Annotated in this window: 38 protein-coding genes and 1 tRNA gene; 12 read left to right on the top strand and 27 right to left on the bottom strand. The window is 50.6% G+C overall.

Annotated elements, in window-relative coordinates; genetic code table 11:
* Positions 1-471 precede the first annotated feature (471 nt).
* The 6 genes from BTA51_RS30320 to rpsU all read right to left on the bottom strand — a co-directional run bounded on the left by BTA51_RS30320 (position 472) and on the right by rpsU (position 6,200).
* The gene (locus BTA51_RS30320; protein ID WP_168188326.1) at positions 472-639 is read right to left on the bottom strand and encodes a hypothetical protein; all 168 of its coding nucleotides are present in this window, start codon (positions 637-639) and stop codon (positions 472-474) included.
* Positions 640-1,093: 454 nt separating this feature from the next.
* A tRNA-Ile gene (locus BTA51_RS28050) sits at positions 1,094-1,170 on the bottom strand.
* A 210-nt stretch (positions 1,171-1,380) separates the two neighbouring features.
* A complete protein-coding gene (gene rpoD / locus BTA51_RS28045) occupies positions 1,381-3,312 on the bottom strand; it encodes an RNA polymerase sigma factor RpoD (RefSeq protein WP_094712400.1) in 1,932 nt (643 codons plus the stop codon).
* Positions 3,313-3,434: 122 nt separating this feature from the next.
* The gene (dnaG, locus tag BTA51_RS28040) at positions 3,435-5,207 is read right to left on the bottom strand and encodes a DNA primase (protein WP_094712399.1); all 1,773 of its coding nucleotides are present in this window, start codon (positions 5,205-5,207) and stop codon (positions 3,435-3,437) included.
* A 151-nt stretch (positions 5,208-5,358) separates the two neighbouring features.
* Positions 5,359-5,805, bottom strand: a complete 447-nt coding sequence (locus BTA51_RS28035; RefSeq protein ID WP_094712398.1) for a GatB/YqeY domain-containing protein — start codon at positions 5,803-5,805, stop codon at positions 5,359-5,361.
* A gap of 179 nt (positions 5,806-5,984) precedes the next feature.
* Entirely contained in the window at positions 5,985-6,200 is a 216-nt protein-coding gene (rpsU, locus tag BTA51_RS28030; protein ID WP_020406114.1) for a 30S ribosomal protein S21, read from the bottom strand.
* 393 nt (positions 6,201-6,593) lie between these two features.
* On the opposite strand from rpsU, the gene tsaD reads away from it, so the two are divergent.
* Positions 6,594-7,619 carry a tRNA (adenosine(37)-N6)-threonylcarbamoyltransferase complex transferase subunit TsaD gene (tsaD, locus tag BTA51_RS28025; RefSeq protein ID WP_094712397.1) on the top strand — a complete coding sequence of 342 codons (1,026 nt, stop codon included), beginning with the start codon at positions 6,594-6,596 and terminating at the stop codon, positions 7,617-7,619.
* A 25-nt stretch (positions 7,620-7,644) separates the two neighbouring features.
* Here tsaD and plsY read toward each other — a convergent pair whose 3' ends face one another.
* Positions 7,645-8,232: a glycerol-3-phosphate 1-O-acyltransferase PlsY gene (gene plsY / locus BTA51_RS28020; RefSeq protein WP_094712396.1), complete on the bottom strand. Its 588-nt coding sequence runs from the start codon at positions 8,230-8,232 to the stop codon at positions 7,645-7,647.
* Between the two features lie 324 nt (positions 8,233-8,556).
* On the opposite strand from plsY, the gene folB reads away from it, so the two are divergent.
* Both folB and folK (BTA51_RS28010) read left to right on the top strand, forming a co-directional pair.
* The gene (gene folB, locus BTA51_RS28015; protein ID WP_094712404.1) at positions 8,557-8,922 is read left to right on the top strand and encodes a dihydroneopterin aldolase; all 366 of its coding nucleotides are present in this window, start codon (positions 8,557-8,559) and stop codon (positions 8,920-8,922) included.
* Positions 8,919-9,419 (top strand): 2-amino-4-hydroxy-6-hydroxymethyldihydropteridine diphosphokinase, encoded by a 501-nt coding sequence (gene folK, locus BTA51_RS28010; protein ID WP_094712395.1) that lies wholly within the window; start codon positions 8,919-8,921, stop codon positions 9,417-9,419. Before folB ends, folK (BTA51_RS28010) begins: the two co-directional genes overlap by 4 nt.
* A 90-nt stretch (positions 9,420-9,509) precedes the next feature.
* On the opposite strand, the gene pgi is transcribed toward folK (BTA51_RS28010), so the two are convergent.
* The 10 genes from pgi to dksA form a co-directional block, all read right to left on the bottom strand.
* Positions 9,510-11,174 (bottom strand): glucose-6-phosphate isomerase, encoded by a 1,665-nt coding sequence (pgi, locus tag BTA51_RS28005; protein ID WP_094712394.1) that lies wholly within the window; start codon positions 11,172-11,174, stop codon positions 9,510-9,512.
* A 35-nt stretch (positions 11,175-11,209) separates the two neighbouring features.
* Positions 11,210-12,076, bottom strand: a complete 867-nt coding sequence (panC, locus tag BTA51_RS28000; protein ID WP_094712393.1) for a pantoate--beta-alanine ligase — start codon at positions 12,074-12,076, stop codon at positions 11,210-11,212.
* Positions 12,073-12,867 (bottom strand): 3-methyl-2-oxobutanoate hydroxymethyltransferase, encoded by a 795-nt coding sequence (gene panB / locus BTA51_RS27995; protein ID WP_094712392.1) that lies wholly within the window; start codon positions 12,865-12,867, stop codon positions 12,073-12,075. The genes panC and panB overlap by 4 nt, the downstream gene beginning before the upstream one ends.
* Positions 12,868-13,002: 135 nt before the next feature.
* Positions 13,003-13,515 (bottom strand): 2-amino-4-hydroxy-6-hydroxymethyldihydropteridine diphosphokinase, encoded by a 513-nt coding sequence (folK, locus tag BTA51_RS27990; RefSeq protein WP_094712391.1) that lies wholly within the window; start codon positions 13,513-13,515, stop codon positions 13,003-13,005.
* A 33-nt stretch (positions 13,516-13,548) separates the two neighbouring features.
* On the bottom strand, positions 13,549-14,898 hold the full coding sequence (gene pcnB / locus BTA51_RS27985; protein ID WP_094712390.1) for a polynucleotide adenylyltransferase PcnB: 1,350 nt from the start codon (positions 14,896-14,898) through the stop codon (positions 13,549-13,551).
* 1,110 nt (positions 14,899-16,008) lie between these two features.
* On the bottom strand, positions 16,009-17,397 hold the full coding sequence (locus BTA51_RS27980) for a sigma-54 dependent transcriptional regulator (protein WP_094712389.1): 1,389 nt from the start codon (positions 17,395-17,397) through the stop codon (positions 16,009-16,011).
* A 3-nt stretch (positions 17,398-17,400) separates the two neighbouring features.
* Positions 17,401-20,358, bottom strand: coding sequence for an ATP-binding protein (locus BTA51_RS27975; protein WP_094712388.1), 2,958 nt, complete (start codon positions 20,356-20,358; stop codon positions 17,401-17,403).
* On the bottom strand, positions 20,348-20,524 hold the full coding sequence (locus tag BTA51_RS30315) for a hypothetical protein (RefSeq protein WP_168188325.1): 177 nt from the start codon (positions 20,522-20,524) through the stop codon (positions 20,348-20,350). Before BTA51_RS30315 ends, BTA51_RS27975 begins: the two co-directional genes overlap by 11 nt.
* A 145-nt stretch (positions 20,525-20,669) precedes the next feature.
* Positions 20,670-21,584, bottom strand: coding sequence for a tRNA glutamyl-Q(34) synthetase GluQRS (gluQRS, locus tag BTA51_RS27970; RefSeq protein ID WP_094712387.1), 915 nt, complete (start codon positions 21,582-21,584; stop codon positions 20,670-20,672).
* Between the two features lie 17 nt (positions 21,585-21,601).
* Positions 21,602-22,042: an RNA polymerase-binding protein DksA gene (dksA, locus tag BTA51_RS27965; protein WP_094712386.1), complete on the bottom strand. Its 441-nt coding sequence runs from the start codon at positions 22,040-22,042 to the stop codon at positions 21,602-21,604.
* Positions 22,043-22,408: 366 nt separating this feature from the next.
* On the opposite strand from dksA, the gene sfsA reads away from it, so the two are divergent.
* On the top strand, positions 22,409-23,116 hold the full coding sequence (gene sfsA / locus BTA51_RS27960) for a DNA/RNA nuclease SfsA (protein ID WP_210404940.1): 708 nt from the start codon (positions 22,409-22,411) through the stop codon (positions 23,114-23,116).
* A 56-nt stretch (positions 23,117-23,172) separates the two neighbouring features.
* Here the strand turns inward: sfsA and BTA51_RS27955 are convergent, their stop codons facing one another.
* From BTA51_RS27955 to BTA51_RS27945, 3 genes are all read right to left on the bottom strand, one after another.
* Positions 23,173-23,514: a Rieske (2Fe-2S) protein gene (locus BTA51_RS27955; protein ID WP_094712384.1), complete on the bottom strand. Its 342-nt coding sequence runs from the start codon at positions 23,512-23,514 to the stop codon at positions 23,173-23,175.
* A 90-nt stretch (positions 23,515-23,604) separates the two neighbouring features.
* Positions 23,605-23,949: a pentapeptide repeat-containing protein gene (locus BTA51_RS27950; RefSeq protein WP_094712383.1), complete on the bottom strand. Its 345-nt coding sequence runs from the start codon at positions 23,947-23,949 to the stop codon at positions 23,605-23,607.
* Positions 23,950-24,210: 261 nt separating this feature from the next.
* Complete coding sequence (locus BTA51_RS27945) at positions 24,211-25,779, bottom strand: bifunctional aminoglycoside phosphotransferase/ATP-binding protein (protein WP_094712382.1); 1,569 nt, start codon at positions 25,777-25,779, stop codon at positions 24,211-24,213.
* A 175-nt stretch (positions 25,780-25,954) separates the two neighbouring features.
* Between BTA51_RS27945 and mrcB the strand changes: the two genes are divergently transcribed.
* Positions 25,955-28,285 (top strand): penicillin-binding protein 1B, encoded by a 2,331-nt coding sequence (gene mrcB / locus BTA51_RS27940; protein WP_094712381.1) that lies wholly within the window; start codon positions 25,955-25,957, stop codon positions 28,283-28,285.
* A gap of 48 nt (positions 28,286-28,333) precedes the next feature.
* Positions 28,334-28,882, top strand: a complete 549-nt coding sequence (locus BTA51_RS27935) for a tetratricopeptide repeat protein (RefSeq protein ID WP_094712380.1) — start codon at positions 28,334-28,336, stop codon at positions 28,880-28,882.
* A 19-nt stretch (positions 28,883-28,901) separates the two neighbouring features.
* Here BTA51_RS27935 and hemL read toward each other — a convergent pair whose 3' ends face one another.
* The 5 genes from hemL to BTA51_RS27910 form a co-directional block, all read right to left on the bottom strand.
* Positions 28,902-30,182 carry a glutamate-1-semialdehyde 2,1-aminomutase gene (gene hemL / locus BTA51_RS27930; protein WP_094712379.1) on the bottom strand — a complete coding sequence of 427 codons (1,281 nt, stop codon included), beginning with the start codon at positions 30,180-30,182 and terminating at the stop codon, positions 28,902-28,904.
* Positions 30,183-30,252: 70 nt separating this feature from the next.
* Positions 30,253-30,888, bottom strand: a complete 636-nt coding sequence (gene thiE / locus BTA51_RS27925) for a thiamine phosphate synthase (protein ID WP_094712378.1) — start codon at positions 30,886-30,888, stop codon at positions 30,253-30,255.
* Entirely contained in the window at positions 30,885-31,706 is an 822-nt protein-coding gene (locus BTA51_RS27920) for a hydroxymethylpyrimidine/phosphomethylpyrimidine kinase (protein ID WP_094712377.1), read from the bottom strand. The genes thiE and BTA51_RS27920 overlap by 4 nt, the downstream gene beginning before the upstream one ends.
* A gap of 19 nt (positions 31,707-31,725) precedes the next feature.
* Complete coding sequence (gene hemJ, locus BTA51_RS27915) at positions 31,726-32,148, bottom strand: protoporphyrinogen oxidase HemJ (protein WP_094712376.1); 423 nt, start codon at positions 32,146-32,148, stop codon at positions 31,726-31,728.
* A gap of 73 nt (positions 32,149-32,221) precedes the next feature.
* Positions 32,222-34,027, bottom strand: a complete 1,806-nt coding sequence (locus BTA51_RS27910; protein ID WP_210404939.1) for a chloride channel protein — start codon at positions 34,025-34,027, stop codon at positions 32,222-32,224.
* Between the two features lie 273 nt (positions 34,028-34,300).
* Here BTA51_RS27910 and argC point away from each other — a divergent pair, with 273 nt between their 5' ends.
* From argC to BTA51_RS27885, 5 genes are all read left to right on the top strand, one after another.
* Positions 34,301-35,332: an N-acetyl-gamma-glutamyl-phosphate reductase gene (argC, locus tag BTA51_RS27905; RefSeq protein WP_094712375.1), complete on the top strand. Its 1,032-nt coding sequence runs from the start codon at positions 34,301-34,303 to the stop codon at positions 35,330-35,332.
* 94 nt (positions 35,333-35,426) lie between these two features.
* A complete protein-coding gene (locus BTA51_RS27900; protein WP_094712374.1) occupies positions 35,427-36,149 on the top strand; it encodes a DUF6776 family protein in 723 nt (240 codons plus the stop codon).
* 5 nt (positions 36,150-36,154) lie between these two features.
* Positions 36,155-36,664: a polymer-forming cytoskeletal protein gene (locus BTA51_RS27895; protein WP_094712373.1), complete on the top strand. Its 510-nt coding sequence runs from the start codon at positions 36,155-36,157 to the stop codon at positions 36,662-36,664.
* Positions 36,665-36,761: 97 nt separating this feature from the next.
* Positions 36,762-37,115 (top strand): iron-sulfur cluster insertion protein ErpA, encoded by a 354-nt coding sequence (erpA, locus tag BTA51_RS27890; protein WP_094712372.1) that lies wholly within the window; start codon positions 36,762-36,764, stop codon positions 37,113-37,115.
* A gap of 14 nt (positions 37,116-37,129) precedes the next feature.
* Positions 37,130-37,606: a DsrE family protein gene (locus BTA51_RS27885; protein WP_094712371.1), complete on the top strand. Its 477-nt coding sequence runs from the start codon at positions 37,130-37,132 to the stop codon at positions 37,604-37,606.
* A 28-nt stretch (positions 37,607-37,634) separates the two neighbouring features.
* Here the strand turns inward: BTA51_RS27885 and BTA51_RS27880 are convergent, their stop codons facing one another.
* Positions 37,635-38,750: an anhydro-N-acetylmuramic acid kinase gene (locus BTA51_RS27880; RefSeq protein ID WP_094712370.1), complete on the bottom strand. Its 1,116-nt coding sequence runs from the start codon at positions 38,748-38,750 to the stop codon at positions 37,635-37,637.
* Positions 38,747-40,177 carry an OapA family protein gene (locus BTA51_RS27875; protein ID WP_246841224.1) on the bottom strand — a complete coding sequence of 477 codons (1,431 nt, stop codon included), beginning with the start codon at positions 40,175-40,177 and terminating at the stop codon, positions 38,747-38,749. The genes BTA51_RS27880 and BTA51_RS27875 overlap by 4 nt, the downstream gene beginning before the upstream one ends.
* Positions 40,178-40,481: 304 nt before the next feature.
* Here BTA51_RS27875 and tyrS point away from each other — a divergent pair, with 304 nt between their 5' ends.
* The gene (tyrS, locus tag BTA51_RS27870) at positions 40,482-41,687 is read left to right on the top strand and encodes a tyrosine--tRNA ligase (RefSeq protein WP_094712369.1); all 1,206 of its coding nucleotides are present in this window, start codon (positions 40,482-40,484) and stop codon (positions 41,685-41,687) included.
* Positions 41,688-41,914 lie beyond the last annotated feature (227 nt).

The raw sequence follows: 41,914 nt of genomic DNA, 5'->3' as shown, positions 1-41,914 counted from the left end.
TTTCCAGTCAGGTCTTTGCCTTCACGCAATGCTTGCAGTGCGGCTTCCATGTCGAAGGTAGGTGTGGTCATAAGTCATCTCTTTTTTGCATAGGATAAAGAAATGACACAGAATTCTGAACACTACCGTTTGCGCTCCTTTTTGTGCATTCGCTGTGCTCATTTTTGCACAAAAAACCACTACAACCGCTACGCAAATGAGCAAGTCGTTATATTTTTTAAGCTGTTGAAAATAATAGAAAAAAATCAATCGTATGTTCTATGTAAATGTTGAGAAGCCGGATTAGCAATCAAGGTGATGCATGTAGTGGTCTAAGTCCCTATCTCATCTATTAATTGTCCTGGTAGCCTTCTGACGATGGATGTTGAGGAGGGTGTTAAAACTCTGTATCAGCCAAGTCAAAGAACGGTGTGGCATCTAACACTCCCCCTCAAAGATGTAACTCCTATACAACGATAGCATGCTCTATATCTATATCACGCCGGTATCAATGCCCGGATAATTTATAACCAGCAGGTCCCTGGCAACTCCAAAAGCAGCATTCTTGCTATCCGCCTCAACCAAATATACAAGCATACCAGTGTAAGAATCTAAATTTTCCTTGGTAATATCGAGCCGTTCGAGAGCGTTGTCAGCCAAATGAAAAAACACCCTAAACCTATACATAACCAACCCTCCATGATTCAGTGGAAGCGATTTTAGTATGACACATATGAGAAGGGGGGGTGACTAGCTTTGTCGCCCAGAGCCAGTTAAATCTGCGTTAACACTTTTGGGGCGGGCATAAAAAAACAGGAACTTCGATTTCTCATAAATCCCTGTCTTTTTTAGGGAAATTAAGTGGGAGCAGAGGCGTAATCGAACTTCCGACACGGGGGGTTAAGTCTCTATACCCTTTTATCCCGGCTTCCAAGTCCGAATGTTGCCTCTACACTACTTAAACAACCCAAACTCAAGAGTGAATTAGCAAACAACTTCTGGTTTAGAGTCCACTTTTTCAATCTGTGTGGACACTATGTGGACACCTAGCCCTGAATCAAGGCAGCGTGCACCACGCAGAAGGCTGTAATATATTGAATTTAAAGGGAAAAATTGGTGGGCCCACCTGGACTCGAACCAGGGACCAACGGATTATGAGTCCGCTGCTCTAACCAACTGAGCTATAGGCCCTTTTGCTTCACCTGAAACGATGATCCTGCGTTGCAAATTTTATGCTCCGCGGTCATGTACATTTAGTACACTCCCTCGATCCTTAAATTTGCGCCTTGTCTAATCGCTTCAGGCTATGCAAAACCTAACTGGAAATCAGAATGATATCTGGTCAGGTCTTTGAAGAGGGCGCCAATTATACTCAGAGAGTACGCTTGGCGCTAGTGCTTATTACTGTTCGTCGATGAAGCTGCGCAGATGGTCTGAGCGGCTTGGGTGACGGAGTTTACGCAGTGCTTTGGCTTCGATCTGACGAATACGTTCCCGGGTGACGTCGAACTGTTTGCCGACTTCTTCCAAGGTGTGGTCCGTGTTCATCTCGATACCGAAACGCATACGCAGTACTTTGGCTTCTCTTGCGGTCAGACCGGCGAGGACGCGACGGGTCGCTTCCTTGAGGCCTTCAGAGGTCGCGGTGTCTACCGGAGACTCTGCATGCGAGTCTTCGATGAAATCACCCAGATGCGAATCTTCGTCGTCCCCGATAGGGGTCTCCATGGAGATAGGTTCTTTGGCGATTTTCAGGACTTTACGTACCTTGTCTTCCGGCATGTCCATTTTCTTCGCCAGTTCTTCAGGAGTGGCTTCGCGGCCCATTTCCTGGAGCATTTGACGAGAAATCCGATTGAGCTTGTTGATGGTCTCAATCATGTGTACCGGAATACGAATGGTTCTGGCCTGGTCTGCGATCGAGCGAGTGATCGCCTGACGAATCCACCAAGTCGCATAGGTCGAGAATTTATAGCCACGACGATATTCAAACTTGTCGACGGCTTTCATCAGACCGATGTTGCCTTCCTGAATCAGATCCAGGAACTGCAGACCGCGGTTGGTGTACTTCTTCGCAATGGAGATAACCAGACGCAGGTTCGCTTCCACCATTTCTTTCTTGGCGCGACGAGCTTTCGCTTCGCCGATGGAAATGCGACGGTGGATTTCCTTGATGTCAGAAACCGCCAGGCCGACTTCATTTTCAATTGCCAGAATACGGCGCTGCAGACGAGTGATCTCTTCTTCGCGTGCCGCCAATCGTTGTGGCCAGCCGTCCCCACCTTGTGCTTGGGATTTTACCCAGTCCGGATTGGTCTCATTACCAGGGAAAGTCTTGATGAAGTTTTTCCGTGGCATCTGACAATCGCGAGTACAGATCCGCATGATTTCCCGTTCGTAGTTACGAATGAGGTCATTGGTGTTGCGGATGGTGCTCACCATTTCATCAAACTGCTTTTGCGCAAGCTTGAATGGGGAGAATACTTCACTGAGAAGCTCGAAAGCTGTCTGGGTGACGCTGCTGTCGCGACCATATTTGGTAATACAGTCTTCTACAGAAAAATAAGCCTGAGCGAGAGCCTGGAAACGTTCACGGGCGAGTTCAGGATCTGGACCGCTTTCAGTCTCATCATCAGAATCGTCTGAATCGCTTTCTTCGTCCTCGTCTTCGTCGTCGTCCTTGTCTGAGTCTTTTTCAGCTTTGGGCTTGTCTTTGTCTTTTTCCTTCGACTTGGGTGCGACAGCTTCTTCGTCTTCCTCTTCTTCATCTTCCTCTGCGTCATTTGTTGTCGCTTGAGGGATGACTGTATCGTCTACAGGATCTAGGAAGCCGGTAATGATGTCGCTTAAACGTCCGCCTTCTTCGCCTTGTGTGGCGTCATATGCGGTTAAGACGTTGGTGATAGTGCCAGGGAAGTAAACCAGTGCTGCCATAACGTCACGAAGTCCTTCTTCGATACGTTTGGCGATCTGAATTTCACCTTCACGGGTCAACAGCTCAACGGTACCCATTTCGCGCATATACATACGCACAGGGTCTGTTGTGCGGCCTACATCGTTTTCTACAGATGCAAGCGCCGCTGCCGCCTCAGCCGCAGCAGTTTCATCGGTTGCTGAATCACCGTCAGTGATCAGCAGGGTATCCGCATCAGGAGCTTCTTCCGAGACCAGAATCCCCATGTCATTGATCATGCGGATAATGTCTTCAACCTGGTCAGGATCGGCAATATCTTCTGGGAGATGGTCGTTTACTTCTGCGTATGTAAGGTAACCTTGTTCCTTGCCGCGGGCGATGAGCTCTTTCAAACGGGATTTTCGGGAATTGCCTGACATAGTCACCCTATAAATTCGGTGGCTTAATGGGGAAAAATCAAACAGCCATTATAGCTTGTAAGCTAATTTTGCGCTAGAAATCCAATGTGGAGTTGATTAAAAAATTTTCAAGGTCTCACACATTATTTTTTCTTTCGTACGGTCATAGAATGTTTCTCCTTGGTAAGTGCTTGAAGTTGCATGAGTAAAGTTCTGTCTGACGGATTTTGCCTCAAAGCCAGTTGTAGCTTTTCGAATGTCAGATCAAAGTACTTCCTTTTTAAAGTGTTAAAAGAATCGCGAGCTTCGGTTTGCAGCTCCTCGGCACTGAAAATGTGCTCAAGTGCACCGAACAGGTTTTTAAAACGCTGTCTACTGCGACTATCTGTCGCCATCTTGTAAAGAAGCTCCTGTTGGGAGCTGATCTTATTGTCCAATATCCACTGCAGGAACAGTTTCATTGGTGTCATGTCTTTATCCAGGAGTTCCAGGTCAACCTCTCCGGCGATCTGTTCTGCCCAGGACGGGTCATAGTATAGACCAAGACAGATTCTGGCCGTGGTTCGATTAGGTACCGGCAGTGGCTCTTCCACCACTTCCGGTTGGAATTTGCTTTTAAAATTACGCCATTCGCCTTTTTTCCGGTCCTGCCATTTCGGTGATCGGGTTAACTCCCGCAGGCGGGAAAACAAGGCGTCTTTGAGAATGGGGGCTTGTATGTCCTGCAGAGCATCTCGGGCCACCTGATTAAGAACACCCTTGTCTTCCGCAACACTCAGGTTCAGATCCCGGCTGAGAGACGTGAAAAAATATTCGGACAGTGGGGCGGCCTGTTTGATTCGCTCTGCGAATGCTTCTCCGCCTTCCTGACGCACCAGGGTGTCGGGGTCTTCTCCTTCAGGCAGAATCAGGAAGGACACCTTGTACCCGTCCCGAAACATGGGCAATAGATTGCGCAATGCCTTGTCAGCAGCATTCAATCCAGCTTTGTCTCCGTCAAAGCAGAACACAATATCCGGGCATGTTGAGAGCAAGTGGCTGAGGTTTTCTTCGTTGGTGGCGGTGCCCATGGCCGCTACAGCATTGGTAATCCCGAACTGCGATAGGGAGATTACATCCAGATATCCCTCGACGACGATCAATTGTTCCAACTGCTTTGCTTGCTTGCGGGCTTCCCAGAGTCCGTACAGCTGCTTGCTCTTATGGAAAATAGGATTTTCCGGGCTGTTGATATATTTGCTTCGGTCCTGGCCAAGCGTGCGGCCGCCAAACGCCACAACCCTGCCACGGGTGTCCCGAATGGGGAACATCAGACGGTTCTGGAAGAGTTCGTAGCGTCTGCCGTCTTTCTCGCCGACCAGTCGAATCTCCCTTAAATGCTTGTGATCGTTGGGAGTGCTGTTGTCCTGTAAAAAGGATCGTTCCGGTGGTGCGAAACCAATGCCGTAAAGCTCGATCATTTCGCGGGAAAGCCCCCGATTTTTCAGGTAGCTGACAGCTGTTTCCCTGTTAGGGTGTTTTCTTAAGGCGCCCTGATAGGCTTCGGCGGCGAGCTGGGAGGCTTCATATAATGGTTTGAATCGGTTAACCGCCTGCTGGGCGGCTGGGTCTCTTGGAATTTCGAGTCCGTAACGCCGTGCAAGAGATTCGACCGATTCGTTGAAGCTCATATGATCGAGATTCTTGAGAAAATCTATGGCATCGCCATGTGCTCCGCATCCATAACAATGGTAATGGGCGGGATTGGCCTCGTTATACACATGGAATGACGGGGTCTTTTCGTCGTGAAAAGGGCAGCAGCCCTGATAGGTAGCGCCGCTTTTCTTTAAATTCACCCGTTCGCTGATTAGTGAGGCAAGGTCAATCCTCGAGATCAGATCTTCAACGAAATTTTGAGGAATAAGGCCGGATGACATCTGGGCGATTTACCTTCACAGCAGGGAGTGGGGTTAAGCTCACCTAAAATCGGTGGGCAACCAGCCAAGGTTAGCACAGCTTTTCTGTGCTGGGTGTACTAGTGCAAATATGTCGGAGAAACAGAGATTCTCCGACATATTACAGGAGAGATTAGTTGGCCAGGGCGGCTTTTACTTTCTGGCTGATAGCGCCGATGTCTGCACGCCCTTGTACCTGGGGCTTCACCAGTCCCATGACTTTGCCCATGTCCTGCATGCTGCTGGCTCCGGACTCGGCGACAGCATTTTTGATGATGGTGTCAATTTCATCATCGGAAAGGGCTTCAGGGAGAAATTCTGCAATGACATTCAGCTCGTTCTGTTCAATTGCGACCAGGTCTTCGCGACCTGCCTGTTGGAACTGAGTAATGGAGTCTTTACGCTGTTTGCTCATTTTGTCGAGGATGACCAGGATGCGGGCATCGTCAACTTCAATTCGCTCATCAACTTCCACGCGCTTGACTTCCGCTAGAATCAGTCGGATAGCGCTCAGACGTTCCTTTTCCTTATTCCGCATGGCGGACTTCATTGACTCTGTGATCTGGTCTTTCAGAGACATGGCGTTACCTGTCAGTAGTCATGGTGTTGATTGGGGTAGTTGGATGTCTGACAAAGGACGGGCTGTCTAAAAGAAGCGCTAAATTGTCAAATGTCAGAAACAGCAATAGCCCAAAAGCAGCCAGTATCATATACTGGCCCGTTCGGGCTACTGAAGTCTTTTTAAAAAAGAGTTGGCGCTTAGTACAGGCGCTCGAAGCGACGTTGTTCGCGCTGAACTTTCTTAGCGTGGCGCTTAACTGCTGCAGCCAGCTTACGCTTACGCTCTGCAGTCGGTTTTTCGTAGAACTCGCGACGACGTACTTCTGACAGAATACCTGCTTTTTCGCATGAACGCTTGAAACGGCGCAATGCAACGTCAAATGGCTCGTTCTCTTTAATTTTTACCGAAGGCATCTAATCTGCTCTCTCTTGGTTACTCTGGTTAAAGCCCGCTGCGTTAAAGCTTGTGGCCTAAATTCTATAAATAAATATTTAACCAAACAGACCAAAAAACTGGGTTTGGTCAAATTTGAAATTGGTTAATTTGTATCAAAACAAACAAGGGCGCGCATTGTAATCCTGATAAGCGGCACTTGTAAAGGCAGATTACCATATAATCGGTTGTAATTTGATCTTTTATACCCTGAATAGCGGTTTGTCATATTGGCAAGAGAGGCTGGCGGCCTTAAACTGCGGCCCCTTAATTTTAGATCGTAATGTCATATAGAAAGTGGCGCTATCTGGAGACTGACGTTGTCTGGATAGAAAGCCGTATTTTCAGGTAAATGGTAGCTGGGGAAGGAACTGATGCTGGTACTGGGTATAGAAACCTCATGTGATGAGACTGGAATTGCGCTTTATGAAAGCGATGAAGGGCTATTGGGGCATGAGTTGTACAGCCAGATCAAGCTTCATGCGGATTATGGCGGAGTGGTGCCCGAGCTGGCCTCTCGCGACCATGTCCGCAAAGTGATTCCGTTGATTGAAACTCTGCTGCACCGGTGTCGTCGTGGGCTGTATGATCTTGATGCGATCGCCTACACCGCAGGCCCAGGCCTGGTCGGTGCACTGATGGTAGGTGGGGCTATTGCCAGTTCTCTGGCCTATGGGCTCGGGATTCCCGCAATAGGGGTTCATCATATGGAAGGCCATCTTCTGGCGCCCATGTTGGAAGATAACCCGCCGGAATTTCCTTTTGTGGCATTGTTGGTTTCAGGCGGGCATACCCAATTGGTCAGGGTGGACGGGATTGGGCAGTATCAATTGCTGGGAGAGTCTGTGGACGATGCTGCCGGCGAAGCCTTCGATAAAGTTGCCAAGATGCTCGGTCTGGACTATCCCGGTGGTCCACAAGTGGCGAAGCTGGCGGAGCAGGGGCGTCTTGATCAGTTTACCTTTCCTCGGCCAATGACTGATCGGCCTGGATTGGACTTCAGCTTCAGTGGCCTCAAGACATTTACTCTGAACACCCTCCAGGAAGCAGAAGCTGAAGGCCGCTTGGATGAACAGTGTCGGGCCGATATCGCCGCCTGCTTTCAGGAAGCCGTGGTTGATACCATGGCGATCAAATGTCGGCGAGCACTAAAAGAGACCGGTCTGAAGCGCTTAATTATGGCCGGTGGTGTCAGCGCGAATCGTTCCCTACGGGCTAAGTTGGCGGACATGGCGAAGAAAGAGCGGGCTGAGGTTTTTTACGCCAGGCCAGAATTTTGTACCGATAATGGCGCAATGATCGCCTATGCCGGGCACTGTCGCCTGAAAGCCGGACAGCGGGCCGATCTCTCGGTAGTGGCTCGTCCCAGATGGCCATTGACAGAATTGGCTGCGGTGTAAAGTAAATCTCTTGCTTCATACGGGGCTAGAGCGAACGCTCATTGCCCTTTGCCAGATTGATAATGTTTTCCCTGTGCCGAATCAGAATAAATAGCGATAAGGACATAAAGAGGGCGGAATAATCCGGATTGAATGCCCAGGCTACCCAGGGGGCGAGCAGGGCGGCGGACAATGATGCTATCGACGACACCCTTTTCCAGTAAATGACGGCTCCCCAGACCAAGGTCAGAAGGAGAGTCGTTTGCCATGCCAGTACCAGGCCACATCCTAAAACGGTTGCCACACCTTTTCCGCCCTTGAAGTGGTGAAATACGGGCAGCATATGGCCCATGATCGCGGCAACAGCCACTACGCCCTGTTCATAGGGGGATAACGACAAGCCTAACGAGAGAGAGACGGCTATTGCACCTTTGGCAGCATCCCATAATAAGGTGAGCGTTGCCGGTAGCCACCCGCCGAGGCGGTAAATGTTTGTTGCACCAGGGTTACCTGAGCCGGATTGTGTCGGGTCTGGTAAACGAAACAGCCGGCAAATCCAAAAGGCGCCCATTACTGACCCCAATAGGTAGCCTGTGGTTGTGCAGATGATAAGGGCCAAGGGTTGATCCGGCATCGGGGTAATTCTGGTTCTGTCTCTGGTCAGTGGCGAATACAGCTAAGTCTGCCTGTTGTCTGCGTGGATTGCCAGAGGAGAGGAGTGACATGTTGTCTGGCTGCAAGGGCGGCGGATATTTTATCGGTATGATATCTGGCACGTCATATAATTGGCTAATACCGACAAAAGGTTTGACAGCTGGTAATCCCCCCCCTATAAGGAGACCCTGAAGATTCCCCGGTAATGTGAGTTGAGCGGTATTATATTAATCACCCGGGCCGGGATGGGTGTTAGTAAAAGGTGATAGCGGCAGTGACTAAGGCTGAGCGGGGTGCCGGTAGTATGTGTGCCCAAGATAAAATTGTCATAGAAGCTCTTCAGATTGATACCGTGATAGGGGTATATCCGTTCGAGAAGACTTATCCCCAGCGCTTGTATTTAGATCTGGAGCTGGCATGGGACATTCGGAAGGCTGCCCAGTCTGATGAACTGGCTGATACTCTGAACTACGCCGCAGTCTGTGAAAGACTGCGGGGGTTTGCTGCTGGTGTTCAGTATCAACTCTTAGAAGTATTGCTGGAAAAAATGGCAGAATTGTTACATCAGGAATTCGGTATCGCCTGGATGCGTCTACATATCCGTAAACCCAGTGCAGTGGCAGAAGCTGCGTCAGTTGGGGTAAAGATCGAGAGGAGCTATGAGGCGTGAGCAGAGTATTGGTCGGCATCGGTAGCAATATCGATCCGCAAAAAAATCTGCAGGCAGCATTTGATGCTCTTGCTGCTGAATTCAATTCGCTTGAACTGTCGCCGGTATATCGCTGTCGTGCTGTCGGGTTTGATGGGGACGATTTTTATAATCTGGTGGCCTCTTTTGACACTCGTCTCGGAGTAGGCGAATTACAGCAAGCACTTAAGCGTATTGAGGCGAGCACCGGCAGGACCGGCAATGAGACCAAGTGGTCAGGCCGTACCCTGGATATAGACATCCTGACCTATGACAGTGTTGTGGGTACAGTGGATGGTGTGGAGCTGCCGCGAGATGAAATTGTCAAACACGCCTATGTGTTGAAACCATTGGCTGACCTGGTGCCTGAGGGGCTTCATCCTGAATGTGGGAAGAAGTATCGGGCTTTGTGGGAAGAATTCGGTGGAGAGAAGTATCTGGAGCAGATCGTCTTTCAGTGGGGAGATCGTTGTTGGTAGAGGGACAGGTTTCTTGAGCGAGTATACGAATGATGAAAAGGGGCCGACAAATGTCGGCCCCTTTTTGTATGGACTGCGGGTTTGTATGGACTACTGGTTGGCCGATTTAAAGCGCGTCACCAGGTCAGCAGTCGAAGCGTCAACGCTGGAGGTATCAGACTCTTCGCCTTTCAGCAGGGGTAATATGCTATCACTCAGCTGTTTGCCAAGCTCCACTCCCCATTGATCGAAGGAGTTCAGGTCCCAGATTGCCCCTTGAACGAACACCTTTTGCTCATACATCGCAATCAATGCTCCAACGGTCTTGGGATTAACTTCATCCATCAGAATGGTGTTGCTGGGGCGGTTGCCTGGAATCACCTTATGCGGAGCCAGTTCGTCAGCCTTGTCTTCAGGCATACCGGCAGCAACCAGTTCAGCTTTGGCCTGCTCTAGCGACTTACCACACATCAATGCCTGGCTTTGGGCAAAGCAGTTGGATGTAAGCATGGCGTGATGATCACCCAGCTTGTGGTGAGTCTTCAGAGGAAGGATGAAGTCTGCCGGAGTCCATCGGGTTCCCTGGTGCAGCAACTGATGGTAAGCGTGCTGGCCGTTGGTTCCGGCGCCACCCCAGATAATCGGGCCCGTTCCATAGTCTACCTGGTGTCCGCCTCGGTTAATGCTCTTGCCGTTGCTTTCCATGTCCACTTGCTGCAAGTGTGCAGGCAGGTTTTCCAGGCTTTGGTCGTAAGGCAGTATCACATGGCTGTGTGCGCCCAAAATATTGTGATACCAGACGCCAAGCAGTCCCAGTATTACTGGTAGGTTTTCGCCAAGAGGGGCGGTGCGGAAATGTTTATCCATTTCCTCAGCGCCTGCCAGAAGGTCCCGGAAGGCTTGCATGCCAACCTGCAGTGCGATGGGAAGACCTATTGCGGACCAGAGAGAGTATCGGCCCCCAACCCAATCCCACATGGGGAAGATGTTGTCTGCGTCGATGCCAAAACCGGTAGCCAGATCGATATTGCTGGATACGGCAACGAAGTGGCGGGCTATTTTATCCGCATCTCCGCCTTTTGACAGATACCACTCTTTGGCCGAGAGGGCATTGGTCAGTGTTTCCTGGGTTTTAAACGACTTGGATTGAATGATAAACAGCGTGGTTTCCGGGTTAAGTGATTCCACGCAGTAAGCCAGATCTGCCCCGTCGACGTTAGAGACAAAGTGGCTGCGAATATTGTTCACCCAGTAAGGTCTCAGTGCTTCTACTGCTACCCGTGGGCCCAGGTAGGAGCCGCCGATACCGATGCTGACCACGTCAGTAATGGCTTTCCCGGAGTATCCTTGCCACTGCCCTGACTGCACTTTGCTGACAAAGGATTCCATCATGGCAAGAGCTGCACTGATATCTTCCCGGATGTTCTTACCTTCTACCAGCAGAGGTGTTGCGTCAGTGCTGCGGAGTGCCGTATGGAGTACCTGTCGCCCCTCGGTGTGATTAATGGCGACACCCGTAAACATATTTTCAATGGCTTGCTGTAATCCGGAGGCTTCTGCAAGGGCAAGTAGTTTTTGCAGAGTGGCAGTATTGGCGCGATTTTTTGAATAATCCAGATAAAGCCCGGCGGCTTCAGCTGAGAAGTTGCCGACCCGGTTTGAATCACTCTTAAACAGGTCAACAATCGTGGTGTTATCAATGTCCGCCTGGTGGTCAATCAAGGCTTGCCAGGCAGCGGTCACCTCAGGAATGGTGGTTTGTGGTGCAGAATCCATAAAGCTGTTCCCGCTCTTTCGGTAAATAGTTGAAATTACAACGTAATACTGATGTTATCAATGAGCCGGGTCGTGCCGAGATAGGCTGCCGCCAGTATGGTGATTTCCTTATCGTCGGCGGTGGCCGGACGTAACGTGTTACTGGCAACGATGTTGTAATAGTCCGGACGGAATCCTGCCTCAGTCAGCTTCGCTCTGGCGTCTGTTTCCAGCTGGGCGAAGTCTTCATTAACCGGCTTGCTTGAAAAAGAGTTTTGCAGCTTATCAGCTGTTTGTTGCAAAGTCTGGTAGAGAAAAGTCGCAACCTTGCGCTGACTCGCATCCAGATAGCCGTTTCTGGAACTCATGGCCAAGCCGTCTTCTTCCCTTACGGTTGGATGTCCTTCAACAGTCACGGGCATATGCAGGTCTTGAGCCATCTTGCGGATCACGGCCAGCTGTTGGAAGTCTTTTTGTCCGAAGACCGCAACATCCGGTTGCACCATATTAAATAGAATGGAAACCACCGTGGTGACGCCGTCGAAGTGTCCTGGTCGGCTGGCGCCGCAATGATCCTGGGTAAGGCTGGGGACGACCACTTTGGTGTGTTGGTCCAGGCCTTCTGGGTAAATCTGGTCGGTTTTGGGTAAGAACAGTGCGTGATTGCCTGCCTGCACTAGCCGATCTTTATCGGCCTCCAGCGTCCGAGGGTATTTATCCAGATCTTCATTGGCGCCGAACTGTAAGGGGTTAACGAAGATGGAGGTCACCACATAATCACATATACTCAAGGCTTGCTTGACCAGAGCTATGTGCCCGTCATGCAGATTGCCCATGGTCGGGACAAACCCTATGCGCTTGCCCTGTGATTTCTGCTGCCGGATGGTTGCCCGGAGTTCTTTTTCGCGTTGTATCGTAATCATAGGTTGAAGCAATTCTCCTCAGCAGGAAAGCTGCCATTTTTGACCGCTTTCACGTAGTTCTCCAGGGCTTCCTGTATGGAGCCGGCTTCTTCCATGAAATTTTTGACGAAGCGGGGACGGCGATGTAGGCCAAGTCCGAGCATGTCATGGAGTACCAGTACCTGTCCATCTGTATCCGGTCCGGCGCCGATTCCGATAACCGGAACCGGGACGGCTTTAGTCAGCTCTGTCGCAAGACGGGTGGGGACGCACTCGAGTAACAGGACGTCGGCACCGGCATGTACCAGAGCCTGGGCATCTTCGATGATCTGTTGTTGGGCGGACTCTTCTTTGCCCTGAACCTTGAAGCCGCCGAATTTATTGACGGATTGGGGGGTCAGGCCCATGTGGACGCACACGGGAATACCTTGCCGGGCAAGGGCTGTGGTTGTCTCACAAAGCCAGGCGCCACCTTCCAGTTTGACCATGTGTGCGCCCGCCTGCATCAGGGTGCGGGCATTTTCCATGGCCTGTTCGGGAGTACCGTAAGACATGAACGGCATATCGGCGATGATTAAGGAGCCTTGATTACCCCGTTTTACGGCTGCGGTATGGTAAGCCATATCGGCTACGCTGACCGGGATCGTGCTATCATGCCCCTGCAGGACCATGCCCAGAGAATCTCCAACCAGAATAGCTTCGACGCCGGCACCGCTGACAGCATTTGCGAAGGTGGCATCATAGGCGGTCAGTACCGCGAATTTCTCTGATGCGTGCTTGAGCTTTTGTAACGTACTTAGGGTAACGGCCATAAACTCTATCCACCTCTGTTTGTGGGCCATAGACTAAATGTAATCGCCTGGACAATAAAGTCCCGGACTGTCGAACTATGAACCAGCATTCAGGTTCTGATCGTTGTCGGGAGCAATAAGTTCCTGAACAGGTGATTACAACGGGGTCATCCCTTCCCGGGTTAGCGTCTCGCTGATCTCCTGCAGCGAGCCCAGTCCAGGGATATGACACTCCGGATTCAATTCCAGTAAGGGAAAAACCACAAAGTTTCGTTCGTGCAAAGCGTAATGGGGAATAGTTAGTCTCTGGCTGCGAATAACTTCCTTGCCATATAGAAGTATATCCAGGTCCAGAGTCCGGGAACTCCAGCGGACACCGTTCCGCTGTCTACCCTGCTGATTCTCGATAGCCTGCAGCACATCCAGCAGCGCTTCAGGGCTCAATGAGGTTCTGATGTGGGCAACCGCATTCATATATAGTGGTTGGTCTAATCCACCCAGAGGAGTCGTTTGATACAAGGAGGATACAGTCTGAAGCGCCATGGCAGGGTGCTGCCTGATTGCATCGACGGCTTGATTCAGTTGTAACTCAGGCTGGTTCTGGTTGCTGCCCATGCCAATATAGCAATCAACCAAAGGCCCAGACTGAGAGGGTACCTTTACACTCATGCACATTCCAAAAAATTATTAGTCAGGGAGCGCTTAACGAGGCTTGTTGTTGTAGCGCCGACGACGCCTTGGGCGACGTTTGCCCTCGCCTTGCCCTTGGCCCTGTTGTAGTTTTTGGCGAGTTTTTTCATCGCCTTCCTGGAATTCTGTCCACCATTTACCGAGTCCCTGCAGATCTTCACCGCTGGCTTCACGCAGTAAAACAAAGTCATAAGCTGCCCTGAACCTTGGGTGTTCAGCAAGTGTCTGGGCGCTCTTGCCCCTTCGGCGTGGTAGTCTTAATTGTAGCTCCCATATTTCCTTCATGGGTTGGCTGAATCGTTTGGGTAGTGCCGTATGTTTGACCTGGCTATCAATGACTTTCTGGCTGGCCTTGTGGAGGGCCGGAATGGGGGGGATCCCATCTTCCAGATAGCGCAACAGCAACTGTTGAGTTGCCGGCCATAGCAGTGCGGCAAAAAGAAATGCTGGAGTTACCGGTTTATCAGCGTTTATTCGCTGGTCGGTATTGGTTAAAGCCTGTACTACAAGCTTCTGTGCGTATGGGTGGCCTTCGTTGATCAATTGGTCTGTCGATGGAAACAGGAACTTGAACAGATCAAGTTCACGCAGTATGGCAAAGGTCGGCTCTGCCTTGCCAGACAGGAAAAGTTTCAGGACTTCTTCAAAAAGACGTGCCGGTGGGATGTTGAGAAGAAGTTGGGCCAGTCGTGGGATTGGCGCTGCAGTTTTGTCTTCGATATTGAAATCGAGCTTGGCTGCGAAACGGGCCGCCCTCAACATCCTGACAGGGTCTTCACGATAACGGGTTTCCGGGTCGCCAATCAGACGAAGGAGCCGGTTCTCAAGATCCTGGATACCACCTGCATAATCGTAGATGCCAAAATCCTTCACACCGTAATAAAGTGCGTTGACGGTAAAGTCGCGGCGAAGTGCGTCTTCTTCCTGATTTCCGTAAACATTATCACGAAGAATCTGGCCGGAATCACTGGTGGCGGCACTGTGAGCGTCGTCGTCAGCTTTTTGATGGCTGGCTCTGAAGGTGGCCACCTCAATAATTTCGCGTCCGAATCTGACATGTGCCAGCCGGAAACGGCGGCCGATCAGACGGCAGTTATTAAACTGTGCTCGGACTTGTTCCGGAGTGGCGTTGGTCGCAATGTCAAAATCCTTGGGATGTTCTCCCAACAATAGGTCACGGACGCCGCCTCCGACCAGGAAGGCCTCGTATCCGGCACTGTTCAGACGGTATAGCACTTTTAATGCGTTGGGGCTGATTTGCTTGCGCGACACATTGTGTTGATCCCTGGGGATGATATTCAGGGAAAAGCGCTGTGGGGATTTTGTCCCCGACCGAATCATGCCAATAAACTTTTTTAACATTGCAAAAGGGTATCTTGACACCAGCTAATTGAAGGCGGGGAGTTTACCCTGTTGTGGACTAATTTGCGACCAGGATGAAGCAGATAATCCCGAGCAGAAGAACAGATTGCAATTTGAAAGATAAATGATTGATTAGTTAAGAGGATAATTCACAGAGAAGGAAGAGGAGAGAACTAGGGGGATGGATTTCCATCCCCACTGAGAAGAAGGTCAGACGAATTATTATTTTTGTTTCGTCCCAGTCCCATAAATTTCGCCCCACGATTAGAGCCTTAGAGTTCAGTATGCAAACGGAACGCTTTGAATACGTCGAGCAGTAATAGGTGTGAGGGAAGAGTTGAATGTCTAGCGTTTCTCGCCTTCGCGTTTTTTATTCTTCTAGACCGCTACCCATACCTTTGATACCGCTAAAAAGCTTGGCATCCAAAACAATCAGTTCGCCACCCGTATTCTTGTTTTTGTTCTGGGTTGTTTTTGTTGTTTGCTCTGCTTTTTTATTTTTATTTGTGCAGCTTAAGGGGTTTTTATTTTTATTTTGTGATCTGTAAATAGCATTGGGTGTGCCAGGTTTATTAAAAAGCCTTCATAAACATGGTGTTATCTGTTTTGTGATGGAGTTCGTAAGTAGTTTTGCGTACGAAAGTGTTACCGTGCCCCACTTTGTAGCGCCAAGTTGTTCCCCAGGGTAACAACTGGTAACAAGTGAGCAGGCTGAGTGAAAAGTATTGGCTCAAAAGTTTCTTGTTTTGAATAAATATTGCACAGAAGAATGGTTGTGCAAGAAAAAATAGTAATAAATCGATTGATAATATCTATCTAAATTAAAGAAATAATAGGCGATGCCGTATTGAAGTGCAGAATTGTCCAATATGGTGCAAAAAATTGGTGGGGTATGTGTGAAAAGGGAAGGCCAAAAATTAGGGTCCTTATCAGAAAAGTGTTACCGAAATGTTACCTGTAAAAATTGCATGCCAGGATTATTTGAGTGTGAAGTGGAGAATTATGAGTATGAAGCGGGAGATAAAGAGAAAAAGTGACGCTTCAGGCGGCAGAATTTGGGGAGTGCTGGGCGCGAAGTGAATATGAATCGGCCCAGCAGTATGGATATGGCTATTTAGATCCCTTCTTGCGCGGTATGCCAAGACGCTGGCGTCTTTCCCACAGGCTTTTACGGCTGATTCCCAGTTTTTTGGCCAGCTCGGTTTCGCTCATGTTGTCCTGGTTTTCGAGGACGAAGTGTTGGAAATAGTCTTCCAGGGAAAGATCAGCTGCTTTATCTCCGCCCTTTTCCACACCCATCATCCCTTCAGGGACTTCAAAGTCACTTTCAAGCTCGATATCGAGAAGGTCTGACGAAATGGTGTCGCTGTCTGCCAGTATGACGGCTCTCTCAACGGCGTTTTCCATTTCCCTGACATTTCCCGGCCATTCATAGTGACGGATGGCTGACAAGGCTTCCTTGTCGAACCGGAGACTGCCTTTGCCCATACGGTCGCCGATCTTTTTGAGCAGCATCTTGGCCAGTCCGACAACGTCTTCTTCGCGGGCTCGCAAGGGGGGGATCTTCAGCTGCATGACGTTCAGCCGGTAGTAAAGGTCTTCTCGAAATTCACCGGTTTTGGTCATGGCCTTAAGATTTCGGTGGGTTGCCGCCACCAGGCGAATATTGACCTGCTTGGACTGAGTGGAACCTACCCGGCGAATTTCGCCTTCCTGCAGAACTCGTAGCAGCCGGGCTTGCGCTTCCAAAGGAAGTTCGCCAATTTCATCAAGAAATAGAGTGCCACTATCAGCTGCCTCGATTAAACCGCTGCGGGCTCCGACCGCGCCGGTAAAGGCTCCTTTCTCATGGCCGAAAAGTTCTGACTCAATCAGCGTTTCAGGAATTGCAGCACAGTTTACGCAAATCAACTGAGCAGACTGTCTCGGACTAAGAGTATGCAGTGCACGTGCCGCCAACTCTTTACCTGTACCCGATTCTCCCTGAATCAGAACTGTTGTATCCGTGGGAGCAACCTTTCGGATCAGGTCGAACAACTTCTGCATTTCCAGGCATTCGCCATACATTAACTGGTTCAGATCCACCTTGGTATTGGAGAAGGTCTGATGAGTTTCCGGGGGGGCGGCAGGTGAAGATTCTTTGGGGTGGTCGGGTGTGCGGTCGAGAATCGTCTGGATGGACGACAACATTTCTTCATGGTCAAAGGGTTTGGCAATATAGTCAACCGCACCAAGCTTCATAGAGTCCACTGCAGAACGCAGGCTGGCATAGCTTGTCATGATCAGCACCGGCACCTTTGCCAGAGTGATTAATTCTGTGCCTGGTTTGCCCGGGAGACGAAGGTCGGACACGATCAGGTCCGGCTTGGTTTCCGCGATGGTGGCCAGAGCGGCATCCACGGAATCTGCTTCCAGGACCTGGTGGCCGTTGTGTTCCAGCAGGCGTTTCAGTGCCGAGCGGATAATGCTTTCGTCTTCAACTACTAAGATTAAAGCCATAAATCAGGATTCCGTCTGTTCTTCAGTCTGCGGCGTTGTATCAATGGCGGCACCTGGTATCTGCATCACAACCCGAGTTCCCCTTCCCGTATCCGGATTCGCCGGGCTTTCGATTCGTATATGTCCATAGTGCTCTTCAATAATGCTATATACCAGTGCAAGACCCAGGCCTGTACCCTTGTCGGGATCTTTGGTGGTGAAGAATGGTTCGAATAAATGGTCGATTTGATCGCTGGGGATTCCTGCCCCTTCATCAACCACTTCTATCCTGGTGGTATAGTCTTCAATGTCCGCATCAATCCAGATGTGCGCCTCCTGAGGCGAAGCATCCCTGGCATTACTCAGTAAGTTGACGAACACCTGCACCAACCGCTGACCATCTCCCATCACATGAATGCCTTCGTCAATATTATTAACGAAATAAACCTGAGGGTCTGCCGCAGACAGAGAGAGTAAGTGGATTGCTTCATCAACGCAACGTTTGAGTTGTGTCGGTTCATGTTGCAGGGGTTGGCTGTAATTTCCGGAGCGACTGAAGCGCATGAGAGTTTGCAGTATGCGTGAAACCCGTTGGGTTTGATCAATAATCTGGTCTGCTGCAACCAGTACTTCTTCGTTCTTGGTCATCAGTCGGAGGTTCTGTGCCAGACAGGCAATGCCGGTTACCGGGTTGCCGATTTCGTGCGCCACACCGGCTGCCAGCCGTCCTACGGAAGCAAGCCGTTCACTGTGGACTAATTCTTCTTCCAGTAACTGGGTTTCCGTATAGTCTTCGATCATCAGGACCTGACCGGCGGCATCGCTATCGATCGTTGCCTTGTGCAAATTGAACCAGTGAGGTCGACCCTCGAGATCGATTCGTTTCTTGGAAACATGCCGGTCCTCTCCATTTGCAAAGCTGAACAACAGTTCGGCCCAGGGTGCTTCGATGGAGCTGATATGTGATCCAATCACCTGAGGGGCCGAAATGCCGGTCATTTGTTCCATGGCCTGGTTCCACATCAGGACTTCCAGATCGACGCCGAGAGAGCAAGAAGCTATTGGAAGGTTTTGCAGAGTCTGGCGGTGATAGCGCCTGAGCGTATCCAGCTCACCGGCCAGGCCGCTGAGGCGGTGGTGATAATCTTCCAGTTTGGTTTCGACAAAATAGATATCCTGTGCCGGTGTCACGCTGCTTGCCGGTTTGAACTGGAGATATTGTTTGACGATATCCTGAGCAATCGCCGGCCCCAGCAGCCCCGAGAGATTGGCCTCAATCTGGTCCCTCAGCCGTCGAAGGGCATAAGGGCGGAACTCGACTTCATGCAACTGAAGTTGAGCAATGGCATGGTTGACTTCGCGATCTGCGGCAGCCTGTCCCAGAGGGACGGAAAGAAAATCCTTGAACTCTTCCGAGCTGGCGGCAATTAGTTCACGCCTTGAGGGGCGCATCAGAGTATCCACCGAGCAAGCCTGCGCGGCGCGTTCCTCTTCCGTGGATAGTTTAAAGAACAGTGAAAGGCCAACAAATACGCTGATGTTGGCCGTCAGGGAAATCATGACATAGTAATGCCAATCGTTATTGTTCAGGCGGTAATCGGTAGGCCACAGTCCCCAGGAAAGAATATCAACATCTAGAATCAGTGGTAGAGCGAGGGTCATCAGCCAGAGAGTGAAACCTGTGATCAGTCCCCAGATAAAGCCATAACGATTTCCCAAAGGCCAGTAGATAACACTGAGCACGCCCGGTAACAGTTGAAGACCGGCAGAAAAGGCCAGTACGCCCAGAATCGAAAGTGAAAGCTTGCCATCCAGCCATACCGCGAACAGATAGCCACTGCCCAGAATGATGGTGATCAGTAATCGCCTGACCAGCGTCAGCCAGCGATAGATATCCCTTCTGGCCAAAGGCTGGTAGACGGGCAAAATAATGTGGTTCAGCGCCATTGAGGCGAGCGCCAGGCAGCTCACAATTAGCAGGCCGCTGGCGGCGGTGAGTCCGCCAAGAAAGGCGACGGCGTTAAACCATGGAAGGTTAAATCGGTCGCCTAATCCCAGAATGAAATAATCGGGCTCGGTGGGAACCGACATTTTAATCCCCGCCCACATGAATAGAGGCACCGGAAGACTGATCAGCAGGAGATAGAGTGGCAGACCCCAACTGGCTTTGAATAGTGCCTGCGAGTTGAGATTCTCGGTGAAGATCATGTGGAACATGTGGGGCATGACCAGTGCCGAGGCGAAAAATATCAACAGCAAGGCGCGCCAGGGGCCATCTTCCAAATGGCGGTCCAGTGAGCTGACCCGCTGGGCATTGTCGGTCAGCCATTGATTTAATTCCCCAAATCCGCCGAAGACTTTATACGCGACGATAATGCCAAGGGTGATAATGATGATGATCTTCAGCAGGCCTTCCAGAGCGATACCTACCATCAGGCTGGGATGGCGTTCCACCCGTGACTGCCCGCGTGCGCCGAAAAATATGGTAAATATGATGACCAGGGCACAAAACGCCGAGCCGACCCAAAAGTGGTGATCGGTGCCGGTGAGCACGTTTATGGAAGTCATGACAGCCTGAAACTGAAGGGCCATCAGGCACAACGAGCTGATAATCATAAACAGCGTGCTCAGGGTGCCGGCCCACTGGCTGCGATAGCGAAAGGTGAAAAGGTCTGCAATGGAGCTTAATTGATAGGATTTGGCGACCCGAAGGATAGGCATCAGCAACACAGGAGCTAATAGGAAAGCACCACAGATACCCAGATAAAAAGCCAGGAAACCGAAGCCGTATTCGTAGGCAAGACCTACTGAACCATAAAACGCCCAGGCGCTCGCATATACTCCCAGGGAGAGAATATAGACTGCAGGGTGTCGAACCCATCGCAGGGGGATGAGGCCGCGTTCACTGAGATAAGCCAGAGCAAACAGGGTGGATAGGTAAAGGCCGCCAAGGCCCAGCAGTTGCCAGGCGCTAAAATTCATTCGGGCCTCGCTTACGTTCCAGCCAGAATGCCAAAACGATAATGAGGAACCACATGATGTAGGGGCGATACCAGGCGCTGCCTGGTGCAATCCACCAATCCATGATCACCGGAGAGAATATATAAACCCCGAGTATCAGCAAAAAAACCAATCGGTAAATATACATGTGAGCCGTGGCCTCGATAACAACCTGTCCATGTTACTGAACCGGACGTTTGCATGCAAAACTCCTTTGCCGGCACGCAGTTAGTTAAATGTTTCACGTAAGTAGTTAACGGTTTTACGTAGATGGTTAACTGTTTTATGTAGAGTTAGTTAACGGTTTGTTGTGAGGCCGTGAAGGGGGAGGGAAGTTGTTTGATGCCTTTCAAGGGCGACCTGGACCAGCGACTAACCATCCACTGGAGCAACTCTTCTGGTTTATCAGGGGTCTGCTCGTCCTTGTCGATCAGGCGCAAAGCCGCTCCGGCCAGGGTGAGATTTTGGGTCACTGTCTGGGGATTGAGAGCAGGAGAGAGTTTTTGCTTGCTGAGTTTGCTGCCGTCATCTGTTACCACGACGGGGAAATGACCAAACGCCGGTGGTCTTGTATCCAGGCCCCGGTAAAGCTGAAGCTGCAGGGGAGTGGAATCCACCAGATCGATGCCCCTGATAACGTGGGTTATGCCTTGGGCCACATCGTCGCAGACGACTGCCAGCTGGTAGGCATAAAACCCTTCCTTTCGTTTTACAACAAAATCGTCTATTTCCTGCCTTAGATGGTAAGTCGTTGGGCCCTGAATTAAATCGTGATACCCCTCATTTTGATTGCTGACACCGAAGCGGATGGCAACATTTTCCACAAAGGCTACTTTTCGATTTCTGCATACGTCCAAATGCAGGCCGTGATTCGCGTGTAATTGTTTTCGGCTGCAGGGGCAGGCATAGATCAGTTTTTTCTGTCTGAGCTGCTGCAGCTGAAATTCGTATCGTTCCTGATGGTGGGACTGGAAGGTGACTTTTTCATCCCAGTAGAGGTGATGAGCTTCCAGAGAACGTAGTATGGCATCACTGGCTCCTGCCTGTTCACGCAGGGGATCGATATCTTCGATACGGACGAGCCAATAGCCTTGATGTGACTTTGCATCCAGATAGCTGGCGACAGCTCCGACCAGGGAGCCGAAGTGCAAGAGGCCGGTTGGCGAGGGGGCGAAACGCCCCCTATAAACAGGCTTGGACGCAGGCATAAACCAGAGCGGGCAGGTTAGATGCCGGTTTGCTTCTCCTTGATTTCCGCCAGAGTTTTGCAGTCAATGCAAAGAGTGGCGGTAGGGCGGGCCTCCAATCGGCGAATACCGATCTCAACCCCGCAGGAGTCGCAGAAACCGTAATCTTCGCGGTCAATCAGCTCGATGGTCTGATCAATTTTCTTGATCAGTTTGCGCTCACGGTCCCGGGTACGCAGTTCCAGGCTGAATTCTTCTTCCTGGGTGGCTCGATCGCTGGGATCCGCGTAGTTTGCCGCGTCTTCCTGCATGTGGTGCATCGTGCGATCGACTTCTTCCATGAGTTCCTGTTTCCAGTTGAGCAGGATCTGCTTGAAATGCTCAAGCTGGCCTGGACTCATGTATTCTTCGCCCTTTGCGGGTTCGTAAGGTGTAAAGTTGGTAAACTTTTCAGCGCTCTTCGCTTCAGTGTTTGGCATATGCTCTGCCCCATGTTTAAACTGCCCGGCTTACTGCTTGTCCGGGTCTGTTATAGACCTGGCGCTCGACATCCGGGAACCATCTTGTCTGGTAGATTGGCGATTAACCGCCGCTAAGCGTGCGAAAAATAGCAGATCTACGATCCTGGCGCCAACTCTTTTCAAGGTAGCCCATAAAATTTGTTTTGGGAATAATGCCAGAAAACTGTCTGTCTGGGCGAAAACAGTTTATATCAGAACCAGTTACGGTACTGAAAATGAGAGGATTTGTCTTGTCAAATTATCTTATGGTGAACGGCGTATGATGAACTTGTGCGGTGCGGTTATCTGCGATTATGAACAGCAACATCGGGGAGCAACATTAAATTGAGAGTGGAGCTGGAGCCGGGTTACGGCATTCTGATTCGACGATATAAGAGATTTTTGGCGGATATTGAGCTGGAAAATGGTGAGGTGATCACTATTCACTGTCCCAATACAGGCTCCATGAAAGGCTGTGCTGAACCGGGTTCCCAGGTGTACTACAGCAGAGCCGCGAATCCAAAGCGTAAATATCCGTTCACCTGGGAGTTGGGACGAACCCCGGAGGGGCATTGGATCTGTGTGAATACTTCCCGGCCCAACGAGATGGTTGGAGAAGCGATCCGTAATGGAGTGATTGAAGAGCTGGCCGGTTACGAACATCATCGACCGGAAGTACGATACGGCAGCCAGGGTAGTCGGGCGGATTGGTTTCTATCAGGTCATCCGAACCTGCCGGACTGCTATGTTGAAGTAAAAAATGCCACTTTGCTGGAAAATGGGGTGGGATACTTTCCAGACGCGGTCAGTACCCGTGCCTCAAAGCATCTTGAAGAGTTGAGTGACATGGTTCGGTCTGGGTTTCGGTCGGTACTCTGCTATGTGGTAAATCATTCAGGCATTGATAGTGTGCAGGCTGCCCGCCACATCGATCCGGTATATGCTGAGTCGGTAAAAAAGGCACATGCGGCGGGTGTGGAAGTGCTGGCTTATAAAAGTTGTCTCTCTGTGTCAGAAATGGTGCTTGATCATCGGGTGCCTGTGATCATTTAAGATATGACATTGCCTTGAATTAAGGTTGTGACATTGTTCTGAATGATGGAGGCCTTTCAGGGCAGCAGGAATTTGATCTGGTCGCCGTCCTCTTCCACAGTGACCGGCTGCAGGGATTGCCCCTGGCAGGGGCCGGAGATGCATTTACCGGTTTTAATGAGGAACAGGGCGCCGTGGGTGGCACAATGGATAAATTGTCGTGCATGGTCCAGGAACTGGTCAGGCATCCATTCCAGTTCAATGCCCAGGTGGGGACACTGGTTGAGATATGCGTAATATCGACCTTGGTGGTGAATGACAAACAGGTTGTGCTGGTCCAGATTAATCCCCTTGCTTTGTCCTTCAGGAATTGAGTCAAGCAATTGGGTCGGGCAGGTTCCCAGCAATTGTGATGGCATTTAAACCCTCAGTCATCTCAGTAAATCCCTTATTGTATCGATAATTGCCGGATTGCTGGAGGTGAAATGTCATCCTTTCAATTTTCGTAGCTAAGGGAAGTAGCGCATACGCGTGCCGTGAGTCAGAGACATTATCACTTCATCGGCCGGCAGTTGTTTGGGAAAAAGACACCCCGATATTTTTGTGGCGGCGATACTGGCTCCCTCCAGCTGTGTGTTACTGAAGTTGATTCCTCGCAAATCTGCTCCACGAAAGTAGGCGCCACGGAGGTCGAGTCCGTCAGCGTCCAGACCTCTCAAGTCCAGACCCCGGAAATCACAAAACTCAAAGCTTGGCAAAGCCTGTCCATTGTTTTTGCGGTCATTGAATTCGTCGATCTTTTCATCCCGCAGCAACTGATACATCGTATCTTCGATGATTCTTACTTTATCCATTTGCGGTCTCCCGATTGAAACTGCATGGTAATCAATAAATTACTTACAAGGCTGAAGATTATCCTGCTTTAGTTTCATTATAGACAGACTGGAACACTGTGCCATTTGGTCGGTCAACGAGGGAAGGAAGAAGAATGAATTGGGGTGAGTGTCGGGGCTCTTCTGTGAATTTGGCCGTACTGGAGGCAGGATTTGTTTCGAAGTTGAAGGTTAAAGATTGAAAGTTAAAGGGGTGACATCGTCACCCCTAAAGGACAAGTCCTAGTTTCTGCCCAGCTTGCTGGCCAGTCTGTCGGCTAGCGCGTCAACTTCGTCCAGATTGTCGCTGGCCAACTCCAGCACGTGAGTCATTTCCTCTTCAGTAAATGGCTCCGCGTGGGTTAGTTGATGACGCATGACGTTGACATCCGCTTCGGCGGCGTCTTCGCTTTCGGCGGAGCGTTTCTCCAGCCATTCCTCAATTTTTGCCTGTGGAGCCTTGCAGTCAACAATGGCAAAGGGAACGCCGTTTTCTGCAGCAACTTCTTCCATCATGGCGCGCTGATCCTGGTGCAGGAACGTAGCGTCGATAATGACAGCCTGGCCTGCCTGCAGAAGCATTTCCGCTTCACTTGCCAGATATTGGTAGGTTTTGATATTGGCGTCCGGCGAATAAATGCCACCATCCAGTTCTGAATGGCTCTTTTCCTGAGACTTTAAGCCAAACAAGCGCTTACGCTCTATATCGGAGCGCAGGCGGATACAGCCGAGACGCTGGACCAAGTGAGAGCTGATGGTGGTTTTACCTGTGCCGGACACGCCGTGAGTGATGATGAGAAAGCGTGAAGGAACTGCCATGTAGGATTCAGCGAGATCCATATAGCGCTTGTACTTTTTCTCTTCTTCCTGGCGCATTTCCTCACTGATCCCGGGTGCTCCCATAGTGAACAGGGCGATTTTGCACCTTACCATCGCTCGGTAGGCTTTGTAGAACGGTAGCAGGGCCAACCCCTGGTAGTCGCCGGTCTGTTCCAGATAGGCATTTAAAACTCGATATCCCAGTCCTTTCAGGCTGCGGTCTTCCAGATCCATTAACAGGAAGCCGATGTCGTTGTAGACATCCAGCCAGCGGAAATATTCGTTAAACTCGATACAGTCAAACAGCATGACGCTACCATCTTGTACCGTAACGTTAGCCAGATGCATGTCACCGTGACATTCACGGACAAAGCCGTCCTTGTCTCTTTGCTCCATTAAGGGGCGCAGTCGCTCAAAGGTGCTTTGAGCCCAACCTTCCAGATAATCGAGCTGTTTAAGTTCGGCTGGATCGTTCAATAGCGGGCGGATCTGATCAAAATTCTGCTGAACTGGTTCAAAGACGACATCAGGGTGCCCGAAGGTCATGCCCTCGTCGGTTTTGGCAGAATGATTCAAGTGGAAGTCTGCAACCTTCAGCGCCAGTTGCTCAAGGTGCTCTCCAAGCGCCGGATCATCCTGAGGCATTTGATCCAAAGTCTTGGGATTGAACTGGCGCATCTTGATGGCATATTCGAAGGGCTCTCCCTCTCCTTCAAGGATGGGAGCTTCCGGGGTTCCTGTAATGGGGATAACTTCCAGGTAGACGTCCGGGACCAGGCGACGGTTCAGGCGGAGTTCTTCCTCGCAGTAGTACTTGCGCTTGTCCAGAGCGGTAAAGTCGAGAAAACCGTAGTCCATGGGTTTTTTTACTTTATAGGCGTAGGTGCCGGTCAGGAAAACCCAGGAAATATGGGTTTCAATCAGCTGGATTTCGGACACAGGGTGATGGTAGGTGGCCGAATTTTTGAGTGCTTGAACCAAGCTGTCGCTCACGCGTAGCTCCTTTGTTTTTTAATTGAGTTAGCCGCCGGCTCTTGGCGCTGTTTAGAATATTGCGAGGTTTTCATGCCAATGGCATATGCAAATTGGGTATCATACCTCACAGGTTTACTCCAATCATTAGCTTAGAACATTCAGATCACTAAAAAACGGAAGAATTCCCCCATTCATGTCCAAATCGAGAAAATCCTCTACCGGATCACGTAAATCATCTGCCAAGAAGTCCTCAAAGCGCCCATCCCGCTGGAAATCGGTGTTTTGGAAATTCAGTGTGGTATTGCTGGTGGTGTTCGCTGGATGGTGTGTCTACCTGGATGCGACGGTCAGGCATAAATTTGACGGCAAACGGTGGCAGATACCCGCTCAGGTGTTTGCCCGTCCTCTGGAGTTATACCCGGGTGTGGCTTTGGTTAAGTCTGATCTGCAGGCTGAGTTAGCGGAATTGGGCTATGAACGTAAAACCAAGGCAGATCGTCCCGGGACCTACGCTGCGGGATCCTATGCCGTGGAGATATACAGCCGGGGGTTCCAGTTTGCAGACGGCAACGAAAAGGCTCATCGGATTCGGGTGGAGTTTAACGATAATACGGTAGACCAAATACTCGACTGGAGCGGTAGGGCATTAAGCTGGGCAAGGCTGGAGCCAGTTAAAATTGGTGGTATTTACCCAGCCCAGCAGGAGGATCGGATTCTGGTAAACCTGGAGCAGCTGCCGGATAAGTTGGAGCAAGCCCTGATCCAGGTGGAGGATCGCCATTTCTACAGTCACTACGGGGTGTCGCCGTTGTCCATCGCCCGGGCCACCTGGGCGAACATCCGGGCAGGTCGTGTGGTGCAAGGTGGCAGCACACTGACTCAGCAATTGGTAAAAAACTTTTATCTGAGTAATGAGCAAAGCCTGTGGCGAAAAGCGAATGAAGCATTAATGTCGCTGATGCTGGAGTTCCATTACGACAAGGGGGAGATTCTTGAGGCATACGCTAATGAGATATATCTCGGTCAGGCAGGGGCTCGGGGGATACATGGTTTTGGTATGGCGAGCCACTTCTACTTCGGTAAGTCGGTATCCGATCTGACATCTGATCAGATTGCTTTGCTGGTCGCGATTGTCAAAGGTGCTTCCTATTATGATCCTCGTCGCCATCCGGATCGGGCCAAAGAGCGCCGTAATCTGGTGTTGGACCAAATGGTCGAAGCCAAACTTCTCTCCGAGAAACAGGCCAGGGCTGATAAGGCGAGGGGATTGGGCGTGATTCCCAAGCCCAGATACTCTGCCAGCGCTTATCCGGCTTTTATGGATGTGGTCAAGCAACAACTGACCAGGGATTATCGGGAAGAGGATCTTGAGTCGGAAGGATTGCGTGTATTTACAACGCTGGATCCACTGGTGCAGTCCAAGGCGGAACATTCGTTAAGTGAAACGATTCAGCAGAAAGAACAGGCGAGCGTTAACAAAGGTTTGCAGGGGGCAATGATTACGACCGCCGTGAGCAGTGGGGAGATTCTGGCTGTCGTGGGTGATCGGCAAGCAGACTTCAGCGGTTTTAATCGGGCATTGCTGGCGAAACGGCAAATCGGTTCTCTGGTCAAGCCGTTTGTCATGCTGACGGCATTGAAGCATTCGAGCGAATACACTCTGGCGTCTCCCTTGGAAGATGAGCCGTTTATGCTCAAGTTCGAGAATGGGGATGAGTGGTCACCGAAAAACTATGACGGGGAAAGTCATGGCACCGTGATCATGCAGGAGGCTCTGGCCCGATCGCTCAACCTGGCGACCGCCCGGTTAGGATTACAAGTTGGGGTGCCGGAGGTGCTGGATACCATTCATGAACTTGGCGCGGATGTGGAAGTGAAGCCATACCCTTCCGTGTTGTTGGGAGCTTTGAGCTTGACGCCGTTGCAGGTCACCGAGCTTTATCAGAACCTGATATCCACAGGATTTCGAACGCCACTGCGTGCTATTCGAGCGGTCACCACAGCTGAAGGTGAGTTGCTCTCCCGGTATTCTTTCGATACAGAGCAGGTCATAGACCCCGGCATAGCCTATATCGGTCAGTATGGTCTGTTTGAAGTCATGCGCAGTGGAACTGGTCGTGGTGTGTATCGGACCTTGCCTGAAGATTATTATGTCGGGGGCAAGACCGGAACCACTGATGACTATCGTGATAGCTGGTTTGTCGGATTTAACGGCCAATATCTTACGGCTGTCTGGATGGGGAAAGATGATAACAGCCCTACAGGATTGACCGGTTCATCCGGGGCTCTGGTGGCATGGCTAGGTTTGTACCGGCAGCTTCCGCAAGTGTCATTTATTCCGACGGCACCGGAATCCGTCGAGTGGGCGTGGGTGGACCAGAAAAGTGGATTATTGTCCGCGGAGCATTGTGAAGGGGCTGTGGCATTGCCGTTTATGATAGGCACGGCGCCCAAGGAAAGGGCTGGATGTGTTGATCGCGGAAATTTGCTTGAGCGTTGGCTGCGCAGATGGTGGAATAGTTAACCTTTTAAAAATGAACAGAGGGTTGCGACTATCAACACGGTAATTAGCATGGGAAAGCCAATGATATCCCGTAGATTTCTGGCGCTGACAGTTTTGTTGTTGGTGCATGGATGTACTTATTCACCAATACAGGAAAATCCCTCTCCAACACAGGGAACGACTACCCGTCAGCCGGACCCTGGTACGAGTTCTCCTGTGACTCAAGTGCCTGAGGAAAAACCACCCACCAGAATTGGGCAGCCGGTCACCAAGCCCGTGGAAATTGATCGCGAGAGGCCTTCTGCAGCGGCCGTTCAGGTGTTGGCCCAGGCGGAATCAAGTGCCCGCACCGGACAGTATGATCAGGCATTGCTGCTTCTCGATCGTGCCCAGAGAATGTCGCCTCAGGCGGGTGAGGTATATTTGCAGATGGCGCGGGTCCAGTATGATCAACGCTCCTATAACAAAGCCGAGCAGCTATGCTTGAAAGCCATTGCTTTAAGTGGAAAGGATCCGGCATTCCGCAAGCAGTCACTGCAGACGCTGGCGATTGTGCGTGATGCCAAGGGGGACTCCGCTGGAGCCGCTGCGGCCCGGAAGCAGGCCGCAGCTATCTAGATCGATTTGCTCTGGAGTATTAGAGGGTTTTGAAGACTTCTGCTGCTGCGTTAATCGTGGCAGCGATATCTTCGTCAGTGTGGGCAGAGGAAATAAAGCCTGCTTCGAATGCTGATGGGGCCAGATAAATCCCCTTTTGCAGCATGCCGTGATAAAACGCTTTAAATTTCTCCATATCGCATTGCATGACCTGATCGTAACGGGTAATGATCGGTTCGTCGGAAAAGAAGAAGCCGAACATTCCGCCAACCTGATGGGTCGTCATCGGAATACCCACATCTGAAGCCGCCTGTTTCAATCCTTCGATCAGTTTTTTCGCTTTGGCGCCAAGCTCTTCATGGAAGCTGGGTTGGCTGATTTCATTCAGCATTGCCAAACCGGCTGCCATGGCCAGAGGGTTGCCTGAAAGTGTGCCGGCTTGGTACACCGGGCCAAGAGGGGCGATATGCGACATGATGTCCCGACGTCCGCCGAAGGCACCTACCGGAAGACCGGCTCCGATGACCTTGCCCAATGTGGTCAGGTCAGGTTTGACGGAATAGACTTCCTGAGCGCCACCCAGAGCTACCCGGAAGCCGGTCATGACTTCATCGAAAATCAGTACTGCACCGGAATTGTCACAACAGCTCCGCAGAGTTTCCAGAAATCCGCGAATTGGCGGAATACAGTTCATGTTGCCTGCAATGGGTTCGACAATAACCGCGGCAATATCCTGACCAATTTCCTCAAAGCAGCGTTTGACCTGGTCAATATCGTTATAGGTCAGCGTAATGGTGTGTTCCGCGATGCTGGCGGGAACGCCCGGTGAGTTGGGGACACCAAGAGTCAATGCCCCGGATCCGGCTTTCACCAGCAGGGAGTCGGAGTGGCCGTGATAGCAACCCTCAAACTTGATGATCTTGTCTCTGCCGGTGAAACCGCGTGCCAGTCGAATGGCGCTCATGGTGGCTTCGGTACCGGAGTTGACCATTCTGACCATGTCGATAGAGGGCATCAGGCTGCAGACTTTCTCTGCCATATCTACTTCAATTCGAGTGGGGGCGCCGAATCCCACGCCGTGTTGGAGCTGTTCTTCCAGTGCCGCGCGGATTTTGGCGTGGCCATGACCCAATATCATTGGCCCCCAGGAGCCGATGTAATCGATATAGCGCTGTCCGTCTTCATCATACATGTAGGCTCCTTCGGCACGAGTGAAGAAAACCGGAGTGCCGCCGACACCTTTGAAGGCTCGAACCGGGGAATTAACACCGCCAGGAATAAATTGCTGGGCGCGGGTAAATAATGATTCTGACTGGGACATGTGAAATCCTTAGCTGATCGATAACGATGATGCCGGTGATGGTCTGGATGGAGTTTGTACCTCAGTTTTATCAAGAATGAAACAGGGTCGAAAACTGCTCACACCGCCTTTGGGTGTCATTCTGGCCGAAGACTCCATGGATGACTGCCAGGAAATCGGCACCGGCTTGAAGTACCTGAGGCGCATTGTCCAAATTGATGCCGCCAATTGCAACGGTTGGTAAACCGGTGGATTGTTTTGCTGCCGCGATGACAGATAGATCTGCAGGTATGGCGTTGGGTTTGGTATGAGAGGCAAAGAAACGCCCGAAAGCCAGATAGCTGGCACCTTCTTTCGCGGCTCTCTGGGCGAGATCCAACCGGCCGTGGCAAGTAACGCCAATAATTGCGCGTTCTCCGAGACCGTTCCGAGCTTCTGAAACCGAACCGTCACTTTGTCCCAGATGTACGCCCGCTGCGCCACAGCTGGCAGCCAGGGCCACATCATCATTAATGATGAGAGGCTTTCCGAAGCGGGAGCAAATTTCCTGTAACCTGGAAGCCTCATGCAATCTTTGTGAAGGAGCACTCTCCTTGTTGCGGTACTGAACGATCTCGGCGCCTCCCAACAACGCTTCTTCCACTGCCTGATAGAGGCGGTCACCGGGAAGAAGTCCACTGTCGGTGATGACATATAATCCCCGTGGGGGAAATTCTGGATTGGTCACTGTTGGTACTCCAGAAAATTTAAATAGGATTGGCCATGACCAACGCGATAGGCGCTACTTACCCGCTCTGTCAGCCATTGCTGTGAAGTTTCGATCGCTTGGTGGAGCGGGAAGCCTTTCCCGATCAATGTGGCGATGGCGCTGGCCAGGGTGCATCCTGTCCCATGAAACTCGCCTTTCACTCGCGACAATTGCCACTCCTGATAGGTCAAGTGATCGCCTAAAGATGGTGGCTTTGTTGAATTTGAATAACACCGGTTGCGAATATGCTTTTGGTCAGGTTCATGTCCACCAGTGATCAAAACGTGCCGGACTCCAAGTTTGAAAAGGTGCTGAACTGCCTCTGTTTCATTGTTCAGTCCGGTGATATTGGATAGTTCCAGTGTATTCGGGGTAAGGAGATCAATATGTGGCAGCACATGGTCTTTTAATGCTTCGAGTTGCCTATGGCCGGACAGAGAGCCTCCGCCACCTGCACTAAGAACTGGATCCAGCACTTTGAAAGTATTTTTTGCTACCCCGTTGAAGACATCTCCCAGCCATAAGGTGATTTCTGAATTTCCAAGCGCCCCAACTTTGATCACTTGGGGAGGGCAATCCTCGAAAAGCTTTTCGAGCTGAGCATGCAGGATGGCAGTGTCCACAGGATAGTGAGCATATACTCTCTGGCTGTCCTGAACGGTATGCGTGGTGACCAGGCTTGTCGCGTGTCCACCAAGACTGTTAATGGTTTTTACGTCAGCATGAATCCCGGCTCCTCCGCTGGGATCCAAGCCTCCAATAGACAGAACCCTCGGTACGTCTTTCAGATTTGGCATGAAGCAGTGGCTCCGGACATCAGAAGGGTTTGACAACGACCAGGATCACAATGGCGATCAGGGCCAGGACTGGTGCTTCATTTAGCCAACGATAGAACACGTGTGACCGCTGATTCCGATCTTCTTTGAACACCTTCAACAAATACCCGCAGTAAAAGTGATAAGCCACCAACGCGGCAACCAGTGTCAGCTTTGCATGCACCCATCCTTGAGAAAGATAACCCTGGAAGTTATAGGAAAGTAGCCAGATTCCCAGAGCAATGGTGATCACCATGGAAGGAGTACCGATTCCCCGGTAAAGTTTGCGCTCCATGATTTTGAAACGCTCTCTGCTGATTTCGTCCTCTGCCATAGCGTGATAGACGAAAAGTCTGGGAAGGTAAAAAATGGCTGCAAACCAACACACTACCGCGATGATGTGAAATGCTTTTACCCAGAGCATGGTGTCCTCGTTTTGTCCGATGTTTGTTCTGTTTGAGACGTGAAAGTAAATATTCGATTCTTGAGCCGGGAACCTATTTAGGTTTGTATCGGTAGAAGCTGTCGATTTCTGCCCGGGTGATAACGCCAATAATCGGTTTGATCAGTGGCGCGGAGGTCCGTTCCACATAAAGTGCTTCCACCCCTTTGTCATTGAATCTCTGCAAGGCTTCCTCCAGCGTGGCCTGAATATGTAGCGAGGCTGCATCCCTTCTTTGGGCTGGAATACTCAGCAAGTCGACCATCAAGGTCTCGGGATCAAACTCTTCCTCAGGCTTGTTCTCATCCAGATAGCGGGCCAGGTCGGCGGCGGGCAGAACTGCCCGGGGTTTGTCTTCGCCTTCGATAATGATCCACTTGGGTTGTTCCTTTAGCGCAGACTGGCAATCTGTCCAGCTCAATTGCTGTTTGGCCCGTTTGATGCTGCGTTCCATGATGGCTCCAACGGAGATGCGCCGCAACGCCATTGTCAGGGGTTCAGCTTTGTAGTCCAGTCCCTGCAGCTGCAGAATGCTCAGGAATACCGATCTTTGTCGGAAGTAATGTGATGCGATCAAGCTCGAAATGATAATGATCAGCATGGTCGGAAGAATGACATTGGGGCTCCGGGTAAGCTCGATGACTGCCATAATTGCGGCCAACGGGGCCTGCAGCACTGATCCCATCATCGCTCCCATACCCAGCACCGCGTAGAAACCCGGTTCAGACGCCAGAGTGGGCATGAGGTTCTGTGCCAATACTCCCAGAGCGCCTCCCAATGTTGCGCCTGTAAAAAGCGTTGGACCGATGATGCCGCTGGGCATCCCCAAGCCTATCGTGGTGGAGGTCACCAGCAGTTTCATCAGCGCAATCACCAGAAGAAACAGGAAGGGCAGGGTGCCGGCAATTGCCTGGTTAACGGTGTCATAACCAATCCCCATAATTTCAGGAACAACCAGGGCGCTACCGCCGGTAATAAGCCCGGCAAGCAGGAGTTTCCAGATCAGCCCGATGCGTATGCGGGTCATGGTCTGGGTCATGACATTGACAAACAGCACGGAAAACAGACTAATCAGAATGGCCGCGGCCACAATGTAGGGTAATTCCAAGAGAGAATGCAGGCTGAAGTCCGGCACGATAAAGGCTGGGTCATCACCGTAAGCGGTTTGGGACACTACTGCTGCAGTAACGGCGGCCAGGATAATTGGGGTAAACCCGTTAATGGTGTATTCCATCATGACCACTTCCATGGCGAATATAACGCCCGCAATGGGAGTGTTGAATGAAGCTGAAATCGCCGCGGCTGTTCCGCATCCAACCAGCATCCGGATGCTATTGTTAGGCAGACGCATTCTTTGACCGAGCAGGCTGGAGGCAGTGGCTCCCAGGTGCACAGCGGGACCTTCCCGACCAGCGCTCTGGCCGCTGATGATCGTCATAATTCCGCAGAAAAACTGCAGCATTCCGCTCTTAAAGGAAATGTAACCCTGGTGATAGCCCAAGCGTTCCATGATATGGGCGACACCAACCTTACGATTCTGAACGCCAAGCCGGTGCAGTACTAACGCCAGGGTCAGGGCGCCACTCAGGGGAAGAATCACCCGGGCCAAAGGACTGAGCCCTTCAAATGCCTCAGAATGCCCGTCAGGGAGCAGAATGGAGAGGGGCCATTCGATGGCAAAGCGGAAGAGTAGAATAACCACTCCGGTCAGCAGGCCGGAGAGAATACCAAGGAAAGCCAATTGCGGGAGAGCGTCATAGCTGGCGACCCTGCGGCGAAAGGATTGAAAGGCGAGGTCCCAGCGCTGCACGAGCGCAGGGGGAAGTTCTAATCGGAGTTTGGACTTCTCCTTCTTCTGCACTATGTCTCCTTAAGCAAGCCAGTCAGAGTTCACGCACGTATCCTGGACGTCAATATCGTGTAAGTGGAAGATCTGTCAATAAAAGATGAAATAATGTCCCTTTGTAAGGCCGGTTTATTTATGTAAACAGACTCTGCCAGGACGGGTGAAAACTGGTAGTATACGCAATCCGTAAAACGAATGTGAGTTCTTGCAAAATCATTCGTTTAGTACTTGAAAATAAACAAAGTCGCAACATTCGTTGGCGTAATACATCGTGGTTAAGGTTGGCATATGTTTAAGGTAGGCATCGTAGGTGGCACCGGCTATACCGGTGTGGAACTGATTCGTATATTACTCGCGCACCCGCAGGTGGAAATCAGTGTCATCACCTCACGAGGAGAGGCCGGCACACCTGTTGCGGATATGTTTCCCAATTTACGCGGTCATCTTGATCTTGCCTTCAGTGAGCCGGACACTGATGTGCTTGCTGAATGCGACTTGGTGTTTTTTGCCACCCCTAACGGCGTAGCGATGAAGATAGTTCCTGAACTGCTGGCCAAAGGTACCAAAGTGGTGGACCTGGCTGCGGACTTCCGGATTGCCGATGCCGCCGTCTGGCAACACTGGTACGGTCAGGAGCATGCTTGTCCGGAAATACTGGGAGAAGCCATCTACGGATTGCCTGAGATCAATCGGGAAAAGATCCGCTCCGCACGGTTGGTTGCCAACCCGGGATGTTATCCGACCGCGGTTCAACTGGGCTTTATTCCTCTACTGAAAAATCAGTTGGTGGATTCCGGGCGGTTGATTGCGGACGCCAAATCCGGTGTCAGTGGGGCCGGCCGCCAGGCGAAAGTAGGAACGTTGAGCTGTGAAGTTTCAGAAAGCTTCAAGGCCTACGGAGCGTCTGGCCATCGTCATCTTCCGGAAATCAAGCAGGGCCTGGGGCAGGTCGCTGGTGCTCCGGTAGGTTTGACCTTTGTACCTCATCTCGTGCCGATGATTCGTGGAATTGAGGCGACACTCTATGCTGAACTTAAAGGGGATTTCTCGGAGCTTCAGAATATTTTTGAAGATCACTACCGTGACGAGCCCTTTGTCGATGTAATGCCTTTGAGGGAGCATCCGGAAACCCGGACGGTTCGCGGCACCAACCTGTGCAGGATTGCCTTACATCAGCAGCCGGACAGTAATGTGGTCGTTGTATTGTCGGTGATCGATAATCTTGTAAAAGGCGCTGCAGGTCAGGCCGTGCAAAATATGAACCTTATGCTAGGTTTGGAAGAAACGGCCGGGCTTAACCAGATTGCCTTACTGCCCTGATAGGGCGATTCGTGATGATATTCGGTGAGGGACCAAAGGGTATCATTTTTCGCTGTGACCAGACTGACATCAGCTGTCATCAGACTGTGGAAAAATGAAAAGTACTGAAGAAAAATTAATAGTTGTTCCTTATCGCCCCGCAGAAAAAGCCAAACGCCATTTTTTGGCTTGGTTGGCCGTAATGCTGAGTATTTTTGGTGGCATTGCCATGGGCTGGTATACCGCTGTCAGTCGCGGTGAAAGCTATGCTGAGCAGAACCAGGAATTGAAGCAAATGCTGGAAGTGGCTGAAGGAAGGGCAACTGAACTTGCTCAGCAAGTTGCGAACCTGGAGCGTGGACGAGTAATCGACCAGGTTGCCAATCGGGATGTACAGGGTACGGTACAGACGCTGGAAAGCAGGATTCTTCAGCTTGAAGAGGATATTGCGTTCTACAAGAACATCATGGCGCCTTCCGGTGCTGATAAAGGATTGCAGATCCAGAAAATGGAATTGCATAAAGCCCGCGGAGAGCGGCGTTTTCAATATAAGCTGGTGCTGACCCAGGTGGCGGATAACAACTCCTATATTCAGGGATTGGTGGCCGTTAACCTGATAGGAAACCTCAACAATAAAAAAGAAATTCTTCCCTTGCGTGACGTGGCGGGTGCGGAGGACCTTGGTGTCAAATTCCGCTTCCGCTATTTTCAGGATATCGCTGGTGAACTGGAATTACCCCAAGGATTTGCTCCTGAGCAGATTCAAGTGGTAGCCCAATCATCCGGTAAAAAAGCGACAAAGATTGAACGAACCTTCGAATGGAAGGTAGAGGAGTAATTCCTATGTTTGGAAGTAAAAAAAGTAAACCAACATCTGGTGGTCGGTTTGACACACTGATTGCCAAAGGAACTGAACTCAAGGGAGATGTAACTTTTAGCGGCGGGCTTCATATTGATGGAACAATTGAGGGACAAATTCGTTCCGCGCCGGATAACAATGGTGCGATCGTCAGAATCAGTGAGGCGGGTGAAATCCGCGGTAATGTGGTCGCGCCTCATGTGATCATCAACGGTACCGTTCACGGAGACGTATATTCGTCAGAGCATATTGAATTAGCGCCGAAGGCCTCCATAACAGGAAATGTGTACTACAACCTTATTGAGATGGCCATGGGAGCGGAAGTGAATGGTAACCTGGTGCATCAAAAGGATGTAGACAAGCCCCAAGACAAGGTTGAGCCGATCTCTGGCAAGAACAAGCCTGTCAAAGTCGATGTCGCAAAGGAGGCTGTAGCAAAGGATACTGCCCCTGAAGACAAGAGTAAGGATTTGGCGCAAGGGATGAATAGTTGACCTGGTTGCTGGGTTAATTGGATAATTTCACATCAGGTTGAAGAAAATGACTCTTCAGCCTGCCAAGTGAATGTTTTACCAACTGTGGGAAAATTGAATGAGTGTCGCTGAAACCTTTGAACCTAAGCCTTTTTACCTCTCTGATAGTGCGGCAGCAAAAGTAAAAATGCTGATTGAGGAAGAGGGGAATGATGAGCTTGCGCTGCGGGTGTTCGTCACCGGTGGTGGTTGCTCCGGGTTTCAGTACGGCTTTTCCTTTGATGAATCGGTCAATGACGATGACACTGTCGTTGAAAAAGATGGGGTTAAACTGCTTGTTGACTCTTTGAGCTATCAGTATTTGGTGGGCTCGGAAGTGGATTACAAAGAAGGGCTGGAAGGTGCGCAGTTCGTTATCAACAACCCAAATGCTACAACCACTTGTGGGTGCGGCAGCTCATTTTCCATATAAGCTGTGAAGCTGCTATGAACTGGCGTTCGGTCGCAATTAAGCTGTTTCGGTTGGCCATTCTTCTTGGGCTATTGATTTCCAGAGGGCTTGCCGCTGAAACGCCGACCACTACGCCAGCCATTGCCGAAGATCATACCCGTTATCTTGCCAAAATAGAGCTTCACACTGAGGGTGAGATTGCGGACCTTTTTGAAAGGGCGTCCCAGCTCTTGGATCAGGAGAATAGCTTTGCTTTGGGAGAGCCCATTGCCTTTGTGTTGCATGGACCTGAAGTTGAGTACTTTTCCAAGGATAACTATCGTGAGTTCAAAAGCATTGTGGACAAGGCTGCCCAGTTGGATGCCTTTCGTGTAATTGATGTGCGGGTATGTTCCACCTATATGCGCTTACACAATATTTCACCAGAGTCCCTCCCTCCTTTTGTAGAAGTCGTTCCCTATGGTCCTGATGAAGAGCGTCGGTTGCGTTCCGATGGCTATGTGGACTTCTGATATCTTTTAATCAGTGGTGTATCAGGTTCTAGCGAGGATAAATTGCGCCAAGGATGCGTGGACCTCGAGCGCCGGTGACTGACGGTTGATTTCCGGGTTGGAGGTGAATGGTCTGACGTGCAATCCAGGCAAATGCAATGGCCTCCATAAAATCAGGGTCAATACCAACCTCTGATGTCGGGGCTATGATTGTCTTGGGCACCAATTGCTGCAGGCGCTCAAGGACATAGAGGTTTCTTACGCCACCACCACAGACATAGAGATGGCTGGGAGTCTTCTCTTTTAAGGACTGAGCAATCGTCGTAGCGGTAAACTCTGCCAATGTGGTCAGAACATCCTGGTCAGACACGTTTTGGTGGTCTTCCAGTTGAGATTCCAGCCAGTTGAGGTTGAATTCTTCTCTTCCCGTGCTTTTGGGGGCGCTCAGCTGAAGGTAGGGGTGTTTTGATAGTTGCTCGAGTAGCTCTTGGCTAACCTGCCCCTGTCTGGCTTGATCGCCTCCGTCATCTCTGGGTTTGCCAAATCGTGATTGCATCCAGGCATCCATCAGTCCGTTTGCCGGCCCGGTGTCGAAGCCTGTCAGCTGATCCTGATTCCAGATGGTCAGATTGGCAATGCCTCCAAGGTTCAATACGGCTGCATGAGGGTGAATCTCGGACAATGCTGCATAGTGAAATGCTGGTGCGAGTGGGGCTCCCTGGCCGCCTGCTGCCATGTCCCTGCGTCGAAAATCTGTAATAACCGTGCTTTGCGTTAGTTCCGAGAGCAGAGAGCCGTTGATCATTTGAACAGTGTAAGCCGGAGTTGCATATGCTCTATGTCGAACTGTTTGGCCATGACAGCCTATGGCAGTAATGTCGGCTGCGGTTAGTTGAGATGAGGCTAGAGCGGTCTGAACGGCATTGGCGTAAGTTTGCGTCAGCTCGGTTTCTATACGGTAGTAGTGATCCGGGTCCCACGATTCGGCAAGGGTCAACTCTGCGAGAGCCCTCTGTAAGTCGTCCGGAAACAGACTGAATTGAGTATGGAAGGTGGAAAGCTGGTTTTGATCGCACTCTATGATCGCCAGATCTATACCGTCCAGGCTGGTGCCTGACATGATGCCGATATAGTATTCCGGCGAGCTCATAGAGTCGTCGTTCATAAGTCCTGTTCTGCGCTGGATACGCCTTTGGATGAAGCAACCTGATAGCTGTTGGCGTATGACTCGAGCTGTGCCATCGCTATTTCAGCGTGTTTTTTGAATGCTTCAAGTTCAGACTTGGCGACAGGTTGAGCTTTGGGGAGTTTAACCGTAACAGGGTTCTTGTGTACCCCATTGACCCGGAACTCAAAATGTAGGTGAGGTCCGGTCGCCAGGCCTGAGCTTCCAACATATCCAATCACTTGGCCTTGAGATATGCGTTTTCCAGATCTGATTCCGCGAGCAAAGCCTTTCATATGCGCATAAAGCGTTGTGATGGACTGGCCATGCTGGAGGATGACCACATTTCCGTAGCCGCCTTTGCGTCCGGCAAAGATGACCTTGCCGTCACCTGTTGCCTTAATGGGAGTACCTCTGCCGGCGGCGTAGTCTGTTCCCTTGTGTGCCCGGATGGTGTGTAGAACCGGGTGTTTCCTGCTCAGGTTAAAGTGAGAGGACACTCTGGCAAAATCGATTGGAGATCGCAGGAAGGTTTTCTTCATGCTCTCTCCTTCCGGCGTAAAGTAACTGACCTTGCCTGCTTTATCTTCGTAGCGAACGGCGTTATAGACTTTACCCTGGTTTACAAATTGAGCTGCCAGGATGTTGCCGATGCCAATTTTTTCGCCTTCGAAGTAGAGTTCTTCATACACCAGCTTGAAGCTATCGCCTTCCCGAATGTCCAGGATGAAGTCGATATCCCAGCCGAAGATGTTGGCAAACTCCATAATCAATTGATCGGATAAGCCAGCTTTCTTGGCGTCAATGAACAGAGCCGTATTAATCGTGCCTTCAGCGTAAGAGGTTTGTACTTCCGGTTCGGCAAGCACTTTGTCCAAAGTGAATGAGCCTTCGTCACTTTCGGTGATCAGCCAGTTTTCCAATCTGTTCCGATGTATCCGCATGGTGTGGAAGGTTTCATCATCAAACCCAAACTCAATTTCCTCACCTGGATATAGTTGGGTCCAATCCTTACCGGGGAGTTCCTGAACCATTTTGGCCAGGACATTTGGGGGAACGCCGGCGCGCTTGAACAATGTGGAGAAACTATCGCCGCTTTGCACCTGATAGGCATGCCAGGAGAGTCGTGAGTTCGATGTCACAGGTGCAGTTTCTGCGGGAGTCTCAATAGAGACTAACTCTTCAGCTGTCAGTTCATCTTCGGATTGAAGAGAAGAGGCTGCTTTCTGTTCTGCAGGTGTGACCATCGCCAGAGTAGGGGATTCTGAACTCTGAACGCCATCTATAGGCAGGTTCATGCTGATGCGGTTGGCCTCAGCTTGTTCGCTGGGGCTGAATATAAGAGCGCCACCAATCATCAGACCGGCAGCGGTCGCTGCCAGAAAGTGAGTTTTCGGCAATTTGAGTAGCAATTTTCTTTTAGACATGGATGGTTAGATCCGACTTTTTGCAAAAAGCTTTAATAGGCAAGTATAAGCATTTTTAAAAACTATGCATCTTTTAAGCGGATCGGCCTGTCACGATCTTCATTGATTGATCGTTAAATCCATGTCCTTGGGTTTGTTGGCCTTTCTTTCGTAAGATCATAGTGATCTAAAAAAATACTGGTATACTGTGGCGCCTTTCGATCAATAGTTGACCATTTCGGCGCAGAATTATGTGTGAAATCGATCAACTATGTCGATTACCGAGTGTTAATAGCGTAACAAGTTGCAACAGGCCGGAAGACGAATGTCATCAGTATCTCTCGAAGAATCCCTGGCGCTTATCAGGCGCGGAACAGACGAAATTACCAAAGAAGAAGAGCTAATAGAGAAGCTCAAGCAAGGCAGGCCATTGAAAATTAAGGCAGGCTTTGATCCCACCGCTCCGGATTTGCATCTGGGGCATACGGTTCTTATTAATAAGCTAAAGCAATTTCAGGATCTTGGTCATGAGGTTATCTTCCTGATCGGTGATTTCACTGGAATGATCGGTGATCCAACCGGGAAAAGTGCTACAAGGCCTCCTTTAACAGAAGAGGATGTAGCCAGAAATGCGGAAACCTATAAAGAGCAGGTTTTCAAAATTCTCGATCCGGCCAAGACCAAAGTCCGTTTTAATAGTGAATGGATGGGGAGAATGTCTGCGGCGGATATGATTCGTCTGGCGGGACAGTACACGGTTGCTCGCATGCTGGAGAGGGATGACTTTAGTAAGCGGTATGCCAATGAGCAATCTATATCCATACATGAGTTCTTGTATCCGTTGGTACAGGGGCAGGACAGTGTGGCGCTGGAAGCGGATGTCGAACTTGGCGGAACGGATCAGAAATTCAATCTGCTGATGGGGCGTATGTTGCAGAAAAATGCAGGCCAGGACCCTCAGGTAATTATCACCATGCCAATATTGGAAGGATTGGATGGTGTGCAGAAAATGTCGAAGTCCTTGGGTAATTACGTGGGAGTGAATGATCTTCCTGGTGAAATGTATACCAAGCTTCTTTCTATGCCGGACGAGTTGATTCCCCGTTATTTCGAGTTGTTGAGCTTCCGTCCCATGGAAGAAGTCGATGCTCTGCTTCAGGGAGTTAAAGACGGCAGGAATCCTCAAGAAGTGAAGCGGGAGCTTGCCGAGGAAATTATTACTCGTTTCCATGGTAGGGAAGCTGCGGAGAATGCCCATAAATCTGCCGGCAATCAGGTAAGGCTTGGTGATATCCCTGAAGATATAGTCGAGGTAGAGGTCAACTCTGAAGGTCAGTCAGAAATCTTTGCGGCCTCTTTGCTGCGATTGGCTGGATTGGCTGCCAACGGATCTGCAGCTAAAGATGCCTTGGGACGTGGAGCTGTATTTGTCGATGGGGAAAAAATCGCGCCCGACTATAAGTTTGTGCCTGGTACTACCCAGGTTGTGCAGGCAGGTAAGAAGAAGATAGCTCGCGTCCGTATTATATAGGCGGAGAAAGTCTGCTGTTGGCGTCCATTATTGTGTTTGTATGGACGCCTAAATCAGGGCTGTTTCAGGGTGTATTTGAAAAACTGAAAGAAATTTTAAGAAAGGTGTTGCAAAGGATCGGGAGGGACGTATAATGCGCCCCACTTCTGCAGCGGAGCCCACCCGGAAGGGGTGAGAAACAAGGGCTTCGGGTAAGCAGGACTCAAGGATGAGACGACAATATGAGG

The sequence above is a fragment of the Hahella sp. CCB-MM4 genome, assembly GCF_002260525.1.
Classification (GTDB): Bacteria; Pseudomonadota; Gammaproteobacteria; order Pseudomonadales; family Oleiphilaceae; genus Hahella.
The sequence above is the reverse complement of the archived record's forward strand: the minus strand, read 5'-3'. Positions and strand labels throughout refer to the sequence as shown.

Excerpts from the sequence above, each read along its gene's own strand:
- rpoD (WP_094712400.1), bottom strand. The coding sequence starts at position 3,312 with ATGTCAGGCAATTCCCGAAAATCCCGTTTGAAAGAGCTCATCGCCCGC.
- dnaG (WP_094712399.1), bottom strand. The coding sequence starts at position 5,207 with ATGTCATCCGGCCTTATTCCTCAAAATTTCGTTGAAGATCTGATCTCG.
- BTA51_RS28035 (WP_094712398.1), bottom strand. The coding sequence starts at position 5,805 with ATGTCTCTGAAAGACCAGATCACAGAGTCAATGAAGTCCGCCATGCGG.
- rpsU (WP_020406114.1), bottom strand. The coding sequence starts at position 6,200 with ATGCCTTCGGTAAAAATTAAAGAGAACGAGCCATTTGACGTTGCATTG.
- tsaD (WP_094712397.1), top strand. The coding sequence starts at position 6,594 with ATGCTGGTACTGGGTATAGAAACCTCATGTGATGAGACTGGAATTGCG.
- plsY (WP_094712396.1), bottom strand. The coding sequence starts at position 8,232 with ATGCCGGATCAACCCTTGGCCCTTATCATCTGCACAACCACAGGCTAC.
- folB (WP_094712404.1), top strand. The coding sequence starts at position 8,557 with ATGTGTGCCCAAGATAAAATTGTCATAGAAGCTCTTCAGATTGATACC.
- pgi (WP_094712394.1), bottom strand. The coding sequence starts at position 11,174 with ATGGATTCTGCACCACAAACCACCATTCCTGAGGTGACCGCTGCCTGG.
- panC (WP_094712393.1), bottom strand. The coding sequence starts at position 12,076 with ATGATTACGATACAACGCGAAAAAGAACTCCGGGCAACCATCCGGCAG.
- panB (WP_094712392.1), bottom strand. The coding sequence starts at position 12,867 with ATGGCCGTTACCCTAAGTACGTTACAAAAGCTCAAGCACGCATCAGAG.
- folK (WP_094712391.1), bottom strand. The coding sequence starts at position 13,515 with ATGAGTGTAAAGGTACCCTCTCAGTCTGGGCCTTTGGTTGATTGCTAT.
- pcnB (WP_094712390.1), bottom strand. The coding sequence starts at position 14,898 with ATGTTAAAAAAGTTTATTGGCATGATTCGGTCGGGGACAAAATCCCCA.
- BTA51_RS27980 (WP_094712389.1), bottom strand. The coding sequence starts at position 17,397 with ATGGCTTTAATCTTAGTAGTTGAAGACGAAAGCATTATCCGCTCGGCA.
- BTA51_RS27975 (WP_094712388.1), bottom strand. The coding sequence starts at position 20,358 with ATGAATTTTAGCGCCTGGCAACTGCTGGGCCTTGGCGGCCTTTACCTA.
- BTA51_RS30315 (WP_168188325.1), bottom strand. The coding sequence starts at position 20,524 with ATGTATATTTACCGATTGGTTTTTTTGCTGATACTCGGGGTTTATATA.
- gluQRS (WP_094712387.1), bottom strand. The coding sequence starts at position 21,584 with ATGCCTGCGTCCAAGCCTGTTTATAGGGGGCGTTTCGCCCCCTCGCCA.
- dksA (WP_094712386.1), bottom strand. The coding sequence starts at position 22,042 with ATGCCAAACACTGAAGCGAAGAGCGCTGAAAAGTTTACCAACTTTACA.
- BTA51_RS27955 (WP_094712384.1), bottom strand. The coding sequence starts at position 23,514 with ATGCCATCACAATTGCTGGGAACCTGCCCGACCCAATTGCTTGACTCA.
- BTA51_RS27950 (WP_094712383.1), bottom strand. The coding sequence starts at position 23,949 with ATGGATAAAGTAAGAATCATCGAAGATACGATGTATCAGTTGCTGCGG.
- mrcB (WP_094712381.1), top strand. The coding sequence starts at position 25,955 with ATGTCCAAATCGAGAAAATCCTCTACCGGATCACGTAAATCATCTGCC.
- BTA51_RS27935 (WP_094712380.1), top strand. The coding sequence starts at position 28,334 with ATGGGAAAGCCAATGATATCCCGTAGATTTCTGGCGCTGACAGTTTTG.
- hemL (WP_094712379.1), bottom strand. The coding sequence starts at position 30,182 with ATGTCCCAGTCAGAATCATTATTTACCCGCGCCCAGCAATTTATTCCT.
- BTA51_RS27920 (WP_094712377.1), bottom strand. The coding sequence starts at position 31,706 with ATGCCAAATCTGAAAGACGTACCGAGGGTTCTGTCTATTGGAGGCTTG.
- hemJ (WP_094712376.1), bottom strand. The coding sequence starts at position 32,148 with ATGCTCTGGGTAAAAGCATTTCACATCATCGCGGTAGTGTGTTGGTTT.
- argC (WP_094712375.1), top strand. The coding sequence starts at position 34,301 with ATGTTTAAGGTAGGCATCGTAGGTGGCACCGGCTATACCGGTGTGGAA.
- BTA51_RS27900 (WP_094712374.1), top strand. The coding sequence starts at position 35,427 with ATGAAAAGTACTGAAGAAAAATTAATAGTTGTTCCTTATCGCCCCGCA.
- BTA51_RS27895 (WP_094712373.1), top strand. The coding sequence starts at position 36,155 with ATGTTTGGAAGTAAAAAAAGTAAACCAACATCTGGTGGTCGGTTTGAC.
- erpA (WP_094712372.1), top strand. The coding sequence starts at position 36,762 with ATGAGTGTCGCTGAAACCTTTGAACCTAAGCCTTTTTACCTCTCTGAT.
- BTA51_RS27885 (WP_094712371.1), top strand. The coding sequence starts at position 37,130 with ATGAACTGGCGTTCGGTCGCAATTAAGCTGTTTCGGTTGGCCATTCTT.
- BTA51_RS27880 (WP_094712370.1), bottom strand. The coding sequence starts at position 38,750 with ATGAACGACGACTCTATGAGCTCGCCGGAATACTATATCGGCATCATG.
- BTA51_RS27875 (WP_246841224.1), bottom strand. The coding sequence starts at position 40,177 with ATGTCTAAAAGAAAATTGCTACTCAAATTGCCGAAAACTCACTTTCTG.
- tyrS (WP_094712369.1), top strand. The coding sequence starts at position 40,482 with ATGTCATCAGTATCTCTCGAAGAATCCCTGGCGCTTATCAGGCGCGGA.